The sequence below is a fragment of the Phenylobacterium sp. genome, from assembly GCF_030651185.1.
Lineage (GTDB): Bacteria > Pseudomonadota > Alphaproteobacteria > Caulobacterales > Caulobacteraceae > Phenylobacterium.
In genome coordinates, this window is the sequence record NZ_JAUSCJ010000036.1 from 1 (window position 1) to 54,693 (window position 54,693).

56 protein-coding genes and 1 tRNA gene (1 of these 57 only partly in view) are annotated in these 54,693 nt (G+C 67.6%); 25 read left to right on the forward strand and 32 right to left on the reverse strand.

What is annotated here, in order from left to right; all coding sequences use genetic code 11:
- The 3 genes from Q7J39_RS17310 to epmA all read right to left on the reverse strand — a co-directional run.
- A partial coding sequence (locus tag Q7J39_RS17310) for a TolC family protein (protein ID WP_304828087.1) occupies positions 1–1,075 on the reverse strand: 1,075 nt, incomplete at its 3' end.
- A gap of 52 nt (positions 1,076–1,127) precedes the next feature.
- Positions 1,128–1,517, reverse strand: a complete 390-nt coding sequence (locus tag Q7J39_RS17315) for a hypothetical protein (RefSeq protein ID WP_304828089.1) — start codon at positions 1,515–1,517, stop codon at positions 1,128–1,130.
- Between the two features lie 31 nt (positions 1,518–1,548).
- On the reverse strand, positions 1,549–2,595 hold the full coding sequence (epmA, locus tag Q7J39_RS17320; protein ID WP_304828092.1) for an EF-P lysine aminoacylase EpmA: 1,047 nt from the start codon (positions 2,593–2,595) through the stop codon (positions 1,549–1,551).
- A gap of 107 nt (positions 2,596–2,702) precedes the next feature.
- Between epmA and efp the strand changes: the two genes are divergently transcribed.
- Positions 2,703–3,272 carry an elongation factor P gene (gene efp / locus Q7J39_RS17325; protein WP_304828095.1) on the forward strand — a complete coding sequence of 190 codons (570 nt, stop codon included), beginning with the start codon at positions 2,703–2,705 and terminating at the stop codon, positions 3,270–3,272.
- Between the two features lie 11 nt (positions 3,273–3,283).
- Positions 3,284–3,373, forward strand: a tRNA-Ser gene (locus Q7J39_RS17330).
- A 2-nt stretch (positions 3,374–3,375) separates the two neighbouring features.
- Here Q7J39_RS17330 and Q7J39_RS17335 read toward each other — a convergent pair.
- Complete coding sequence (locus tag Q7J39_RS17335; RefSeq protein WP_304828098.1) at positions 3,376–3,750, reverse strand: response regulator; 375 nt, start codon at positions 3,748–3,750, stop codon at positions 3,376–3,378.
- Positions 3,747–5,237 (reverse strand): sensor histidine kinase, encoded by a 1,491-nt coding sequence (locus Q7J39_RS17340; protein ID WP_304828101.1) that lies wholly within the window; start codon positions 5,235–5,237, stop codon positions 3,747–3,749. The genes Q7J39_RS17335 and Q7J39_RS17340 overlap by 4 nt, the downstream gene beginning before the upstream one ends.
- Positions 5,238–5,552: 315 nt before the next feature.
- Here Q7J39_RS17340 and Q7J39_RS17345 point away from each other — a divergent pair, with 315 nt between their 5' ends.
- Genes Q7J39_RS17345 through Q7J39_RS17370 form a run of 6 tightly spaced genes read left to right on the forward strand, consistent with a single transcriptional unit; the run spans position 5,553 to position 10,425 of the window.
- Complete coding sequence (locus tag Q7J39_RS17345) at positions 5,553–6,545, forward strand: septal ring lytic transglycosylase RlpA family protein (RefSeq protein ID WP_304828104.1); 993 nt, start codon at positions 5,553–5,555, stop codon at positions 6,543–6,545.
- 37 nt (positions 6,546–6,582) lie between these two features.
- Positions 6,583–7,230: a dTMP kinase gene (gene tmk / locus Q7J39_RS17350; RefSeq protein ID WP_304828107.1), complete on the forward strand. Its 648-nt coding sequence runs from the start codon at positions 6,583–6,585 to the stop codon at positions 7,228–7,230.
- Positions 7,223–8,221 carry a DNA polymerase III subunit delta' gene (locus Q7J39_RS17355; RefSeq protein WP_304828110.1) on the forward strand — a complete coding sequence of 333 codons (999 nt, stop codon included), beginning with the start codon at positions 7,223–7,225 and terminating at the stop codon, positions 8,219–8,221. Before tmk ends, Q7J39_RS17355 begins: the two co-directional genes overlap by 8 nt.
- A 7-nt stretch (positions 8,222–8,228) precedes the next feature.
- Positions 8,229–9,005, forward strand: coding sequence for a TatD family hydrolase (locus Q7J39_RS17360; protein ID WP_304828113.1), 777 nt, complete (start codon positions 8,229–8,231; stop codon positions 9,003–9,005).
- Entirely contained in the window at positions 9,002–9,826 is an 825-nt protein-coding gene (locus Q7J39_RS17365) for an MBL fold metallo-hydrolase (protein ID WP_304828116.1), read from the forward strand. The genes Q7J39_RS17360 and Q7J39_RS17365 overlap by 4 nt, the downstream gene beginning before the upstream one ends.
- Positions 9,826–10,425 (forward strand): phosphoribosylglycinamide formyltransferase, encoded by a 600-nt coding sequence (locus tag Q7J39_RS17370; protein WP_304828120.1) that lies wholly within the window; start codon positions 9,826–9,828, stop codon positions 10,423–10,425. Before Q7J39_RS17365 ends, Q7J39_RS17370 begins: the two co-directional genes overlap by 1 nt.
- On the opposite strand, the gene Q7J39_RS17375 is transcribed toward Q7J39_RS17370, so the two are convergent.
- The 3 genes from Q7J39_RS17375 to Q7J39_RS17385 all read right to left on the reverse strand — a co-directional run bounded on the left by Q7J39_RS17375 (position 10,422) and on the right by Q7J39_RS17385 (position 13,003).
- Positions 10,422–10,883, reverse strand: coding sequence for a hypothetical protein (locus Q7J39_RS17375; protein ID WP_304828124.1), 462 nt, complete (start codon positions 10,881–10,883; stop codon positions 10,422–10,424). The two genes, Q7J39_RS17370 and Q7J39_RS17375, sit on opposite strands and share 4 nt — an antisense overlap.
- Positions 10,884–10,985: 102 nt before the next feature.
- On the reverse strand, positions 10,986–12,350 hold the full coding sequence (locus Q7J39_RS17380) for an NAD(P)/FAD-dependent oxidoreductase (protein ID WP_304828129.1): 1,365 nt from the start codon (positions 12,348–12,350) through the stop codon (positions 10,986–10,988).
- Between the two features lie 161 nt (positions 12,351–12,511).
- Complete coding sequence (locus Q7J39_RS17385) at positions 12,512–13,003, reverse strand: helix-turn-helix domain-containing protein (protein WP_304828135.1); 492 nt, start codon at positions 13,001–13,003, stop codon at positions 12,512–12,514.
- 83 nt (positions 13,004–13,086) lie between these two features.
- Between Q7J39_RS17385 and Q7J39_RS17390 the strand changes: the two genes are divergently transcribed.
- The 9 genes from Q7J39_RS17390 to Q7J39_RS17430 all read left to right on the forward strand — a co-directional run bounded on the left by Q7J39_RS17390 (position 13,087) and on the right by Q7J39_RS17430 (position 21,523).
- The gene (locus Q7J39_RS17390) at positions 13,087–13,740 is read left to right on the forward strand and encodes a glutathione S-transferase family protein (RefSeq protein ID WP_304828142.1); all 654 of its coding nucleotides are present in this window, start codon (positions 13,087–13,089) and stop codon (positions 13,738–13,740) included.
- Between the two features lie 50 nt (positions 13,741–13,790).
- Positions 13,791–14,465 carry an ABC transporter ATP-binding protein gene (locus Q7J39_RS17395; RefSeq protein WP_304828148.1) on the forward strand — a complete coding sequence of 225 codons (675 nt, stop codon included), beginning with the start codon at positions 13,791–13,793 and terminating at the stop codon, positions 14,463–14,465.
- Positions 14,455–17,028 (forward strand): ABC transporter permease, encoded by a 2,574-nt coding sequence (locus Q7J39_RS17400; protein WP_304828152.1) that lies wholly within the window; start codon positions 14,455–14,457, stop codon positions 17,026–17,028. Before Q7J39_RS17395 ends, Q7J39_RS17400 begins: the two co-directional genes overlap by 11 nt.
- Positions 17,028–18,113: a carotenoid 1,2-hydratase gene (locus Q7J39_RS17405; protein WP_304828157.1), complete on the forward strand. Its 1,086-nt coding sequence runs from the start codon at positions 17,028–17,030 to the stop codon at positions 18,111–18,113. Before Q7J39_RS17400 ends, Q7J39_RS17405 begins: the two co-directional genes overlap by 1 nt.
- Positions 18,114–18,350: 237 nt before the next feature.
- Positions 18,351–18,560 carry a cold-shock protein gene (locus tag Q7J39_RS17410; RefSeq protein ID WP_215340550.1) on the forward strand — a complete coding sequence of 70 codons (210 nt, stop codon included), beginning with the start codon at positions 18,351–18,353 and terminating at the stop codon, positions 18,558–18,560.
- A 235-nt stretch (positions 18,561–18,795) separates the two neighbouring features.
- Positions 18,796–19,158 carry a hypothetical protein gene (locus tag Q7J39_RS17415; RefSeq protein WP_304828160.1) on the forward strand — a complete coding sequence of 121 codons (363 nt, stop codon included), beginning with the start codon at positions 18,796–18,798 and terminating at the stop codon, positions 19,156–19,158.
- Between the two features lie 105 nt (positions 19,159–19,263).
- Complete coding sequence (locus Q7J39_RS17420) at positions 19,264–19,761, forward strand: hypothetical protein (RefSeq protein ID WP_304828163.1); 498 nt, start codon at positions 19,264–19,266, stop codon at positions 19,759–19,761.
- Between the two features lie 101 nt (positions 19,762–19,862).
- Complete coding sequence (gene mazG / locus Q7J39_RS17425; RefSeq protein ID WP_304828166.1) at positions 19,863–20,666, forward strand: nucleoside triphosphate pyrophosphohydrolase; 804 nt, start codon at positions 19,863–19,865, stop codon at positions 20,664–20,666.
- Positions 20,663–21,523 (forward strand): hypothetical protein, encoded by an 861-nt coding sequence (locus Q7J39_RS17430; protein ID WP_304828169.1) that lies wholly within the window; start codon positions 20,663–20,665, stop codon positions 21,521–21,523. The genes mazG and Q7J39_RS17430 overlap by 4 nt, the downstream gene beginning before the upstream one ends.
- A 143-nt stretch (positions 21,524–21,666) precedes the next feature.
- On the opposite strand, the gene Q7J39_RS17435 is transcribed toward Q7J39_RS17430, so the two are convergent.
- The 9 genes from Q7J39_RS17435 to dusB all read right to left on the reverse strand — a co-directional run bounded on the left by Q7J39_RS17435 (position 21,667) and on the right by dusB (position 31,774).
- Positions 21,667–21,972, reverse strand: coding sequence for a hypothetical protein (locus Q7J39_RS17435; protein WP_304828172.1), 306 nt, complete (start codon positions 21,970–21,972; stop codon positions 21,667–21,669).
- Positions 21,973–21,986: 14 nt separating this feature from the next.
- Positions 21,987–23,300: a GTPase HflX gene (gene hflX / locus Q7J39_RS17440; RefSeq protein WP_304828175.1), complete on the reverse strand. Its 1,314-nt coding sequence runs from the start codon at positions 23,298–23,300 to the stop codon at positions 21,987–21,989.
- On the reverse strand, positions 23,297–23,545 hold the full coding sequence (gene hfq / locus Q7J39_RS17445) for an RNA chaperone Hfq (protein ID WP_215340521.1): 249 nt from the start codon (positions 23,543–23,545) through the stop codon (positions 23,297–23,299). The genes hflX and hfq overlap by 4 nt, the downstream gene beginning before the upstream one ends.
- A 103-nt stretch (positions 23,546–23,648) precedes the next feature.
- The gene (locus Q7J39_RS17450; RefSeq protein ID WP_304828178.1) at positions 23,649–24,512 is read right to left on the reverse strand and encodes a D-amino-acid transaminase; all 864 of its coding nucleotides are present in this window, start codon (positions 24,510–24,512) and stop codon (positions 23,649–23,651) included.
- The gene (locus Q7J39_RS17455; RefSeq protein ID WP_304828181.1) at positions 24,512–25,903 is read right to left on the reverse strand and encodes a sigma-54 dependent transcriptional regulator; all 1,392 of its coding nucleotides are present in this window, start codon (positions 25,901–25,903) and stop codon (positions 24,512–24,514) included. The genes Q7J39_RS17450 and Q7J39_RS17455 overlap by 1 nt, the downstream gene beginning before the upstream one ends.
- Positions 25,893–28,136 (reverse strand): PAS domain-containing sensor histidine kinase, encoded by a 2,244-nt coding sequence (locus Q7J39_RS17460; protein ID WP_304828184.1) that lies wholly within the window; start codon positions 28,134–28,136, stop codon positions 25,893–25,895. Before Q7J39_RS17460 ends, Q7J39_RS17455 begins: the two co-directional genes overlap by 11 nt.
- A gap of 79 nt (positions 28,137–28,215) precedes the next feature.
- Entirely contained in the window at positions 28,216–29,649 is a 1,434-nt protein-coding gene (locus tag Q7J39_RS17465) for a sigma 54-interacting transcriptional regulator (RefSeq protein WP_304828187.1), read from the reverse strand.
- Positions 29,646–30,767, reverse strand: coding sequence for a nitrogen regulation protein NR(II) (locus tag Q7J39_RS17470; RefSeq protein WP_304828189.1), 1,122 nt, complete (start codon positions 30,765–30,767; stop codon positions 29,646–29,648). Before Q7J39_RS17470 ends, Q7J39_RS17465 begins: the two co-directional genes overlap by 4 nt.
- On the reverse strand, positions 30,764–31,774 hold the full coding sequence (gene dusB / locus Q7J39_RS17475) for a tRNA dihydrouridine synthase DusB (protein ID WP_304828192.1): 1,011 nt from the start codon (positions 31,772–31,774) through the stop codon (positions 30,764–30,766). The genes Q7J39_RS17470 and dusB overlap by 4 nt, the downstream gene beginning before the upstream one ends.
- A 92-nt stretch (positions 31,775–31,866) precedes the next feature.
- Here dusB and Q7J39_RS17480 point away from each other — a divergent pair, with 92 nt between their 5' ends.
- Entirely contained in the window at positions 31,867–33,012 is a 1,146-nt protein-coding gene (locus tag Q7J39_RS17480; protein ID WP_304828195.1) for a bifunctional 2-C-methyl-D-erythritol 4-phosphate cytidylyltransferase/2-C-methyl-D-erythritol 2,4-cyclodiphosphate synthase, read from the forward strand.
- 77 nt (positions 33,013–33,089) lie between these two features.
- On the opposite strand, the gene Q7J39_RS17485 is transcribed toward Q7J39_RS17480, so the two are convergent.
- The gene (locus tag Q7J39_RS17485) at positions 33,090–35,384 is read right to left on the reverse strand and encodes a spermidine synthase (protein ID WP_304828198.1); all 2,295 of its coding nucleotides are present in this window, start codon (positions 35,382–35,384) and stop codon (positions 33,090–33,092) included.
- Positions 35,385–35,468: 84 nt separating this feature from the next.
- On the opposite strand from Q7J39_RS17485, the gene Q7J39_RS17490 reads away from it, so the two are divergent.
- Positions 35,469–35,960, forward strand: a complete 492-nt coding sequence (locus Q7J39_RS17490) for a CinA family protein (RefSeq protein ID WP_304828201.1) — start codon at positions 35,469–35,471, stop codon at positions 35,958–35,960.
- 96 nt (positions 35,961–36,056) lie between these two features.
- Here the strand turns inward: Q7J39_RS17490 and Q7J39_RS17495 are convergent, their stop codons facing one another.
- Together Q7J39_RS17495 and lipA are read right to left on the reverse strand one after the other, a co-directional pair.
- The gene (locus Q7J39_RS17495) at positions 36,057–36,500 is read right to left on the reverse strand and encodes a type II toxin-antitoxin system RatA family toxin (RefSeq protein ID WP_304828204.1); all 444 of its coding nucleotides are present in this window, start codon (positions 36,498–36,500) and stop codon (positions 36,057–36,059) included.
- 4 nt (positions 36,501–36,504) lie between these two features.
- A complete protein-coding gene (gene lipA, locus Q7J39_RS17500) occupies positions 36,505–37,464 on the reverse strand; it encodes a lipoyl synthase (protein WP_304828207.1) in 960 nt (319 codons plus the stop codon).
- A gap of 153 nt (positions 37,465–37,617) precedes the next feature.
- On the opposite strand from lipA, the gene Q7J39_RS17505 reads away from it, so the two are divergent.
- From Q7J39_RS17505 to Q7J39_RS17520, 4 genes are all read left to right on the forward strand, one after another.
- On the forward strand, positions 37,618–38,637 hold the full coding sequence (locus tag Q7J39_RS17505; RefSeq protein WP_304828210.1) for an alpha/beta fold hydrolase: 1,020 nt from the start codon (positions 37,618–37,620) through the stop codon (positions 38,635–38,637).
- Positions 38,638–38,735: 98 nt separating this feature from the next.
- The gene (locus Q7J39_RS17510; protein ID WP_304828214.1) at positions 38,736–40,292 is read left to right on the forward strand and encodes an AMP-binding protein; all 1,557 of its coding nucleotides are present in this window, start codon (positions 38,736–38,738) and stop codon (positions 40,290–40,292) included.
- Positions 40,293–40,337: 45 nt separating this feature from the next.
- A complete protein-coding gene (locus Q7J39_RS17515; protein WP_304828217.1) occupies positions 40,338–40,733 on the forward strand; it encodes a DoxX family protein in 396 nt (131 codons plus the stop codon).
- Between the two features lie 78 nt (positions 40,734–40,811).
- Positions 40,812–42,047, forward strand: a complete 1,236-nt coding sequence (locus Q7J39_RS17520) for an acetyl-CoA C-acetyltransferase (RefSeq protein ID WP_304828220.1) — start codon at positions 40,812–40,814, stop codon at positions 42,045–42,047.
- Here the strand turns inward: Q7J39_RS17520 and lpdA are convergent.
- From lpdA to eno, 10 genes are all read right to left on the reverse strand, one after another.
- Complete coding sequence (gene lpdA, locus Q7J39_RS17525; protein WP_304828223.1) at positions 42,044–43,453, reverse strand: dihydrolipoyl dehydrogenase; 1,410 nt, start codon at positions 43,451–43,453, stop codon at positions 42,044–42,046. The two genes, Q7J39_RS17520 and lpdA, sit on opposite strands and share 4 nt — an antisense overlap.
- Positions 43,453–43,929 (reverse strand): glutathione peroxidase, encoded by a 477-nt coding sequence (locus Q7J39_RS17530; RefSeq protein WP_304828226.1) that lies wholly within the window; start codon positions 43,927–43,929, stop codon positions 43,453–43,455. The genes lpdA and Q7J39_RS17530 overlap by 1 nt, the downstream gene beginning before the upstream one ends.
- A gap of 9 nt (positions 43,930–43,938) precedes the next feature.
- Complete coding sequence (locus Q7J39_RS17535) at positions 43,939–45,276, reverse strand: pyruvate dehydrogenase complex dihydrolipoamide acetyltransferase (RefSeq protein WP_304828229.1); 1,338 nt, start codon at positions 45,274–45,276, stop codon at positions 43,939–43,941.
- A 47-nt stretch (positions 45,277–45,323) separates the two neighbouring features.
- Positions 45,324–45,725 carry a GFA family protein gene (locus Q7J39_RS17540; protein ID WP_304828232.1) on the reverse strand — a complete coding sequence of 134 codons (402 nt, stop codon included), beginning with the start codon at positions 45,723–45,725 and terminating at the stop codon, positions 45,324–45,326.
- Entirely contained in the window at positions 45,722–47,131 is a 1,410-nt protein-coding gene (locus tag Q7J39_RS17545) for a pyruvate dehydrogenase complex E1 component subunit beta (RefSeq protein ID WP_304828235.1), read from the reverse strand. Before Q7J39_RS17545 ends, Q7J39_RS17540 begins: the two co-directional genes overlap by 4 nt.
- On the reverse strand, positions 47,128–48,174 hold the full coding sequence (gene pdhA / locus Q7J39_RS17550) for a pyruvate dehydrogenase (acetyl-transferring) E1 component subunit alpha (protein ID WP_304828238.1): 1,047 nt from the start codon (positions 48,172–48,174) through the stop codon (positions 47,128–47,130). The genes Q7J39_RS17545 and pdhA overlap by 4 nt, the downstream gene beginning before the upstream one ends.
- Before the next feature lie 171 nt (positions 48,175–48,345).
- A complete protein-coding gene (locus Q7J39_RS17555; RefSeq protein WP_304828241.1) occupies positions 48,346–48,642 on the reverse strand; it encodes a septum formation initiator family protein in 297 nt (98 codons plus the stop codon).
- A gap of 130 nt (positions 48,643–48,772) precedes the next feature.
- Positions 48,773–49,468, reverse strand: a complete 696-nt coding sequence (locus Q7J39_RS17560; RefSeq protein WP_304828244.1) for a VIT family protein — start codon at positions 49,466–49,468, stop codon at positions 48,773–48,775.
- A gap of 27 nt (positions 49,469–49,495) precedes the next feature.
- Complete coding sequence (locus Q7J39_RS17565) at positions 49,496–50,056, reverse strand: cytochrome b (RefSeq protein WP_304828247.1); 561 nt, start codon at positions 50,054–50,056, stop codon at positions 49,496–49,498.
- Positions 50,057–50,137: 81 nt separating this feature from the next.
- Complete coding sequence (gene eno / locus Q7J39_RS17570) at positions 50,138–51,418, reverse strand: phosphopyruvate hydratase (protein WP_304828250.1); 1,281 nt, start codon at positions 51,416–51,418, stop codon at positions 50,138–50,140.
- 131 nt (positions 51,419–51,549) lie between these two features.
- Between eno and Q7J39_RS17575 the strand changes: the two genes are divergently transcribed.
- The gene (locus tag Q7J39_RS17575) at positions 51,550–52,431 is read left to right on the forward strand and encodes a serine hydrolase (RefSeq protein ID WP_304828253.1); all 882 of its coding nucleotides are present in this window, start codon (positions 51,550–51,552) and stop codon (positions 52,429–52,431) included.
- Between the two features lie 70 nt (positions 52,432–52,501).
- Positions 52,502–52,750 carry a hypothetical protein gene (locus tag Q7J39_RS17580; RefSeq protein ID WP_304828256.1) on the forward strand — a complete coding sequence of 83 codons (249 nt, stop codon included), beginning with the start codon at positions 52,502–52,504 and terminating at the stop codon, positions 52,748–52,750.
- 111 nt (positions 52,751–52,861) lie between these two features.
- Here the strand turns inward: Q7J39_RS17580 and rpmF are convergent, their stop codons facing one another.
- Positions 52,862–53,044, reverse strand: a complete 183-nt coding sequence (gene rpmF, locus Q7J39_RS17585) for a 50S ribosomal protein L32 (RefSeq protein ID WP_215340463.1) — start codon at positions 53,042–53,044, stop codon at positions 52,862–52,864.
- Between the two features lie 135 nt (positions 53,045–53,179).
- Positions 53,180–54,693 carry the 3' portion of a CTP synthase gene (locus Q7J39_RS17590; RefSeq protein WP_304828259.1) on the reverse strand. It continues 127 nt past the right edge of the window, so 1,514 of the gene's 1,641 nt are visible here — the last part of the coding sequence; its start codon lies off the right edge, out of view — the gene reads right to left on this strand; it ends in the stop codon at positions 53,180–53,182.

Here is a 54,693-nt window from a genome sequence, read left to right on the forward strand (position 1 = left end):
CCGCGCTGGGGGCGACTTCGGCGTCCGTCCGGGCCACCGCGGTCAGGGTCGCCGCGCGCCGTGCGGTCAGGCGCGCGATCTCCCGCTCGTGGTCGAGCCGGGCGGCGGCCATGTCGACCACGGCCGCCGTGCGCTCGGCCGGGGCGCGCGCGATTCCCCCCAGATTGGTGTCGTAGCGGCCCAGCGGGATCGATCCCCCGATGATGACCGCCACATCGTTGGTTTCCCCGAAGTGGCGAAGGCCGGCCCGCCACCTCGGATCCTGCACGGCGCGGGCGCGCTCGACCCCGATCCGGGCCTGGCTCAAATCGCGCTCCGTCGCCAGCAACCGAAGATCGGGCGTGTCGGTGATCGCGCCCGTGAGGCCGACAGACGCGGGCTCCAGCGCCGACGCGGCAAGCTCGAAGACGGGGCCGCCACCCCAATAGGAGGCCAGGAGCGTCCGCGCCTGCTCAGCGGCGACCAGGGCCTGATCCCGGTCGATGCGGGCCTGGGCGGTGGCGGTGCGAGCGCGCTCGCCGGAGAACAGCGGATCGCGCGCCGCGCGCACCCGGCGCTCCACCTCGCCCTCCAGGCGCCGGGCCAGGGCCAGCCGGTCCTCCGCCACTGCGATCGCGGCCTCGGCGGCCAGGGCCTCGACCCAGGCCGTCTGCACCTCGGCCAGCCGGTCCAGGGCGCGAACCGAGGCGCGGCTCCGCGCCACCGCCAGTTCCGCGCGGGCCACATCGACGCGGGCCTCCCGCTTGCCGCCCCGTTCCCAGGTCTGCTCGTAGTAGAGGGTCGCCTCGGATCGGTCAGCCAAGCCGTATTCGCCGGTTCCGGCGACGTTTTCCAGCTCGGCGCCCAGGCTCGGATTGGGCCGAACCCCAGCTTGGCGGACGCCAGCCTCGGCGGCCCGCGTGCGGGCGGCTGCGGCGGGAAGGGAAGGGTCGTAAGCCGCCGCCCGGGTCAGGGCCTCTGCCAGGGTCAGGCTCTCGGCGGCGGCGTCGAAACCGGCCGTCGCGAACAGGAAGGCGCAGGCCGTCAGCAGGCGGCGGGACGGCGCCCAGGGGCGCACGTCGAAGGGTTTTGGCATGAAGGTCTCACGAAGCAGACGTGGATCGGCCCACGTCGGGCGACGTGGGGGCTCAGACGCTGGAGGTGAGGTGTTTGGGAGGGCGTTCGGGCCCAGGCAAGCCGCGACTGGCGATCAGATGATCGGACAGGAAGGCCAGGCGTTCGGTTGAACTCGCGCCGACACTGCGCCCCGGGTTCTCGCCGAGGATGCCCTGCGGGCCGTCGGCGTGGTGATGATGCCCGTCGCCCAGATCATGAATCCTCTCGGCGTCGCCGTCCTGGTGGTGGTCGTCAAAGGACAGGTCGCTGAAGGCGCCGTGCTCATGGTGCTGGGCCGGCTGGCTTTGATGCTGCAAACGGTCCAGCACGCTGGCGGCCGACGCGCTCGCATAGACCAGCGACAGCGCGATGCAGCACATCGCGATCACGGTCTTGAACGGCAAGGGCAGCGGGCGGATCACACCACAGCCGTACCGCGCCTGAAGCTGAGTCTCAAGGCTGGGTGGGGACCGGCGTCCAGATCACCTGGTCGATCCGCGCCGCGCCGGTGGCCAGCATCACCAGCCGATCGAACCCCAGGGCCGCGCCGCTGGCCTCCGGCATGACCGCGAGCGCGGCCAGGAAGTCCTCGTCGATGGGGTATCGCTCTCCATAGACCCGCTGCTTCTCGTCCATCTCGGAACTCAGACGGTCACGTTGCTGGGCAATGTCGGTCAGTTCGCCGAACGCATTGGCCAGCTCCACGCCGCAGGCATAGAGCTCGAAACGCTCGGCCACCCTTGGGTTTCCGGGCTTAGGCCGCGCCAGCGCCGCCTCCGCGATCGGGTACTCGGTGAGCAGTGTCGGCCGGCCCATGCCGAGGTGCGGCTCGATCTTCTCCACCAGAATCCGGGACACGATATCGGACCAGGTGTCGTCGTCGGCCACCCTGACCGGCGCCTGGGCCGCCAGCGCCGAACGGTCGACTGTTCCATCCGTGGCCACCGACATGAGCAGGTCGACCCCCGCCCACCGCTCGAAGGCCTGCGCCACCGTAACCCGCTCGGGCTCGGCGAAGGGGTCGCAGGCATGGCCCCGGAACCGCAAGCTCTCGGCGCCCACCGTCTCCGCCGCCAGGGCCAGCAGGCTCTGGCAGTCCGCCATCAGCGCTTCATAGGGTTCCTCGGCCCGATACCATTCCAGCATCGTGAACTCCGGATGGTGCAGGGGGCCACGCTCGCGGTTGCGCCAAACCTTTGCAAAATCAAAGATCTTCGTCTCGCCCGCCGCCAGCAGCTTCTTACAGGCGAACTCCGGCGAGGTGTGCAGATAGAGCTGGGAGCGCCGCCCGTCCGTGGTGATCGCCTCGGTGGCGAAGGCGTGCAGGTGGGCCTCATTGCCCGGCGAAATCGCCAGGGCCGCGGCCTCGACCTCGGTGAACCCCAGGCCGTCGAACCAGCCCCGGATGGCCTTCTGGATGGCGTTGCGCCCCAGCAGGAAGGGCCGGCGGTCCTGGTGGTTTTCGGGCCGCCACCAGGGCGAGGGCAGGGGAGAGGACAAGCGCAAGGCTCCAAGACACTGGCGATCCTGGCCCGGATCGCTATAGGAGCGCAGGAACCTAGCACAACGCGCCGGCCCTTGGCCCGCGCGACCAAAGGACGAATGACTTGCCAAAGGTATCCGCCAGCTCGCTCCGCAAGGGCGCCGTCGTCGATATGGACGGAAAGCTCTACGTGGTGCTCAGCGCCGAGAACATCCACCCCGGTAAGGGCACACCGGTGACCCAGCTCAACATGCGGCGCATCTCCGACGGGGTGAAGGTGTCGGAACGCTACCGCACCACGGAGTCGGTGGAGAAGGCCTTCGTCGACGAGCGCGACCACACCTTCCTTTACCAGGACGCCGACGGGTTCCACTTCATGAACCCCGAGAACTACGACCAGCTCACCGCCCCTGAGGACGTGATCGGCGACGCCGCCGCCTACCTGCAGGAGAACATGACGGTCCAGCTCTCGACCCACAACGACGTGCCGATCGCCATCTCCCTGCCGCGCCTGGCCACCTTCGAGATCGTCGACACCGAACCGTCGGTGAAGGGGCAGACTGCTTCGTCGTCCTACAAGCCCGCGGTGCTCTCCAACGGCCTGCGGACCATGGTGCCGCCCTATATCGCGCCGGGCACCCGCGTGGTGATCCTCACCGAGGACGGCTCCTACGTGGAACGCGCCAAGGACTAGGGGGCTGACCAGGACGGGTGGCCGAGTGGTTTAAGGCAGCGGTCTTGAAAACCGCCGTGGGTGAAAGCCCACCGTGGGTTCGAATCCCACCCCGTCCGCCAGGTCAGAGCGCCAAGACCTCTTCAATCGTGTTGCGCAGCTGGCGGTCCGAGAGCGGCTTGAACAGCACGGCCGCCGGGTGGTCGGTGTGGATGCGGGCCATGGTCGCCGGCTCCCGCGATCCGGTGACGAAGATCACCTTCGAACCCACGGTCTCGTAGATCGCCAGGGCGGCGTCAACGCCATCCTTCTCGCCGCGCAGGCGCATGTCCATCAGCACGATCCGGGGCCGGTGAGCCTGCGCCGCGGCGATGGCCTCCTCGGCCGTCGCCGCGATCGCGCAGACCGTCTGGCTCATTTCCTCGACTTGAAAGCGCAGGCCCTCGGCGATCAGGAACTCGTCCTCAACGATCAGGATGCAATCGTGAAGATCGTTCAAGACGCCACCGGCGACGCCAGGCGAATCTCGCAGCGCGTCCCATTGTTCGCGGTCACCGACATCACGCCTCCCATCTGCGAAACCAAGCCCTTGATAATGCTGGCCCCTAGGCCCGCCGCGACGCCGTCGCCGAGCGCGTCATCCGCAGCATAGCCGACGCCGTTGTCGGCGACGATAAGCGCGATGCGCCCGTCCGCGCCACGCTCGAGAAGGACATCGATGGTCCCCGGTCCGGCCGGGAAGGCGTGCTTCAACGCATTGGTCACCAGCTCTGTCACCAGCAGGCCAAGGGGGATGGCGAAGTCCAGGCCGACCTCCAGCGGTATCGCCTCGACGTTCAGTGCAATGTCCTGGTCGGCGCCGCCCTCCACGACATTGGTGGAAAGCTCCTGCAGGAAGGGCGCGACGTCGAAGGTGCTGAGGTTCGCCGATCCCATCAGCTGATGATGCACCAGGCCCAGGGCGTAGACCCGGCTGCGCAGACCCAGCAGGGCCGCCTTCGCCGTGGCGTCGGCAAGCTGCCTCGCCTGCATGACCAGCAGGCTGTCGACGACCTGCAGATTATTCTTCACGCGGTGATAGACCTCCCGCAGCAACAGGTCGCGCTGGGCCAGGGCCGTGGTCCGCGCCTCGACCATCGCTTCCAGATCCCGGCGCGTCTCCTCCAGGGCCGCTTGCGCTTTCCGGCGCTCGTCGATGTCTTCCACCACGCCGACTGAGAGCAGGGGCTCATTTGTGTCGGGGTCCCGTACGATGGAGCCCGAGAGGCGTCCCCAGACGGGTTGTCCGTCTCGGCGCAGATAGCGCTTCTCGCGGTGATAGGTGCTGACCTCGCCCGACAGCAGGCGTGCGAAGCCTTCCCTGCCATCGTCCCGGTCGTCGGGCCAGGTGAAGCTCCAGCCGTCCTTGCCGATCAACTCTTCCGGCTCGTAGCCCAGCATCTGGGCGAAAGCGCGGTTGACGCGGATGTACCGGCCGGTGAGCGGGTCTGTCTGAATCTTCCCCACCGCCGCCGCCTCGAAACTGGCGCGATACTCCGCCTCGTTCCGCGCCAAGGCCTGCTGCGCCTGGGAGCGTTCGGCCAGAGCCTTTGTCAATTGGGCGTTGGCGCGCTCGAGTTGCTCCGTGCGCTCGGCCACCCGGCGCTCAAGCTCGAGGTTCGATAGCCGCGCCTCCGCCTCACTGTCACGCAGGCGAAGGTTCAAATGCTCGAGTTGCGCCGCCGAGGGAAGGGCGGCGACGCGTGGGAGGAGCGGCCATAGGATTGCGGCGGTGGCGACGGAAAGGACAGCGGTGACCAGCTTGATCAACCCCTCCACGCCGTAGGCCGGCACCCAGAGCGTCAGGATCGCCAGCAGATGGGTGGTCCCGCAGGCCAGGATGAAGGCCACGAACAGGTAGGCCACCCAGCCGTACTGCAGGTCCGGCCGACGCCTGACCAATGCGGCGATGGCCAGGGGAATCGAGAAATAGGAGAGGCCGATCACCACATCGGAGCCGGCGTGAAGGGACGCCAGACCCGGCGCCCAGCTCAGGCAAAATCCATGCGGCGTCAGGCCCGAGGGGTTGAGAAGCCAGTCCCAGATCGACATGCCAGACCTCGCCTAAGATAGCAGGGCCCCCGACTGGCATACCGCCATGCGCGAACTTCGCCCCCCACTCGCGATGGTATATGCGCGCGGCGGATTCGGCGCAGGATTAACGGATTAACCATCCTCCTTAACTGTCGCTCAAAGCCTTACAGGCACTGTCGATGCCAGAACCACGTGCTGGGGGGTGCGTGGGAAGAAGGATCTGCGGCCATGAACGCCCATCGTCACCGCGCAATGGCGCGCAATCTCGTTCTCGTCCTGACGGCCGGCGCCGCGCTGGCGGCCTGCGCCACGTCGCAGCCGCGATTGGCCAGCCGGTTGGACACCACGGCGGGCCAGGTCCCGTCGGGGTCCGGGGGGCGATACAAGGTCGGCGCGCCTTACCAAGTGTCGGGCATCTGGTACGTGCCGCACGAGGATCCGCACTACAACGCCACCGGCACCGCGTCCTGGTACGGCAACGACTTCCATATGAAGCCCACCGCCAACGGCGAGACCTTCGATATGAACCTGGTGTCTGCGGCGCATCCGACCCTGCCGCTGCCCTCCATCGTTGAGGTGACCAATCTCGACAACGGCAAGACGCTGCAGGTCCGGGTCAACGACCGCGGCCCCTTCGTCGGCGGGCGGGTGATTGATCTCAGCCACGAGGCGGCGCGCCAGCTCGGCTATGACCGCAAGGGGTTGGCCAATGTGAGGGTCAAGTACGTCGGCCCCGCTCAGCTGGGAGGCCCCAATACCGGCCTGCGCTACGCCAGCACAACCGCGCCGGCGCCCGCCTATTCGTCGCCCAACTATGTTCCGCCAGCCTATGCCGCGCCGTTGCCGGCCTATGCGCCGCCGGGGCCCGTCGCCGTGGCCAGCGCCGGCCTGCCGCCGATCACCGGGGCGGCCATCTCTTCAACTCAGATTGCGCCGGTGTCCTCGGCCACGCCGGTTTACAGCAGCGCGCCCAGGGCGATCCCGGCCAGCGCCTACCGGATCCAGGCCGGTGCGTTCAGCGATCGAAGCAACGCTCAGCGCGTCGCTGACCAGCTTGCCAGCGCGGGCCAGGCCACCATCGAGCCTATGCAACGGGCCGACGGCGTCACCCTCTACAGGGTCGTGCTGCAGAGCGGCGCCGACGAAGGTGAGGCCTGGGGGCTGCGCGACAAGGTGGCGTCCTACGGTTTTGCCGAGGCTCGCGTGCTGCGGCCCTTCTAGGCCTCGACAAACCGCACGAACCGGCCATGTTGCGCCGGTGTCGCGCGGCAAGTTCATCACCTTCGAAGGCGGAGAGGGCGCTGGGAAATCCACCCAGGTCCGGCGCCTTGTCGCCCGCCTGCAAGCCGCCGGCGTCGAGGTGGTCGCCACGCGCGAACCTGGCGGCTCGCCCGGCGCCGAGGCCATTCGCGCCCTGGTCCTGACCGGTTCCGCCGACCGCTGGAGCCCGGTCACCGAGACCCTGCTGATGTACGGCGCCCGCCGTGATCACATCGAGCGCACGATCATCCCGGCGCTCGAGCGCGGCGCGTGGGTGGTCTGTGACCGTTTTTCCGATTCCACCCGGGCCTATCAGGGCGGAGCCGGCGGGGTAGGGCCAGAACTCATCGCGGCCTTGGAAGACCATGTCCTGGCTGAGGTTCGTCCGGATCTTACCCTGGTCTTCGATCTGCCCGTAGAGGTGGGCCTGGCCCGGGCCGAGAGCCACGCGGCGGCCTCGGGGCACGCCGAGACCCGCTTTGAGTCCAAGGGCGTCGCCTTCCACGAACGCCTGCGCGCCGCCTTCCGCGAGATTGCCGCCATTGAGCCCGACCGCTGCGTCCTGGTGGAGGCCGCCGCCGGGATCGAGGACGTCGAGGCCGCTGTTTGGGCGGCCGTTTCAAGCCGGCTGCAGGGCCATGGTTGAGGCCATTCCCCATCCGCGCGACGTCTTTCGCCTGCAGGGCCATGAGGCCGCCGAGGAATCGTTCGAGGCTAGCCGCGCGCGTGGCCGCCTGCACCATGCCTGGCTGCTGACTGGGCCGGAGGGGGTCGGCAAGGCCACCTTCGCCTATCGCGCCGCCCGACGGCTGCTGGGGGCCCCTTCGGCTCCCGAATACGGCCCCCTGGGCGCCGATCCCGGCCATCCGGTCAGCCGCCAGATGATGGCCCGCTCACATCCCGACATCCTGGTGCTGGAGCGGGTCGGCGAGGACGGCAAGCCCCGCAAGGTCATCCCGGTGGACGAGGCCCGCAAGCTTTCGGAGTTCTTTTCCAAGTCGCCCGCCAGTGCGCCGCATCGGGTGGCGATCATCGACGCCGCCGACGACCTCAACGCCAACAGCGCCAACGCCGTGCTGAAGACCCTTGAGGAGCCGCCGCCCAGCGGCGTGTTGCTGCTGGTCTCACATTCGCCGGGCCGCCTGCTGCCCACCATTCGCTCCCGCTGCCGTCGCCTGACCTTCCACGGTCTGCCGGAAGCCGAGACCGCCACCTTCGTCCAGACCCACGCCGGCGCCAACGCCGAGGACGCCATCCGACTGGCCCGCATGTCTGGGGGGGCGCCGGGCCGGGCCTGGGCTCTTGGCAACGCCGGCGCGGTGGCCATCGACGATGCGGCCAAGGAGTTGCTGCGCGACCTGCCGCAGCTTGATGAGGCCGCGGCCCTGTCCTTGGCCGACAAGTTCCGGGGCGGTGAGGGCGCGGTCCATTTCAACCTGCTGTTCGAGCGGCTGGCCGAGCGCGTCCATGCCCGCGTCCTGGCCCAGGCGAATGACGGCTTTACCGGTCTTGATCGCTGGGCCTCCGCGTGGGAGACGCTGCAGCGCCTGCCGCGCGAGGTTGAAGCCGTGAACCTCGACCGCGCCGACGCCCTGTTCACGGCGCTTTCCGAACTGCGTGACGCCGCGCGCGCTTGAGCCCGTCATGCTGATCGACAGTCACGTCAACCTGCACGCCCCACAATTCGACGAAGATCGCGACGCGGTGATTGCGCGCGCGCGCGCCGCGGGTGTCGGGCTGATGGTCAATATCTGCGACAAGATTCCCAATTTTCCCGCGGTCCGGGCGCTGGCGGATCATCCCGATATCTGGTGCACGGTGGGCGCCCACCCGCACGAGGCCAAGGATCACGCCGACCTCACCGCCAACGCGCTGATCGACTTCGCCGCCGACCCGCGCGTGGTGGGTATTGGCGAGTGCGGGCTGGATTTCCACTACGACCTCAGTCCGCGCGACATCCAGGCTGCGGTGTTCCGGCAGCACATCGTCGCGGCCCGCGAGACAGGCCTGCCCTTGGTGGTCCACACCCGCGAGGCTGACCCGGTGATGGGCGACATCCTGGAGGAAGAGCATGCCAGGGGCGCCTTCCCGCTGCTGATGCACTGCTACACCTCAGGCCCCGAGCTGGCGGCGCGATGCGCGGCGCTCGGCGCATGGTTCTCGGTCTCCGGCATCGCCACCTTCAAGGCCGCCGAGGATGTTCGCGCTGTGGTCCGCGAGATGCCGGCCGACCGGATCATCGTGGAGACCGACTGCCCCTACCTGGCGCCGGTTCCACACCGGGGCCGCCGCAACGAGCCCGCCTACCTTCCCGACGTGCTGGTCAAGCTGGCGGAGATTCGGGGCTGGTCCCGCGAGGAGGCCGAGCGACGGACCGAGGATGCCTTCTTCGCCCTGTTCAAACGGATTCCCCGGCCATGAGTGGGACGCTGGAGTTCACGATCCTGGGCTGCGGGTCCTCCGGCGGCGTGCCTCGGGCCGATGGCGACTGGGGCGCCTGCGACCCCTCCAATCCTAGGAACCGTCGCCGTCGCTGCTCGCTGCTGGTGCGGAGGACCGGGCCGACGCCGGAAACCTCCACCACCCTGATCGTCGACACCTCGCCCGACCTAGTCAGCCAGACCTCGGACGCCGGCGCCAAACGCTTGGACGCCGTGTTGCTGACCCACGACCATGCCGACCAGATCCACGGCATCGACGACATCCGCGCCTTCTTCATCCGCCAGCGCGCGCGCATTCCCTGCCATACCGATGAAGCGACGGCGGTCTCGGCCAGGCGGCGCTTCGGCTACATCTTCGAGGGGGAGGGCGGCTATCCCGGAATCGCGGACCTGAAACCCATTCCGCCGCACGGCGAGGCCTGGGACGTGGCGGGACCGTCGGGCACGATCCCGGTCGTGACGTTCGACCAGGACCATGGTGGCGTCCGCTCGGTGGGCTATCGGTTCGGCGATGTCGCCTATTCCAGCGACGTCGTGACCCTGGATGAGGCGGCCTTCGCGGCTCTCGCGGGCCTCGATGTCTGGATCGTCGACGCCCTGCGCTGGACGCCGCACCCTACCCACGCCCACGTGGAACGGACGCTGGAGTGGGCCGCGCGCCTGAAGCCGCGGCGTACGATCCTGACCAACATGCATATCGACCTGGACTATGAAGAGCTGAAGCTGAAGCTGCCGGAAAACGTTGAGCCCGCCTTTGACGGGTTGCGGTTTGAACATCAACTGAACGGCAATTTTTCCTGATGAAGCGGGTGCTTAAGCTGGGTTTTCTCGCGTCACGGAATGGCTCGTCGTTCCGCGCCATCTTTGACGCCATCGAGGCTGGGCGACTGGCCGCCGAGGCGTGCCTCCTCGTCAGCAACAACCGCAAGAGCGGCGCCCTGGCGTTCGCGGAGGACCGGGGCGTTGCCCACCTGTGCCTGCCCACCGAGCGCGACCCGGTCACCGCCGACCTGGCCCTGCGGGACGCTATGGTGGCGGCCGGGGTCGAGCTGATCGTGCTGTCCGGCTATCTGCGCAAGCTGGGGCCGGCGACCCTGACGCGCTATCAGAACCGCGTTCTCAACATCCATCCGGGCCTGTTGCCGGAGTTCGGCGGCGAGGGGATGTATGGGCGCCGCGTGCACGAGGCGGTGATCGCGGCATGCGCGGCCGTCAGCGGCGCTACCATCCACCTGGTGGACGAGGAGTATGACCGCGGCGCGGTCCTCGCGCAGCGGACCCTGGCGCTCGAGCCGGGTGAAACCGTCGATAGCCTGGAGGCGCGCGTCACCGCCCTGGAGCCGCTGTTCTTCGTCGAGACCCTGCAGGCGATCGCCGGGGGCGAGCTGGCGCTGCCCTAGATTTCCATCCCCGCGTGGTGGCGCAGTTCACGGCCGAACCGTCGGATCGAGATGGTGTTGCGGGTAATGTGATCGGTGAAGTCGGGGGCGGGGGACTCGAAGTTGGGCTTCAGAGACCCGTCGCGGCTGCTTTCCCGAACCAGGCCCCTGGCGATCAGGTCTTCGACCTTGCGGCGCACCGTCTCCTTGGGAATGCCGGTCGTCCGCGAGACGCCCGCGCGGGAAATGCCCTGCGCGTTCACCAGGCCCATCAGATCGGGATCGATGGCCGGATCGAAGTTATCGGCCCGAAACACCCGGCCGACGCTGGTGGCCAGGATCGTCAGGTAGACGATGAAGCCATTGTAGTCGGCGCCGAACTCCTTGTTCATGCTGCAGGCGATGCGCAGCAGCAGTTCAGCGGTGATGATCGCGGCGATCTTCTCGTTGGGCTTCAAGGCCTGTTCGCCGACGCTCATCCGGTGTCCCCCTGAGACAGTGAAGCTTGGCGTCTAATGGCATGCCCGGTGTCACTGTCAACGCTGTACCCAAAACGGGTATATGGTTCCGGCCATCCCGGCTCAGACACCCTCTGCCGGGGACCGCCCCGGAACGGGCAGGGGATTGCCCGCCGACTTGGCGCGCTTCTCGCCCCGCGCGATCTCCCGCCGCAGGTCGTCCACATAGATGCCGAAGTCCACCTGAATGGTGTGACGCTTGGCCTGGTAGTATTGGCCAAGGTGGGTTTCCTCATCCTTGACGATCAACCGCTCCATTTCGGCGAGGGGCGGTGGCAGGTATCGGCCGCCGAGATAGGCGGCGGCCAGCTTGCTCTGCTGCTCAGCGAAGTTCACCAAGGTCGGCAGGGGCTGGGCCAGGGCCATGTAGAACAGGTTCGGCACGCCGGGTTTCATCATCCGCTTGAACAGCGGCAGGCGGTGATTGGCGTCGGGGACCAGCTCGGGGTCGTCGAAGAATGGGAAGCGCATGTCGTAGCCGGTGGCAAAGACGATGGCGTCCACGTCCTCCACGGTGTCGTCGGCGAAGCGCACGCGCTTTCCCTCCAGCACCTTGATCGCCGGCTTGAACTTGATGTCACCGCAGCCGGCCCGGGTGAGGAACTCGCCGCTCACCGACGGGTGGGCCTCCAAGGGCTCGTGATCAGGCTTGGGGAGGCCATAATCCTCCATGTTTCCAAGGTTTTTCTTGATCATCTTGCGGGCCATCGAGAGACCCAGCTTGCGCGGCATCCAGCTGGGCATGGCCGACTTGTCCGCCGGCTTGCCGTTCATGTATTTCGGCAGCACCCAGACGCCGCGCCGGGCCGAGACCCAGAGGTTCTTGGCGATAGGCCGCTGGGCGAGCTCCGAGGCGATATCCATCGCTGAATTGCCCATGCCCACGACGACGACGTTCTTGCCCCGCATGTCGATGGGATCGAAGGGATCGGAATAGGCGTGGCTGTGGAAGGCCGGTCCCTCGAACGTGCCCGGATATTCCGGAATCCGCGGGCTCCAGTGGTGACCGTTGCAGACGAACAGCACGTCGTAGGCGCGGGTTTCGCCGGTGGAGAGCGTCACATCCCAGAGGCCGCCGGGCGTGCGCCGGGCCTTCTCGACGCCGGTGTTGAAGGTAATGGTGTCGCGTAGGCCGAAGTGGTCGACGTAGTCCTTGAAGTACCGCAGCAGCTGGGCGTGGTGTGGGAAATCGGGCCAGTCGGCCGGCGCGGGAAAATCCTCAAAGGCCAGGCGCCATTTGGAGGTGTCGATGTGCAGGCTCTCGTAACAGGCCGACATGCCGTTGGGGTTCTTGAAGTACCAGTTGCCGCCGATGTCGTCGGACATCTCGAAGCAGTCATAGTCGATCCCGAAATCCTTCAGCCGCTTCGCGGTCGTGAAGCCGGAACAGCCGGCGCCGATGATGCAGGCCTTGGGCAGCTGGCTCATGGCGTAACTCCTGGAGGATCGACTTTATACGAGCCTAGCCAGAGCCCGGAGTGAGCGTCAAAGGTCACGCCACGGCATTCCCCCGCGCTACCTTTCAATTTCCGATAATATTACTTAGGCGAGAGATGGAGTGAGCTCGCTGGTCATGCATTTCTCGCCTCCTAGACGCCCGCTGCGCAGATCGCCTCATAGGCGGCCTGCAGGCGCGCCAGGACCGAGGACTCACGCGCCGCAACGTTCAGGTGGCGCGCGCGCAGCTCGGCCATCAGGTCTTCCCACATGGGCGTTCCGCCTTCCTCGAGCAGTTGCGCCCGGATCGAGAGTTCCGTCGACGCCGGCGCGTGCCGTCGCCCCCAGGCGCCCATCTGGGCCAGCAGTGGCACCAGCTGAATGGCCGGTTCGGTCAGGCTGTAGATCACGCTCTGGCGATGCCCCGGGTCATCGGCCCGGGTCAGCAGTCCCGCCGCCACCAGCCGCTTGAGCCGATCGGCCAGCACGTTGGAGGCGATGCCCTCCTCCGACCGGGTCAGCAGCTCTCGATAACGGCGTCGGTCGCCGAAGATGACATCGCGGATCACGATCAGGCTCCAGCGGTCGCCCAACACCTCGAGGGTCAGATTGATCGGGCAACCCGAGCGATGTGCGTCCGGCAATGGGGCCTCCTACTGCTTGCAAAATAGGATCAGTCCATCTAGTCCGCAATGGCTTGTGATCTGCGGTCGGCCGGAGGCGCCCCATGTCGTTAACGCTCTATTCCCACCCCTTCTCATCCTACTGTCAGAAGGTTCTGACGGCGCTGTGGGAAAACCAAACCCCCTTCAGTTACCGGCATTTGGAAGAGCCTGGTGCGGGCGACGAACTCGCGGCGCAGTGGCCGGTGGGCCGCTTTCCCGTGCTGGTGGACGAGGGCCTGACCGTCGCGGAGTCCAGCATCATCATCGAGCATCTGGCGCTGCATCACCCTGGGCCGGTGCGGTTGCTGCCTGACGATCGCGCCGCCGCGCTGGAGGTCCGGTTCATGGACCGCTTCTTCGACCAGTACATCATGAGCGCGATGCAGAAGCCGGTGCTGGAGGCGCTGCGGACCGAGGGCGGCCGCCAGGAAGAGGTCATGGCCGAAGCCGTCCAGGCGCTGGGCATAGCCTATGCCTGGCTGGAACAGCGTCTGCAGGGGCGCGCCTGGGCGGCGGGTGACAGCTTCAGCATGGCCGATTGTGCGGCGGCCCCGTCGTTGTTCTACGCAGACTGGGTTCATCAGATCGGCCCCGATTTTCCGCGGCTGCGGGACTACCGCGCACAGCTGCTGGCGCGGCCATCTTTTGCGCGCGCGGTGGAGGAAGGCCGACCCTATCGGTCCTATTTCCCTCTGGGCGCGCCCGATCGCGACTGACGCCCGCTTGCGACCGGACGATGGCGGCGGCTTGCGCTAGGCTGGCGGCCATGAGTCCCGCCGTCCTGTCACTTACCGCCCTGCGCAAGTCTGTTCCCGGCGGCCGGGTGCTGTTCGCGGGGCTGAACCTGGAGGTCGCGCCAGGCGAAATCGTCGCCATCATGGGCGAATCAGGGGTCGGCAAGTCCACCTTGCTCAACCTCATCGCGGGCCTGGACCAGGCCGACAGCGGTGGGGTGGCCATCGATGGCGTGGCCCTGGAGAGCCTGGACGACGACGGCCGCACGCGGATGCGCCGCGACCGGATCGGCTTTGTGTTTCAGGCCTTCCACATCCTGCCACACCTGACGCTGGCCCAGAACGTCGCCCTCCCCCTGGTGTTGCAGAACCTCAACGCCGCCGAGGCCACGAGCCGGGCGATGACGATCCTGGACTCCATCGGCTTGCCCGGCCGCGCTGGCGACCGACCCTCACAACTGTCCGGCGGCGAATTGCAGCGGGTCGCCCTGGCCCGCGCCCTGGTCCACCGCCCTGCCCTGGTCCTGGCCGACGAACCCACGGGCAACCTCGATCCTGAGACCGCCGCGCGTATCCTGGCTCTGTTCGTCGCCGAGGTGCGCGGCTCCGGCGCTGCGGCGATCTTGGTGACCCACTCTGAGCGCGCCGCCGCCGTGGCCGACCGCAGCCTGAACCTCACCCGCGACGGTCTGGTCCATGCCGGCTGAGCGCCGGCCCCTTAGCCGCACCGCGCTGGCCTGGATGATGGTCGGCGAATGGCGCGCCCATCCGGGGCGGGTGGTGACGGCGGCTCTGGCCATCGCCATCGGGGTGGCCCTGGGCTTTGCGGTCCACCTGATCAACGGCTCGGCCCAGAACGAACTGGCCCAGGCGGTGCGCACGGTGAACGCTGACGCCGATCTGCAGGTCCACGCCACCACGCCGCTCGGCTTTGACGAGAGGCTCTATCCCGCCCTGGCGCGGTCGCCCGGGATCGCGGCCGCCAGCCCCGTGGTAGAGCTGTCGGCGCGGTTCGGGACCGGCCCTTCCCGGTCGCTGGAGGGAGGCGGCCTGACGGTCTTGGGCGTTGATCCGCTGCGGGCGGCGACGGTGACCCCCTCGCTGCTCGGCCGGGGCGCGGCTCCGGCGGCTGGCGCGAAAGGCTTCGTGCCGGAGAGCCTGTTCGATCCGCGCGCCATCGTGCTGTCGCCCGCCGCCCTCTCGGCCAGCGGCGGCAAGGTAGGCGAGGTTGTCACCATCACGGCGGCGGGCCGTACCGTCGACTTCGTGGTGGCGGGGGTGCTTTCGGGCGCGGCCTCGGACCCGCAGGTGGCGGTGCTGGACATCGCCACCGCCCAGTGGCTGTTCGGCAGTCTCGGACGGCTGCAGCGGGTCGATCTGAAGTTCGCGAGCGGCGCCAACCCCGCCGCGGTCGAGGCTGCGCTGCGCGCGCGCCTGCCGGCCGACGCCCAGATCGTCACCGCGCAGTCGGAGGCCCGGCGTGGCGACAATCTGACCAAGGCCTATCGGGTCAATCTGGAGATGCTGGCCATGATGGCCCTGCTGACCGGCGGGTTCCTGGTTTATTCGGCGCAGTCCCTCTCGGTGGCCCGCCGTCGGCCGCAGTTCGCCCTGTTGCGCGTGCTGGGCCTGGAGCGAAGAGGCCTGCTGGCTCAGGTCTTTGTCGAGGGCGCGCTGGTCGGGGGCGTCGGCGCGGTGCTGGGCCTGGGGCTGGGTCTCGGCGTCGCGGTGGGAACCCTGAAATTCCTCGGCGGGGATCTCGGTGGCGGCTATTTCCGGGGCGTCAGCCCGGATCTGGTGGTCACCCCCCTCCCCATCCTGGTGTTCTTCATCCTGGGTCTGGCCGCGGCTCTGCTGGGAAGTCTGCTGCCGGCTCTCGAGGCCGCGCGCGCCCAGCCCGGCATCGCCTTGAAGGATCTCGGCGACAAGAACGACCCAAATGCCAAGCCTGCCGCCTGGTGGGGGTTTGGCCTGCTGGCGGCCGGGGGCGCGGCGGCCTTCCTGCCGGCGGTCGGCGGCCTGCCGCTGTTCGGCTATCTCTCCATCGGCCTGATGCTGGCCGGCGGGGTGGCGGCCATGCCCTGGCTGTCGCGGGTGCTGCTGTCGCCCCTTCAGGGCGCGGGCCGCCGGAATGTCTCGATCGACCTGGCGCTCAAGCGACTATGGGGCGCGCCGTCACAGGCGGCGGTGGCGCTGTGCGGCATCGTGGCCAGCACCAGTCTGATGGTGGCCATGGCGGTGATGGTGGCCAGCCTGCGGGGGTCGGTGGACGACTGGCTGACCGAGATCCTCCCGTCGGACCTGCTGTTCCGGGTGGAGAGCGGCGGCTTCGACGCCGACACCAGGGCGAGAATCGCGAAAGCGCCGGGCGTGCGCGATATCCTGTTCCAGAAGACCCTGCCGCTGCGGCTGTCGTCGGACATGCCGCCACTCGTCCTGCTGGTGCGGCCGGTGGACAAGGCCAGGCCGGACGCCAGCCTGCCGATGATCGGGCGCATCCTCGACGCGCCGGACGGCGTGACGCCGGTCTGGCTGTCGGAGCCCGCGGCGCGCCTCTACGGCCGAGAGGTGGGAGAGCGGATGGTTCTGCCGCTTGGCGGCGCCAACCCCCAGGTCTTCGTCGCCGGCGTCTGGCGTGACTATGCCCGGCAGGCCGGCGCCATCGCCATCGACCAGTCCGACTACACCCGCCTGACCGGCGATGACCTGCGCACCGAGGCCTCGCTGGAGCTGAAGCCGGGCGCCACCCCCGCCGGCGCGGCCCGGGCCATCCGCGCCGCCCTCCCCCCGGACCAGGCCGCCCAGGTGCAGTTCTTCGAGACCCGGCAGATGCGGGCGATTGCCCTGCGTCTGTTCGACTCCAGCTTCGCCCTCACCTATGCCCTGGAGGCCATCGCCATCGTGGTGGGGCTGGCAGGCGTGGCGGCGACCTTCTCGGCCCAGACCCTGGCGCGCACCAAGGAGTTCGGGATGCTGCGACACGTCGGCGTCCTGCGGCGCCAGATCATCCTGATGCTGGCCGTCGAGGGCGGGCTGCTCGGCGCCGTCGGGGTGATCGCGGGGCTCGGTCTTGGCCTGGCGATGAGCCAGGTGCTGATCCATGTGGTGAACCCGCAGTCCTTCCACTGGACCATGGAGACCCGGCTCCCGCTGCCTCTGTTCGCAAGCCTGACCGTGGCGCTCATCGCCGCCGGCGCGGGAACGGCGGTGCTGGCGGGGCGTCGGGCGCTATCGGCCGATGCGGTGCGCGCTGTTCGGGAGGACTGGTGATGGCGCCCGCCTTCAAGCTCGCCAGCCTGGCGCTGCTGACCTGGCTGCTCACCGCCGCCGCGCCGGGAAAACCGGTGCTGCCGGTGTTTCCCGAGGTCCGCGCGGGGCAGCCCCTGACCTTCCCCGCCGACCACGGCTCTCATCCCGACTACCGGACGGAGTGGTGGTACGTCACCGGCTGGCTCAAGACCGAGGATGGCCGAGACCTGGGATTCCAGGTCACCTTCTTCCGCAGCCGCCTGTCGGTGGATCAACGCAATCCGAGCGCGTTCGCCCCCAAGCAGATCCTGTTCGCCCACGCCGGCCTGTCAGACCCCAAGGTCGGCAAGCTGCTCCATGACGGGCGGATGGCCCGCCAGGGTTTGGGCCTTGCGGAGGCCGCCACCACCGACGCCGACATCGTCATCGACGACTGGCGCCTGAAGGGTGGCGCCGATGGTCGGTTCGTCGCCAAGGCCGCCGGCGCCGACTTCACCCTCGATCTCGCCTTCACCCCGAGCCAACCGGTCCTGCTGCAGGGCGACCGGGGGTTCAGCCGGAAGGGCCCCCTGCCCGCGCAGGCCAGTCACTACTACAGCCTGCCGCACCTGAGGGTGTCGGGCTCGGTCCTCCAGGGCCGCAGGAGGGTGAAGGTGACCGGAGAGGCCTGGCTGGACCACGAGTGGTCCTCGACCTTGCTCGATCCCAAGGCCGTGGGCTGGGACTGGGTGGGCCTGAACCTGGACGATGGCGGCGCGCTCACCGCCTTCCGGGTGCGGGACGCAGATGGAAACGCTCTCTGGGCAGGGGGCTCACTGCGCGCGCAGGACGGCGCGACCGTGCCCCTGGGACCCAAGGACGTGACCTTCACGACGGAGCGCATCTGGCGTTCGCCGCGCACCGGCGGCCGCTATCCGGTGCAGCGTGAGCTGATCGTCCGCACCCCGGGTGGCGAACGTCGCTGGCGGTTGACCCCCTTGTTCGACGACCAGGAGCTCGACAGCCGCCGCACCGGCGGCCCGGTCTATTGGGAGGGGGCGGTTCGGGCGCCCGGCGCACGGGGCTATCTTGAACTCACCGGGTACGTCTCGCCGCTGAAGATGTGAGAAGAACGCTGTTCAGCCTCAGGCTTTCGCCGCCTGAGATTTAACCACGATCCAACAATATCTTGCCTTTGAGAGTTATTCGTGGGATACGTGCCTCATCGAATTTCGACTTGGCGCGGCTCGCGATTTCGGCTCACCCCTGGTGAGGCCCCGAAGTTACCCTCCCTACCATCATGAACTTTGATTCCGCGGCGGCGCTTTGTCAGCCGAATACACTATTGCTAGGACTAAACGACTATGGCTACCGGTACTGTTAAGTGGTTCAACGCGACCAAGGGCTTCGGTTTCATCGAGCCTGAAAATGGCGGCGGCGACGTGTTCGTCCACATTTCGGCTGTTGAACGTTCGACCCTGGGTTCGATCCACGAAGGTCAAAAGCTCAACTACGAACTCGAACGCGATCAGCGCAGCGGCAAGATGTCCGCTGGGCAACTGACTGCGGCTTAAGACGAACCGGACGTCCGCAAGCGCGGAGTCCTGAACGTCCAGACGGGCCGGCCATGCGCCGGCCCGTTTTCGTTTTGTCTGTCTGTTTTGCGACAGGTCCATGAAAGACCCCCGGCGGGCCGGGTTTGTGCTATGGTTCAGGCCGCTCCTTAGAGCCCTGCCGGCGCGCCGCCCACCCCGCCGACCTGCCCGACGCGTCTCACTGTGGGTGAGGTCCCTCGGGGAAGAAAGGCGAATGATGATCAAGTCCTACAAGGTTGCAGCCACCAGCACTCGCGGCCCCACCATTGAAGACCTGCGTGCGGCGGTGACCAAGGCCGAGGCCGATGGCGTGTCGCGCGACACCATGCTGCTTCGCCTCACCTTCCGTGACGAATCGCTGATCAAGCGCAGCCCGGAGGTCGGCCTAGACGAGGTCAGCTTCATCGACGGCGAGATGCGTTTCGTCGGCGTCCGAGTGAAGGTCGGCAACATTCCCCTCAGCCTCCTGGATGTCGATCCGCAGCCCGATCCCGAGCCGGTCGCGCCGCCCGCCAAGGTCAAGAAGACCCGCGCCAAGGCCAAGCCCAAGGTCGCAGCCGAAGCTACCGCCGCCTAAGGCAAGCTTCGCCACAGTAAGGCCACGCTTGGGCGTCTCCATGGCGTCCGGGCGGCCGACTTCCCATATCCGCCTGACATCGCTTCATCCCCCCGGAGCCTTCTCATGCGCCTGTTGATTCTCACCTCCCTCGCCAGCCTGGCCGCGGGCGCCGCCATGGCCGCGCCGCTGTCCACCGTTGGCAGTGTCGAGGTCACGATCTCTCCCGAGCTCCAGAAGAAAGCCGCCGACGACCTTGGGGCCAAGGACATCGACCGCCTGGCCGCGGAACTGCGCAAGGACGTGACCCGCGAACTGGAGCGGACGGGCGTTCTGGCGGGCGGTCGCATGGAACTGGTGCTAACCGATGTACGCCCAAACCGGCCCACCTTCTGTCAGCTCAGCAATCAGCCCAGCCTGTCCTACGAGAGCTTCGGAATCGGTGGCGCCACCATCGACGGCCAAGCGATCTCGGTGACCGGTGAGGTCACTCCCATCCACTTCCAGTGGTACGAGAGCGACATCCGCGAGGCCTGGACCAAGTCCACCTGGTCGGACGCCAACTACGCCTTCGACCGTTTCGCCTACCGCTACGGCCGCGGCGAATCCTACGCCGCGCGCTGAAACGACACGAGGTCGCGCTTGCCTGAGGCGCCGTCGCGCTGTCAGATCGCCGCCCGTTCCGAGCGAGCCCTTTCGCTTTGAGGCCGAGGAGGTTTCGACAGATGGATCCGGCGGAACGCCCGATCGACCGGCTGCTGGCCATCATGGCCCGATTGCGCGATCCGCAGGGCGGCTGCGAATGGGACCTGGAGCAGACCTTCGCCACCATCGCCCCCTATACGGTGGAAGAGGCCTATGAGGTCGCCGATGCCATCGAGCGAAACGACCTGACCGACCTGCGAGAGGAGTTGGGAGATCTGCTGTTCCAGGTGGTGTTCCACTCACGAATGGCCCAGGAGCAAGGTTCCTTCGCCTTCGACGACGTGGCCAACGCCATCTCCGAGAAGATGATCCGCCGCCATCCCCACGTGTTCGGAGACGAGGCCCAGCGCACCAGCGCCGAGCAGACCCAGGCCTGGGAGGTCATCAAGGCCCAGGAGCGCGCCGGCAAGGGTCGCGGTGGGAGCATCCTCGACGACGTCCCCTCCGGCCTGCCCGCCCTCACCCGCGCTGTGAAGCTGTCGCGCCGCGCCGCCACGGTCGGCTTTGTCTGGCCTACAATCGGCGATGTGATCGCCAAACTCGACGAAGAGGTCGACGAACTGAAGGTCGAGATCGCCGCCGAAGATCTGGAGAAGGCCCGGGCCGAACTGGGAGACGTGCTGTTCGTGGTGGCCAATATCGCCCGCACCCTGGACATCGACGCCGAGGACGCTCTGCGCGCCACCAACGCCAAGTTCGCCCGCCGTTTTCACCACATCGAAACGGCGCTGAGGGCGCTGGGCAAGACACCCGAGCAATCGGACCTGGCGGAAATGGACGCTCTCTGGGATGCGGCCAAGGCCGCTGAGAAAGCCGTCGGGTGAGCCCCAAGGTCTGGGAAGGCCTGGCCCAGGCGCGCGCCAACCCGCAGTTCCAGCCCGCCATCGAGCTTGAGGCGAGGCTGGCGCGGGACGCCTACCACGCCTTGCCTGAGGGACACCGCTGGCTGCTGGGGGATCGCGGCCGATTCAATATGGGACTGATCGCCCTGCTCCTGGCCGGCAGCGACGCGCTTACGGCGCAGAATCTCAGCCAGATCTCCAAGACTCGCGACATCGGAAGCTCGGGCCGGGCCCGCAAGTATGTCGAACATCTCCTGCGCCATGGCCTGGTCAGCGCAGAATCGGGCGACGGGCGTTGGACAACCCATCGCCTGACCCTGGGGCCGATTCTCCTCGGACACTATCGAGCCCGACTGCGCGCGACCCTCGAAGGGATGCGGCTCTTCGACCCCAGCGTGACGCCGGCGCTGGCCCTGACTGAGACCGACGAGTTCCTGCCGCTGTGCCTCACCCTGGCGGCGGCGAACGGCGACAATTCCGAATTGGCACACCAGATCTATGCCGACGGCCTGGGCATTTTCCTGGAGCGGGACTGCGGGATGTTGATCCTGATGGACCTGATGCTGGCTCAGCCTGCGGACCGGTCTCGGCTGCTGGAGCGGGCGCCTCTGTCGCGGTACGGCCTGGCTCGGGACTACGGCGTCTCGCGCGCGCACATCAACAAGATGTTGTCCGACGCCGCCGCAGCTGGACTGCTTTCCCTGGAGGACGATGGGGGCACGGTGCTGTTCTCTCACCGGCTATCGGAGCTGTTGGAACTGCACAGCGCCGCGATCTTCCTCGGTTTGCGGACCGGCATCGGCCAATACATGGCGAGCCGGCCCGCAGCGCGAGACTAACCCCCCCGGGCCAGTTTCGCGGATCACTCTGGAGCGAGTGATACCGTGGATCACGGTCGTCCGAAGCCTAAGCCTCGGAACGGCCGGACTATTTCTTCCGCGTGGGGCCCGGTCAATTCTGTAGAAAAATGATCGCGAGGGGCTTAGAGCGCGCCCGCGATCATCAGCAGGGCCCAGAGCGAAGGGGCCCACAGCAGAGGCCAGATTGCTCCGTCGCCGCGGCGCAAGAACGCCACCCAGGCCAGCAACGGACAGATCATCAGGGCCAGCGGCAAGGTGTTGCCGGCCATGGTGGTGATCGCCTCGCGATGGTCCATGATCGTTGCGGGCGCCACCCGCGTCAAAGCCACCCAGGCGGCGGCGAGGGCCAGAAACCCCTCCAGAATGCACATCAGAATCAGGGGGGCCGGCACACGGCGAGGACCCGGCTGGATCGGGATGTAGTCCACGGAGCGCTCCGGCGTCAGGCCCGCAGGCTGGCCTGCGGGAAGAGTTGTTCAAACTGGCCCAGGGCCTGGGCGCTCAGCTTCACCGCAAGGCGCGTGCCACCGTCGTCCTGAGTCTCACGCTCCAGCACCCGGCCGTGGCGATAGAGCCAGGCCACGGCCGCGCCCTGAGCTGGGGTGGCGATGATCTCGACGGCCGGCGCCTCGTCGACCATTTCGGCCACGATCGCCAGCAGGTCGTCGCAGCCCTCCCCGGTCACCGCCGAGACAACAATCGCCGGCGGGTTGGCGCGGCGGGCGTCGCCGATTAGCCGATCCCGCGTCTCGGAGTCGACCAGGTCAAATTTGTTCCAGACCTCGATCAGCCGCCGCTCTTCCAGTTCCACGCCAAGCCGCGACAGCACTGTGCGCACGTCCTGCGCCTGGGCGTCGGTTTCGTCGCTGGAAATGTCGCGCACGTGCAGGATGACGTCAGCCTCCTTCACCTCCTCCAGGGTGGCGCGGAAGGCCTCAACCAGTTCGTGCGGCAACTCGGAGATGAAGCCCACGGTGTCCGACAGGATCGCAGGCCGCCCGTCGGGGAGATCCAGCATCCGAATGGTGGGATCCAGGGTGGCGAACAGCATATCCTCGGCCATGACCTCTGCCTTGGTCAGGCGGTTGAACAGGGTCGACTTGCCGGCGTTGGTGTAGCCCACCAGGGCGACCGAAGGATACGGATGCCGCTGTCGCGCGCCCCGTTGCAGGTCCCGCGTCCGGCGGACCTCGATGAGGTCCTTCTTCAGCTTGACGATCTTGTCGGCGATCAGCCGGCGGTCGGTCTCGATCTGGGTTTCCCCAGGTCCGCCCATCACCCCTGCCCCGCCGCGTTGCCGCTCCAGGTGGGTCCAGGTGCGGACCAGGCGTGACTTCTCATAGGACAGCCGCGCCAGTTCGACCTGCAGGCGTCCTTCCTTCGTTCGGGCCCGGCGGGCAAAGATTTCTAGGATCAGGCCGGTACGGTCGATGACCTTGACCTTCCAGGCCTTCTCGAGGTTTCGCTGCTGCACCGGTGTCAGCTGGTCATCGACGACAGCCACGTCGGCCTCGGCGGCCTCGATGATCTTGCCAATCTCCTCGACCTTGCCCTTGCCGAACAGCGTGGCGGGCACGCGTTTGCGCAACGGCGCGATGAAGGCGTCGTGGATCACGAGATCCAGGGCGAGAGCAAGACCTATGGCCTCCTCCAGCCGCCCTTCGGCGGTCCGGGCTTGGCCCCGTTCGTCACGGACGGGATGGACGACGATAGCCCCCTGTGGGGGGACTTCGCGATCTATGGATTTAGAGCTCAATCGGCCTCGTCTTCCGCCGGCTCGTACAGTTGCACGGGCTGGGCCGGCATGATGGTCGAGATGGCGTGCTTGTAGACCAGTTGCGACTGGCCATCACGGCGGAGAAGCACGCAGAAATTATCGAACCAGCTGACCACGCCCTGCAGCTTCACGCCGTTCACCAGGAAGATCGTCAGCGGCGTCTTCGACTTGCGTACGCTGTTCAGGAACGTGTCCTGCAGGTTTTGTTTCTTTTCGTTCGACATGGCTTTTCGCCCTTTTTTCTAAATCGGCGTCCGCAAACCGGTCGCCACACACAAGTTGGACGCTAGACCGCTCTTGATGACCGGCGCAATCGCGCCGTTCGTCTCAGATCGCAGTTGCTCGCGCACGCTCGATATAGAGGCTCCGCAGCTTCATCGCCACCGGTCCGACCTTTCCGTCCCCAACCGGGGCGCCATCGACGGCCACCACGGGCAGGACCAGGGCTCCGGCGCCGGTAATGAACGCCTCCCTGGCGGCGCGGGCTTCATCGGGGGTGAAGGGCCGTTCGTCCACGGTCATCCCCTCCTCCTTGAGGATGTCCAGCAGACTGTAGCGGGTCACCCCGCGCAGGATGTTGGCGTTGGTGCCGCGGGTTCGCACGGCGCCGTCCGCGTCGATGATCCAGGCGTTGGAGGACGCCCCCTCCGTCACCAGGCCCATCTCGTCGACGAACCAGGCCTCGGCCGCGCCGCGTTCCTTGGCCGCCTGCTTGGCCATGGCGTTGGGCAGCAGGCCGACGGTCTTGATGTCGCAGCGGCCCCAGCGGTTCTCCGGCGTGGTGATGACCGAGACGCCCTTGGCGGCCTTGGCCTCGGTGGCGGCGCGGTCGATGGCCTTCACCGTGATGACAATGCTGGGCGGGGTGTCTGGGTGCGGGAAGGCGTGGTCGCGGGGCGCGACGCCGCGGCCGACCTGCAGATAGACCAGGCCCTCCCGGATGCGATTGCGCCGCACGGTCTCTCTTAGCACCATGGTGAGCGCCGCCCGGCTCATGGGCATGGCGATCTTCAGTTCGGTGAGGCTGCGTTCCAGGCGGGCGAAGTGCCCCTCCGGGTCGGCCAGTTTGCCGTCGAACAGCGACCAGACCTCATAGACGGCGTCGGCCAGCTGATAGCCGCGGTCCTCAATATGGACCACAGCCTCGGCATGGCGCGAGAAGCGCCCGTTCACATAGGCGATGCGGCCCATCAGGCGTCTTCTTCTTCCACGGGACGGGCGCCGGAGAGGCCCAATGACTTCAGCTTCCGGTGCAGGGCCGAACGCTCCATGCCGATGAAGGCCGCGGTGCGCGAGATATTGCCCGAGAAGCGCAACATCTGGGCGTTCAGGTACTCCCGCTCGAACACCTCGCGGGCCTCGCGCAGAGGCAGGGCGATGATCCGGTCGGCGCCCAGGGACGATCCCTGGTCCGACGGCGAGGAATCACCCGGGAGCATCTCGGCGCTGATCGGCTCTCCCGGGTCACCCGAGGCCAGGATCAGCATGCGCTCCACATTGTTTCGCAGTTGGCGCAGATTTCCGGGCCAGGCCTTGACCTGCAGGGTGGCGAGGGCGTCGTCGGCCAGGCGGCGGCGCGGCATGCCGGTGGCGTCGCAGATGCGCTGGATGAAATACTCCACCAGCTCGGGGATATCTTCCCGGTGCTCGGCCAGGCCCGGCACCATCACCGGCACCACGTTCAGCCGATGAAACAGATCCTCGCGGAAGCGCCCTCCGGCGATCTCGTCGCGCAGGTCCCGCGAGGTCGAGGACACCACGCGCACGTCCACCTGCACGTCGCTGTCACCGCCCACGCGCCTGAAACGCTGTTCCACCAGCACCCGCAGGATGCGGCTCTGGGTCTCGAAGGGCATGTCGGCCACTTCGTCGAGATAGAGAGTGCCACCGTGGGCGCGCTCGAAGACGCCGATCTTGGCCGGACGGCCCGTCTCGGCCTCCTCACCAAACAGTTCGAGGTCCATCCGCTCGGGGGTCATGCCCGCGGCGCTGATCACCACGAACTCGGCCTTGGCCCGGGCGCTGGCGCTGTGGATCATCCGCGCCACGGTCTCCTTGCCCGCGCCGGGCGGACCGGCGATCAGAACGCGGCTGTTGGCGCCGGCCAGCTTCGGAATCAGGCTGCGGAGCTGCTGGGTGGCCATGGACTTGCCCACCAATCCGTCGGGCATCAGGGCCTGGGCCCGCAGCCGGCGGTTCTCGCGTTTCAGGCTGGTGGCCTCCAGGGCCCGCTCCACGATCAGCAGAAGCTTGTCGGACTTGAACGGCTTTTCGAGGAACTCGTAGGCGCCGCGCTTGATGGCGCTGACCGCGGTCTCGATGTTGCCGTGGCCAGAGATCATGATCACCGGGAAGTCGGCGTCGAGGGTGCGGAGCATGTCCAGCAACTCCAGACCGTCCATGCCGCCGCCCTGCATCCAGATGTCGAGCACCAGCAGGGACGGCTTGCGCGCCCGGATGGCGGCCAGCGCCGACTCCGAATCGTTGGCCGTCCGCACCGCATAGCCCTCATCCGACAGGATGCCGGCCACGAGTTCGCGGATATCGGCCTCGTCGTCCACAACCAGAACATCAGCCGCCATGGGTCACCTCAAGTCCGTAATCGTCGGTGACGCCGGGGGTTTTCACCCGCGCCGTCGTCGGTAGTTTCAGCAGGACGCGGGCGCCCTTGCCTCGTGTCGCATCGGTCAGAATCAGCTCGCCTCCGTGGTCTTCGAGGATCCGTTTGACGATGGCCAGACCAAGGCCTGTGCCCTTCTCGCGGGTCGTCACATAGGGCTCGGTCAGCCGGTCACGGTCCTTGTCCGGGAGGCCGACCCCATTGTCTTCGATGCTTATGCAAACCCCGGACCGGTCGGAGGTCAGCTCGGCGACAATCTTGCCCTTCGGCTTGGGCTTTTCGGCCACGCGGGCGCTGACGGCCTCGGCGGCGTTCTTGAGAATATTGGTCAGGCCCTGGGCCAGCATGCGGCCGTCCGCCATCAACACCGTGGGAGGCAGAGGCTCGATGAGCTCGATGTCGATGTCCGGGCTCGCCACCCGCTGGGCGAAGACCCCGGCGCGCAGCAGCTCCACCAGGTCCTGCTCGGCGAATTTCGGCGCCGGCATGCGGGCGAACGCGGAGAATTCATCCACCATCCGGCCAATGTCCCCCACCTGACGCACGATGGTGTCTGTGCAACGGTCGAAGATCTCCAGATCTTCGACCGGCACACCCTTGCGGAACTTGCGTTGCAGGCGCTCGGCCGAAAGCTGGATGGGGGTGAGCGGGTTCTTGATCTCGTGGGCGATGCGCCGGGCCACGTCGCGCCAGGCGGCGTTCCGCTGGGCGGAGACCAGGCGGGTGATGTCGTCGAAGGTGAGCACCAGGCCGCTCTCGCTGCGACTGGCGCGGACCCGAAGGCGCCGGGTCTCGCGGTCGCGGTCGATGTCCACCTCTTCCTCCGCCTCGCCGGCGAGGCGGGCGTTCTCGGCGATCAGCACGAACTCCGGGGCGACATCGGCGAGCTGGCGTCCGCGCACCGGCGAGGCGTCGAGCCCCAGCAACTCAATGGCCTGACGGTTGGCCGCCGAGATGCCGCCATCGGAGTCCAGGCCAATGACCCCGGCCGACACCTCGGCCAGCACGGTTTCGATGAACTGCCGATCCTGATCAGCCTCATCCCGGGCGCGTTGCAGGGCCGCCTGTTGAGCCTGAAGATCGTGCGTCATGCTATTGAATGCACGGGACAAGACGGCGATCTCATCAGGATCGTTCTCAGCATCGACACGGGCTGTCAGATCGCCGCTGGCGACCCGACCGGCGGCCTGGACCAGCCGCCCCACAGGACCCGAGATCGCATTGGCGGCGGCCATGCCCAGCCAGACGGCCCCCACCAGCACCAGCAGCGCCGTCTCCATGTAGGAGAGCACGAACACGACCTGGATCCGCTGCCGGCTCTGCGCGGCCTCGCGGTAGGACACCAGGGAGGCGTCCGCGTCCGTCAGGTGGTTGATGATTCCCTTCTCAACGGGCCGAGCCACATAGAGATAGGCGTCCGGATAGGCTGACAGCTTGAACACCGCGCGCATCAGGTCGGCGGAATCGAAGGCCGGCACCGAGATGTCGCCCTCGTCGGCCGCCAGGAAGCTGCTCTCCGGCGGGGTGACATAGCCCGGCGCGTCTCCAGCCTCCGCACGGGCCAGCACCCGGCCCTCGCGGTCGATGAGATAGGCCGCCGGGAAGGCGTGGTAAGAGGCTTGGTAGGCCAGGAAGTGGCTGAACGTGATGGGACTGGACTGCAGGGCTGGCGCGGCGCGGTTCAGGTCCACGGCCATCAGGGTCACGTGGTCGCCGATATAGCGTTTCTGATCCTCGACATAGGACCGGGCGACGGTCGCCGAGTTCTCCACCACGGTCTGCACCCGCTCCGAGAACCAGTTCTCCACCCCGCGGTTGACCAGCACGCCATAGAACAGCGCCACCACCACGGCGGGCGCCACAGCGGCCAGGGCGAAGAGGGCCACGAATCGCAGGTGCAGGCGGGCGCCGGCGTCCATGGACCTTGCGTCGAGCAGGGCCACCAACCGCGCGCCCATGATCCCCGCCAAGCCCAGGATCAGCACCAAGTTGAAGCCCAGCAGCACCAGGATGTTCTTGCTGGCCGGCGCGAGGGGACCGGTTTCCGGCGGCGAGGCCGCGAGCAGTATGGCGACGCCGGTCAGCAGCAGGGCCAGGGCATAGCCACCGCCGAGCACATAGCGTGACTGTATGGCCCGCCACAGCCGCGCGGCCGGCGCTTGAGGATTCTCGCCGTCGTGGGTCAGGGACGCCATAACGCGGCGACCCTAGGCGGAACTGTGCCTGAGACTCAACAGGTTGTTGCGAGAATGCTTCACATCCGCGTCAGACCGCTCAGCGGCGGCCTCGCGCCATCTCCACGCCCAGGTCCTGGATCTTCTTGCGCAGGGTGTTGCGGTTCAGCCCCAGGATCTCGGCGGCCCGCACCTGATTGCCCCGCGTGGCGGTCAAGGTGAGCTGGATCAACGGACGCTCAATCTCCTCCAGAACGCGGTCGTAGAGACCCGCCGGCGGCAGGCCGTCCGGCTGCTCGGCGAAGTAGCCCCCCAGATGGCGCTCCACCAAGGCGGCCAGGGTCACCGGGCCCTCCTGCCCCTGGATCTGCGGCTGCTGGTCGGCCAGTTCACGCTCGACGATGCGGGCGCTGATCAGCTCCTCGGCATAGAGGGCGCAGATGCGGCGGATCAGATTCTCCAGCTCACGGACATTCCCCGGCCAGAAGTGCAGCTTCAGGCGCTCGAGCGCCGCGGCGTCGATGGTCTTGGACGGAAGGCCCTCGCGGTTGGCGCGCAGCAGGAAGGCGCGCGCCAGATCCGGGATGTCCTCCACCCGGTCGCGCAGCGGCGGCAGGCGGAGCGGCGCGACATTGAGACGGAAGAACAGGTCCTCACGGAACAGGCCCTGCTGGATCAGGCCCCGCAGGTCGCGGTTGGTGGCGGCGATGATCCGAACATTGGGCCGGCGGCCGGTCTTGGGGTTCAGGGCCGGCTCGGAGCCATCGATGACGCGCAGCAGGCGGGTCTGGGCGTCCAGCGGCATGTCGCCGATTTCGTCCAGGAACAGGGTGCCGCCATCGGCCTCCACCAGCTTGCCGTGGTCGCCGTCCTCGCGGCCGAACAGCTCGGTCTCGACCCGCTCGCGCGGCACGGCGGCCAGGTTGATCACCACGAACTTGCCGTCCTTGCGGCGGCCCATCTCGTGCAGGGCGCGGGCCACCAGTTCCTTGCCGGTACCCGATTCCCCGAGGATCAGGACCGTCAGGTCGGCGCCCACCAGGCGGGCGATGGTCCGGTAGACGTCCTGCATCGGCCCCGAGCGGCCGATCAGCGGCAGGCGCTCGTCACGCACCGCGCGAGCCTGGGCCTTGGAGGCTTCGGAGTCCGCCGGCTTGGCCAGAGCCCGGCGGGCGGCCGAGGTCATGTCATCCAGGTCGAAGGGTTTGGAGATGTAGTCGAAGGCGCCCACCTCGGCGGCGTTGACCGCCGTCAGCAAGGTGTTCTGGGCGCTCATCACGATGACGGGCAGCTTGGGGCGGTCCTTGCGGATGCGCGGCAGCACGTCGAAGACGTTCTCGTCGGGCATCATCACGTCGGTGACGACCAGGTCCCCCTCCCCGTCCGAGACCCACTTCAGCAGCGTCGTGGCGTTGCCGGTGGCGCGGACCTGATAGCCGAGACGAGTGAAGGCCTGGCTCAGCACCAGACGGATCGAGGAGTCGTCGTCGGCGATCAGGATTTTCTTATTGGCGTTGGCGGCGATCGCGTTCATGCCGAGATGTCCTCTTCAGATGCGATGGGCAGCAGCACGCGGAATGTCGTGCGGCCAGGCTCGGATTCGAAATCGATCAAGCCGCCGTGGCCGGACACGAGCTTGGAAACCAGCGCCAAGCCGAGACCGGCGCCGTTGACCTTGGTGGTGACGAAGGGCTGGAACAGGCTTTCCCGAAGATGGGCCGGGATGCCGGGACCGTTGTCCTGGATACGGATCTCAAGGGGCGCGCCGCGCAGGGCCTGGCCCTTGGCGGCCCGGACCCGCACGCCATGGCGGTAGGCCGTGTGGATCGTGACCTCGCCGCGGTTGTCGCCCCGGCTGTGGGCGGCCTCCGAGGCGTTCTTCACCAGGTTCAGGAAGATCTGGATCAGTTGGTCTTCGTCGCCATAGGTCAGGGGCAGCGAGGGATCGTAGAGGTCCTTCAGCACCAGGCCGTCGGCGAAGCCGTTGACGGCGAGCGCCCGGACCCGGTCCAGCACCTGGTGGATATTGATCGGGGTGCATACCGGCAGGGCGTCGTCGGAGAAGGCCTCCATGCGGTCCACAAGCCGCCGCACGCGATCGGTCTCGTCGACGATAAGCTGGGCGAGCGGGGTATCCTCGGCCTTGGCGCCGGCCTTCAGCAGCTGGGCCGCGCCACGGATACCCATCAGGGGATTCTTGATCTCGTGGGCCAGCATGCGGCCAAGGCCCACGATGGTGCGCAGGCCCGCGGCCTCGGCGCCGGTGCGCTCGCCGCCCAGGGCGCCGCCCTTGACGTGCAGGGTCAGCAGCACCGAGCCATCGCCCAGGGGCGCCGCCGCACCGTCGGCCTCGAAGGACGGATGGCCGAACAGGCTGATCTCCACCCCGCGCTCCCGGACCGGAGCGTCTTCCTCCAGGGCCCGGTTGAGCAGGGAGACAAGGGCCGAACCTTCCGGCAAGGCCGCGCCGAATCGGCCCCGGGTCAGCAGGCTGAGCCCCTGGCCGAACAGGGCCTCGGCGGCTTCGTTCACCGCCACCAGGGCGCCGTCGCCGTTCACCACCAGGGCGGGTTCAGGGGAGAGGTCGAAGGCCGCGGCCTTCAGGACATCCAGGTTTACGCCGCTGTTCGCGGCCCGTGTTCGACTGTTCATGCCGCCAATCTCGTTTGGGGATCGCGCCAGAGCGCGATCAGGCCTTCCTCGACCAGGGCGGGATCCTCCAGGCGGCACAGCGCGGAACGTGCGCGGTGCCTGGCCTCGACCTGCATGGGCCAAGGCGCGTTATCGACATAGGACGCCAGGTGCTTGCGGAAGATCCGCAGGCCCAGGCGGTCGCCGTAGAAATTCAGGCTGTCCCGGAAATGCTCCAGGGCGATGCCCAGGCGGGTCTCGACGTCGGGCTCGACGAAGGTTCCGCCATTCAATTCGGTCTCGATCTGGGTGGCGACCCAGGGTCGACCGTAGACCCCGCGCCCGACCATCACGCCGTCGGCGCCGGATTGGGCCAGGGCCTCGCGGGCGGTGGCGCCATCGACGATGTCGCCATTGACGATCACCGGGATGGAGACGGCGTTCTTCACCGCGCGGACGGCGGCCCAGTCGGCGACGCCCTTGTAGAACTGGCTGCGGGTGCGGCCGTGGATGGTGACCGCCTTGGCGCCGCGCCGTTCCGCCATGGCGGCGATCTCGGGCGCGTTCCGGGAGGTGTCGTCCCAGCCCAGGCGCATCTTGACGGTGACTGGCACATCGACGGCGTCCACCGTGGCGGCGATCAGGGCCTCGGCCAGGTCGGGTTCACGCATCAGCGCCGAGCCCGACTGGGCGCCGCCTGTGACCTCCTTGGCCGGGCAGCCGAAGTTGAGGTCGATGATCTGGGCGCCGGCCTGGGCGGCCAACACGGCGCCTCGGGCCATGTGGGCGGGATCGCGTCCGACCAGCTGAACCACCATCAGCGGCAGGCCCTCGCCCACCGCAGCGCGGCGCACGACATCGGGCCGGCCCCTGGAGAACTCTGCGCAGGCGACCATCTCGGTCGCCACATAGGCGGCCCCGAGCTTGCTGGCGGCTTTGCGGAAAGGCAGATCGGAAACGCCGGTCATGGGCGCGATCCACGCCCGACCCAACACTTCGATATCCCCGACTGCGAGCGTGTTGCTCATTTTGTAATCAACCCCATCGCCGCCTTTTTAGGCAATTTGTGCGGCGCCGTAAAGCCTAGACAGGACACGATCGCCCTCTAAACAACGTCGCCATGAACTTTTCTGCCGTCGTTGTCGCCGCAGGCTCTAGCACCCGGGCCGGACCAGGGGCGCCCAAACCCTGGCGCAGCCTGGGGGGGCGGCCGATTCTGCGTTGGTCGGTTGAAGCCCTGAACCTGGCCGGAGCCCGAGAAATCATCGTGGTTACCGCTGCCGATCGCCTCGACGAAGCCGATGAAGCCTTGGCCGATTTGGCGGGTTGGCGCGCCGTCGCCGGCGGCGCCTCGCGGGCTGAATCGGTGCAGAATGGCCTGGCCGCCCTCTCCGCCCCCGGCGATGAAGCCGTCCTGATCCACGACGCGGCGCGCCCCTTCGTGACGTCGGCGCATGTGGCCACCCTCTTGCGGGCGCTCGCCTTAGCCGACGGCGCGGTCCCCGCCCTCCCCGTCGCCGACACCCTGAAGCGCGGCCACGGCACGATCTCCGAGACCGTCTCCCGCGACGGACTCTGGCGCGCCCAGACCCCCCAGGCCTTCCGCCTGAGCACCCTGCTGGACGCCTACGCCGCCTGGCCCGCCGAGGCCGAGCCCACCGATGACGCCGCCGTGGTCGAACGCGCCGGCGGCAAGGTGGCCCTGGTCCCTGGCGATCCCCTGCTGATGAAGCTGACCTATCCGGAGGATTTCGCCATGGCCGAGCAACTCGCAAGCGGCCGGCGGATCGTCCGCACCGGGTTCGGCGTCGACGCGCACCGCTGGGGTCCCGGCGAGGCGGTCTGGCTCTGTGGTGTGAAGATCGACCACGACCAGACCCTGATCGGTCACTCCGACGCCGACGCCGGACTGCACGCCCTGACCGACGCCATCCTGGGAGCCATCGGCCAAGGCGATATCGGTGAACACTTCCCGCCAACCGATCCGCAATGGAAGGGCGCATCGTCGGACCGGTTCCTGGTCCATGCGGCGAGCCTGGTGGCGGCCAAGGGCGGGGCAATCCTCAATGTCGACGTGACCCTGATCTGCGAGCGCCCGAAGATCCGTCCACACCGAGACGCCATGCGCGCCCGGCTGGCCGACCTGCTGGGCCTGCCGTTGGATCGCGTCAGCGTGAAGGCCACCACGACCGAGGGCATGGGCTTCACCGGCCGGGGCGAGGGCCTCATGGCCCAGGCTGTGGCGACCGTCGAGACCCCCGCCTAGAGCGGGACGAGGAAAAGTGGGAACCGGTTTTCCGCCCGCGGCCCGCTCCTCCCAAGAAACGAGATCACGTCAGTGATCTACGGCAGCCAACTCCAGCGCTCTTTCATCCGCCCATACAGCGCCCCGACGAGATTAGTGTAGTCGTCGGTCCAGGGACGGACGAGCACCGGCTCGGTCGGCTTCCAGCGGGGATCGCCGGCGAAGGCGGCCAGGGCTCTTTCATTGCGCGCCACGATCAAGGCGTCCTCCGAGGACTCCCACAGCATGGGCGAACTCTTGGCGGCGTCGTGCCGCTGCAGCAGGGCCTCGCCGCCGGCGGCGAAGGCCACCGCCATCGCCGGGCTGCGCAGATCCAGGTTCCGGTTGGAAAGGTGCAGCACCAGCACGCCCTCGGGCTTGATGTGGGTGAGGTAGCCCTTCATCGCCTCCACTGTCAGCAGGTGGGCCGGCACGCTGTCGGAGGAGAAGGCGTCGATCAGCAGGATGTCGAACTGATCCTGGGGCTGTTTGGCCAGGGTCAGGCGCGCATCGCCCAGCACATAGTCCACCTTCCCCCTGGCGCACTCGCTTGTGTAGGTGAAGTGGTCGGGATCTGTGGCGATGCGGATCACCAGGGGATCGATCTCGAAGAAGGTCAGGTGGTCGCCCGGCCGCGTATAGGTCGCCACAGCGCCGGTCCCCAGACCCACAGCGCCAATCCGCAGAGCGGACATCGAGCCCTGGCGCTGGGTGAAGACCTGGCCGATCGGCGTCTCCGGCGCATAGTAGACCAGGGGCCGGCACCGCCACCGCGGATCCTGCGCCTGGGCGCCGTGCAGGGTGGTGCCGTGCGAGAGCATCCGCACGGTCCCGCCCATTTGCGGCAATTGCAGTTCCGATTGACGAACGACCCCGAAGAAGCTGCGCCAACTCTTCAGCACATCGACCTTGTCTCCCGCCCCTTCGGCGCCCAGCGAGATGATGGTGATGATCCCGAAGAAGACGATGCCGCGCCGTCGGACGAGGAAGGCGCAGACCACAGCCGCCGCAAGCGCGACCTTCACCACCATGAGCATTAGGTCATGACCGCTCATGCCCAGGATGTCGGCACGGCCGATCTCACCGCTATAGGCCGCAAAGGTGGCCACGGGCGCGGCGACGGCGGCGAGGCAGCCGAGGGCGAAGGTCACCCAGCGCCAACGCTCCACCGGCCCCTCGCCCCAGGGCCGAACCAGACAAGCGAGCGCCAGGATGAGCGGATACTCCCAGACATTGTTGAAGATCACGGGCGCCAGGAAGGCGTTGAAACCGCCCCCCACCACGCCGCCGAAGGACATCCACAGATAGAACTGTGTCAGTTGGCTTGGCGTCGGCCGGCGCGCCACCAGCGCCTGGTGACACATCAGCGCCGTCAGGAAGAAGGCGGAAAGGTGGATGAACAACTGCAGGAAGAGGTTGCTGGCCTTGAACGGCAGGATGGAGGCGCAGGCGGCCACCGCCGCAGCCTGCAGAATCAGCGTCGTCGCCTCAGACATCGCCGGCTTGGTCGAGAAGGCGATGATGAAGGTGATCAGATAGAGCGCCAGCGGCACCACCCAGATGAAGGGCGCCGACGCCACATCGGTCGTCAGGTGGGTGGTGACCCCCATCATCAGGCTCGACGGGATCGCCGCCAGGACGACCCAGGTCAGGCGGTTGCGCCAGGTGGGCGCTGGGTCATCCGTCGCAGCCTCGGTCGTGTCGGGCGCCGCCTGACCGGCCGACCGGGTGACGAAGTACATCAAGGCGCCCATCAGCAGGATGAAGGCCCCGTAGCCCAGGCTCCAGCTCAGCGCCTGGCCCTTCAGGCTGAACAATGGCTCCACCAGGATCGGATAGGCCAACAGGGCGATCAGGCTACCCAGGTTGCTGGCGGCATAGAGGGCGTAGGGTTCCGAGCCGGTGTCGGCGTGCAGGGTGCGCGCGTGCCAGGCCTGAACCAGCGGCGCGGTGGCCGACAGCACCGCGAAGGGGGCGCCGAGGGAGACGGTCATGACGCCCAACAGCCAGAGGGCTGGATGCTCGGAGCTCGGAGCGCCGAAGACACCGGTGACGTGCAGGGGCAGGACAAGGGCCGCCAGCAGCAGGGCGGCCAGATGGAGGCCCGCCTGCATCCGGATCGACCCCACCCGCTGCAACAGGTGCGCATAGCCGTAACCTGCCAGCAGGGCGGTCTGGAAGAAGGCCAGGCTGGTGTTCCAGACCGAGGGGCCGCCCCCCAGCAGGGGCAGGACCAGCTTGGCGATCATCGGCTCGACCAGGAAGACCAGGCTGGCGCTGGCGAAGATGGTCAGCGCGAACAGCACCGGCGAGCGGGCCGCGGCGGAGGCGGCGGCGGCGTCTTGGGTGCTCATGTTTCGAATCGTCTTGTGTCTGGGGTCTCGGCGATGTTGTGGTCTCGCCTCATCCTTGCCTAGCTGTGTCGGAGTCGCGCGCCCATGTTTTCCCTCGAGATCGAGACCCTCGCGCGCCTGCTGATCGACGAGGCCCGTGAGCGGAACCTGCGCATCGTCACCGCCGAGAGCTGCACCGGCGGCCTGGTGGCCGGCGCCATCTGCTCGATCTCCGGCGCGTCGGATGTGTTCGAGCGGGGCTTCGTCACCTATACCAACCGCGCCAAGCAGGAGCTGCTGGGCATTCCCGGCGACCTGCTGGCCGATCTTGGCGCGGTGTCAGAGCCTGTGGCCCGAATGATGGCCGAGGGCGCCCTGGAGGCGTCCAACGCCCACATCTCCGTGGCGATCACCGGAGTCGCAGGCCCGCATGGCGGCACGTCCTTCAAGCCGGTGGGCACCGTCCACATCGCCACCGCGCGCACCAACCACGGCCTGATGCACCGCCAGGAATTCTTCCAGTACGAGACGCGGTCGGAGATCCAGCTCGCCGCGGTGCAGGTCGCCCTGCAGGCCCTTCGCGACCGGATGACCTAGAGCGTTTCCCGTCTGACTTGGATCAAGTCAGACGATCAGGAAGAGCGACCAAGTTAGGACTCTAGAGCCCCGTTGCGATTCATTCGAAACGAGGCTCTAGGAATACAGCACCTTAGCCCGCGCCTCGAAGCACGCCATCAACTTGTCGACGGCGTGGTTGAAGTTGGAGGTCAGCAGGGCCCCCAGAATCTTCGACTTGAACTCGAAGTCGATATCGAACTCGACGCGAGTCCCCTCGCCCTCGGGCTCGAACTTCCACTGGTTGCGCAAGAACTTGAAGGGGCCTGAGATCAGACCGACGTCGATCTGACGGTGGCCCGGGTCGCGACGGACCCGGGTGGAGAATGTCTCCTTCAGGAACGAGAAGCCGACCTTGGCCTCGGCGTCGGTCCAGATCATGCCCTGGCTGTCGGTGCGGCCGTTCCAGGTGCGCATGCCCACGATCCACGGCACGAACTGCGGATAGGCGTCCACGTCGCCCACCAGCGCAAACAGCTGGTCGGGACTGTAGGGCAGCGTTCGGGTGACGTGGTGGCGCAAGACCTTAAGCGGCGTCCTTGGCCCGGCGGGCGGCCTGCAGCTTGGCGAAGTCCTCGCCGGCGTGGTGCGACGAGCGGGTCAGCGGGCTGGCCGAGACCATCAGGAAGCCCTTGGCCCGCGCGATTTCTTCATAGGCGTGGAATTCGTCGGGGGTCACATAGCGGTCGATGGCGGCGTGCTTGCGGGTCGGCTGCAGGTACTGGCCGATGGTCAGGAACTCGATGCCGGCCGAGCGCATGTCGTCCATCACCTGCATGACCTCTTCCTTGGTCTCGCCGAGGCCGACCATGAGGCCGGACTTGGTGAACTGCTCGGGGTCGCGCTCCTTCACCCGCTCCAGCAAGCGCAGGGAGTGGAAATAGCGGGCCCCGGGTCGGATCGAGAGATAGAGGCGCGGCACGGTCTCCAGGTTGTGGTTGAAGACGTCGGGCTTGGCGTCGATCACCAACTCGGCGGCGGCGGCTGGCTTGCGCAGGAAGTCGGGCGTCAGGATTTCGATCGTTGTTCCGGCGGCCGCCGCGCGGATCGCCCGGACAACCTCGGCGAAGTGGGCCGCGCCGCCGTCGGCCAGATCGTCACGGTCCACCGAGGTGATGACCACGTGCTTCAAACCCATCTTCACCACGGCGTCGGCGACACGGCCAGGTTCAGTGGGATCCAAGGGCTGGGGCTTGCCGGTGATCACGTTGCAGAAGGCGCAGGCTCGGGTACAGGTGTCGCCCATGATCATCATGGTGGCGTGATTGATGGACCAGCACTCGCCGATGTTGGGACAGGCGGCCTCCTCGCAGACCGTGGTCAGCCCGTGTTCCTTCACCGTGGCCCGGGTGGCGGCATAGCCGGGGGATCCCGGCGCGCGGACGCGCAGCCAGTCGGGCTTGCGCAGCATCGGCGTATCGGGCCGTGACTGTTTCTCGGGGTGTCGCGGCCTTGCGCCGGTGACGGTGTCGATGACGGTCGCCATGCCCCCTAGATCGGCGTTCACAGCCGTCGGATCAAGCCACGATTGAGCGGCCTTGCGCCACAGCGGCGATCTGGGTTCAAAGACGGCATGGTCCGCGCACTGGCAGTCGCCGCTTTGCTCCTGTTGCTCGCGGCGTGCGGCCGTGGCGACCTGATGGGCCCGTTCGCGGAAACCCAGACGCCGCCGGCCCTCAGCCCCCGCTTTTATCCGCCGGAAGGCTGGGCCTGGGGCTTCATCGAGACCGGCGGCAAACCCGCGCAGCGTTACGGTGTCGCTGCAGGCTGGCGGGCGCCGAAGGCCACGGTGGTGATCCTGCCCGGCTACGGGGAGTCGGCGGAGGCCTGGTTCGAAACCGCCAGCGGCTTGATCCGACGTGGCTACACGGTCTGGATCCTGGAACGCGCGGGCCAAGGGGGATCAGGCCGCTACACCCTGCCCCGCGACCTGGGCTTTGTTCCCAGCTTCGATCCGGACGTCGCCAATGTCCGCGCCCTGGTCCGTGTGGTGATCCGGCCGCCGGAGGCCAGCCCCTTGATCCTCCTGGCTCACGCTGACGGCGCGGTCGTGGCGCTGCGGGCCTTGGAGACCGGGCTGAAGGTCGACGGCGTCATCATCTCTTCACCCGATGTGGCCTCCCGGGCGGTGAGCACCGACTCCGCTCAGGCGCTCGCCGGCCGCGTGGGCCTTGGCCGCCTGCCCTCGGCCGACTGGCGTCCCTGGAGCAGGTCGGCGCCGGACGCTCGGGGCTCGGGCCTGACCCACGACCCCTGGCGCGGCCGTGTGCAGCAGGCGTGGCAGACTGCGAACCCGGACCTGCGGATGTCCTCGGCCAGCCTCGGTTGGCGAGGCGCTCACCAGGCGGCCAGCCGCGCGGCGGAGGCCGACGCCGCCGCGGTCAAGGCTGATGTCCTGATGCTGTTACCCGACAAGACCACGAAGGAGGCCTTGGCGCTCTGCAAGGCCTTGCCCGACTGCCGGTCGGTCGCCGTGCCCGGCGCCCTGCCAGCTCTGCACCTCGAGCAGGATCGCTTCCGCCAGCCCTGGATGGATCAGGTCACCACCTACATCGCCGCCAAGGTGGCCGCCGCGCGAGAGGCCGACGTCGCGCCGCCGATGGCGCCAACGCCTGTTCCCGCCCCAGTTCCCGAGGAAAACTCTCCGCCCACCCCGTGAAACCACCTCACGGTTTGTAACGTATCCTTGCAATGGCGACCTTGAACGATAGGCTTGAGCTCCAAGAAACGGCGATCCGATCGGGGAGGTCTTCGCCTTTGTCGCGTACATTTGATCCGCTTGAGAGCCAGAAAACCCTGTTTGGGGCTCTGCTCGACGCCCGCGCTCAGTTCGGCGCCAAGAAACCGATCCTGGAGGACCAGGAGCGCAATCCTCTGTCCTATACGGACCTGATCCGCGCGGCCTTCGCTCTGGGCCGCAAGATCGCGGCCATGACGGAGAAGGGCGAACGGGTCGGTGTCATGCTGCCCGCCAGCTCGGGCGCCGTGGTGACCTTCTTCGCTCTACATGCCTTCGGGCGCATTCCCACCATGCTCAACTTCACCTCCGGAATCCGGAACCTGAAGGGCGCGTGCAAGCTGGCCGGGGTGAAACGGGTGCTGACCTCGCATCGCTTCATCGAGCAGGGCCAGCTTCATGACCTGGTCGACGCCTTGGACGACGTGTCCGTGGTCACCTATCTGGAGGATGTGCGCGAGAAGATCGGCCTGGCCGACAAGCTGTTCGCCGCCACCGCCGGGGCGTTTCCCAAGGCCTTCGTGGCTGAAACCAAGGCCGACGATCCGGGTGTGATCCTGTTCACCTCGGGCAGCTTTGGCGTGCCCAAGGGCGTGGTGCTGAGCCAGGCGAACCTGGTGGCCAACGTCTACCAGATCGCCGCCCATATCCCGCTGGATCCGGACTGGGTGATGTTCAATCCCCTGCCCACCTTCCACTGCTTTGGCCTGACGGGCGGCGCCCTGCTGCCGATCCTGACCGGCATGAAGGCGTTCCAGTACCCCTCGCCCCTGCACACCAAGGTGATCCCGCCCCTGCTGAAGGACACCAAGGCCTCCATCCTGTTGGCCACCGACACCTTCCTGAACCAGTACGCCCGGGTCGCGGAATACGACGAGCTGGCCGGCCTGAAGTTCATCGTCTGCGGCGCTGAGAAGGTTCGCGAAGAGACGCACAACCTGATCCGCGACAGGTTCGGCGACGTGCCGGTGCTGGAAGGCTATGGCGCCACCGAGGCGGCGCCCGTGATCGCGGTGAACAAGCCCATCGACAACCGCCGCGGCACGGTCGGCGGCGTACTGCCGGGCATGCAGACCCGGCTTGAGCCGGTTCCCGGCATTCCGGGCGGCGGCCGGTTCTATGTGCGCGGCCCCAATGTGATGAGCGGCTACCTTCGCCCCGACGGGACTATCGAGCCCCTGGCCGACGGCTGGCATGACACCGGGGACGTCGTGGACATAACCGACGACGACTGGGTGACGATTCGGGGCCGGGTGAAGCGTTTCGCCAAGATCGGCGGCGAGATGGTGTCTTTGACCGCCGCCGAGGACCTGGCCATCGCCGTATGGCCCGACAACCGCCATGCTGTCATTTCCATGCCCGACGCCCGCAAGGGGGAGCGGCTAATCCTGGTCACCGACCGCATGGACGCCGACTCCACCGCGCTCGTCGCCCACGCCAAGGCCATCGGCGCTTCGGAGCTGAACGTGCCCAAGAAGATCATCAAGGTCCCCGAAGTGCCTGTCCTGGGCACCGGCAAGACCGACTACGTGGTCATCCAGCGGATGGTCGAGGCGGAGGGCCGCCGCGCGGCGTGACGACGAGCTAAGGATAAGCGCCGCCAAGGCGCACGGGAGGACACCATGCCGAACCTCGATGCCTGGGCGCCGCGCGTCCTGAGCCTGCTGCGCATCATCACCGCGCTGCTGTTCCTGCAGCACGGCCTGATGAAGCTCTTCGGATTTCCGGGACCGCAGGAAGGGGCGCCCGATCCCCTGCCCCCGCTGCTGATCGCGGCGGCCTGGCTGGAGATCGTCGGCGGCGGGCTGGTGGCGATCGGGCTCTTCACCCGCCCCGTGGCCTTCGTTCTGTCGGGCATGATGGCGGTGGCCTATTTCGTGGCCCACGCCCCCGCCAACTTCTACCCAGCCCTGAACCACGGCGAGCCGGCGATCCTCTACTGCTTCGTCTTCCTGTATCTGGTGGTCGCCGGCGGCGGGATCTGGAGCGTGGACGCCCTGGTGCGCAAGCGGCCCTAATCAGGGCTTGGCTGCCGTGGGGGAGCCGGGTCCATCCTGACCCTCAGAAACGCAAACCGACCCTGAGAGGAATACGCCATGGCCGAAGCCTGGATCATCGACGTCGCCCGTACCCCCCGTGGCGTCGGCAAGCCCGAGAAGGGCGCCCTGTCGGGCGTCCACCCGCAGCGAATCCTGTCCACGGTCCTGAAGGCCCTGGCCGAGCGCAACAACCTCAACACCGCCGATATCGACGACGTGATCGCCGGCTGCGGCACCCAGTTCGGCAAGCAGGGCTCCTGCATCGCCCGCATGGCGGCGCTCGACGCCGGCTACGCCAATGAGGCGGCCGGCATGTCGCTCGACCGCTTCTGCGGCTCGGGCCTGACGGCGGTGAACCTGGCGGCCATGGGCGTGATGTCCGGCGCCCAGGACCTGGTGGTGGCCGGCGGCGTGGAGTCCATGTCCTACGGCTCGACCCTGAAGCGTCAGGTCGGCCCGACCCTAGACTCCGGCAACGAACACCTGCGGTCGATCCACCCCCAGCCGCACCAAGGCGTCTGCGGCGACGTGGTGGCGACCCTGGAGGGCTTTACCCGCGAGGACGTCGATGCGCTTGCGCTCGAAAGCCAGCGCCGGGCGGCCCACGCCATCGCCAACGGCTACTTCGACCGCAGCCTGATCACCGTCTACAACGACGACGGCAGCGTCGCCCTGGACCGCGAGGAGTATCCCCGCGCCGGCACGACCGCCGAAGGTCTGGCCGCCCTCAAGGCCGCTTTCGCCAGCCTCTATGACGTGCCGCTGGACGAACAGGGCCTGTCCTTCCGCAAGCTGGTGGAAGCCACCTACCCGGACCTGAAGATCAACCACGTGCACCATGCCGGCAACTCGTCGGGCGTGGTGGACGGCGCCGGCGCCGTGATCATCGCCTCGCCGGAGTATGCCCGCGCCCACGGCCTGACGCCGCGGGCCCGCATCCGCTCGGTCTCCACGGCCGGCGACTCGCCCGAGCTGATGCTGAACGCCCCCGGCCCGGCGGCCCGCAAGGCGCTGAAGAAGGCCGGCATGACCATGAAGGACATCCAGCTGGTCGAGATCAACGAGGCCTTCGCCGTGGTGCCGTTGAAGTTCATGCGCGACCTGGACGTCGATCCGGCCATCGTCAATGTCAACGGCGGCGCCATCGCCCTGGGTCACCCCATCGGGGCGACGGGGGCCATGATTCTCGGCACCCTGCTGGACGAGATGGAACGGCGTGACCTGTCGGTCGGCATGGCCACCCTCTGCGCCGCCGGCGGCATGGCCCCGGCGGCGATCATCGAGCGGATCTAGATATGTAGAACCCGACCATAGGCGTCGAGCGAGGCCTCATGCATGGCCTCGCTCATCGTCGGGTGGGGGAAGACGGTGGCGATCAGCTCGGCCTCGGTGGCTTCGAGCGTCATGGCAAGGGCGAAGCCCTGGATCATCTCGGTGACCTCGCCGCCGATCAGGTGAGCGCCGATCAGGGCGCCGGTCTTCTCGTCGAAGATGGTCTTCACAAAGCCCTCGGTATCGCCTGAGGCGATGGCCTTGCCGTTCACCCGGAACGGGAAGCGGCCGACCTTGACGGCGATCCCCTTCTCCTTGGCGCCGGCCTCCGTGATCCCCACCGAGGCGATCTGCGGCGTCGAATAGGTGCAGCCGGGGATGGGGGCGTTGAGGTTCGAGGGCGCCAGGCCGGCGATATGCTCGATGCAGTGGACGCCTTCGTGGCTGGCCTTGTGGGCGAGCCAGGGCGGGCCTGCGACATCGCCGATGGCGAACAGGCCCGGCACGCCAGTGGCGCCGTGGCTGTCGGTGACCACGTGGGTGCGGTCGATCTTCACGCCCAGGGCTTCGAGGCCCATGTCCTCGACATTGCCGACGATGCCGACGGCGACGATGGCCACCTCGGCCTCCAGGGTTTCTGAACTTTGGGCGCCGCTTGCAGTGATACGGACCCCCCCCGATTTCGGCTTCTCGACCTTTTCGACCTGGGCGCCGACGCGGAACTCTATGCCGCGTTTTTCGAAGGCTTTCCGGGCGGTTGTGGAGACTTCCTCATCTTCCACGGGAAGGATGCGCGGCAGGGTCTCAATGACCGTCACCTCGGCCCCTAGAGCCCTGTAAAAGCTCGCGAATTCAATGCCGATGGCGCCCGATCCGATGACGATCAGGGATTTGGGCGCCGATTTGGGCGCCATGGCCTCGCGGTAGGTCCAGATGCGGTCGCCGTCCGGCTCCAGGCCGACGGCTGGGATGGTGCGGGCGCGGGCCCCGGTGGCCAGGATGACGTGCTTGGCGGTGAGGGTGCGGGCGCCGCCGGCCTTCAGGGCCACGACGACCTTGGGCGCGGGACTGCCCTTCTCCAGCTTGGCGGTCCCCTCCACCACCTCGATCTTGTGCTTCTTCATCAGGAAGGCGACGCCGGAGTTCAGCTGGGCGGCCACCTTGCGGGAGCGCTTGATGATGCCGGTGAAGTCGAAGGAGGCCTTCTCAACCTTGATGCCGTAGTCGGCCAGGTGGGAAAGCTGCTCATAGGCCTCGCCACTCTTCAGCAGGGCCTTGGTGGGGATGCAGCCCCAGTTCAGGCAGACCCCGCCCAGGGCTTCCTTCTCGATGATGGCGGTCCTCAGGCCGAGCTGGCTGGCGCGGATGGCGGTGACATAGCCGCCGGGGCCGGAGCCGATGATGATGACGTCAAAGGAGTCAGCCATCAGAGCAGGGCCTCGATGGCGCTTTCCAGCGACTTGGGTTCGACGGTGGGGGCGAAGCGGTCAACCACCTGGCCCTTACGGTCGACGAGGAATTTGGTGAAGTTCCACTTCACATTGGCGGTCCCCAGCAGGCCCTTCTTCTCCTTCTTGAGATAGGCGAAGAGCGGATGGGGCTTGGGTCCGTTGACGTCGATCTTGCTCATCATCGGGAAGTCGACCTCGTAGGTCAGCGAACAGAAGCTGGCGATCTCAGCCGCGTCGCCCGGCTCCTGAGCCCCGAACTGGTTGCAGGGGAAGCCCAGCACCACGAGGCCGCGGTCCTTGTACTTGGCGTAGAGCGCCTCCAGCCCCGCGTACTGGGGGGTGAACCCGCACTTGCTGGCCGTGTTGACGATCAGCACCACCTTGTCGCGGTAGGTGGAAAGGGGCGCCGCCTTGCCGTCCAGCGTTTCCGCACTGAAGTCGTAGATGCTCATGGCGGTCCCCTAGACGATCATCGTGATGGGATCTTCGATCAGGATCTTGAAGGCTTGCAGCCAGCGGGCGCCGATGGCGCCGTCCACCACCCGGTGATCGCAGGTCAGCGTCACGGTCATCACCGTGGCGATGGCCAGCTGGCCGTTCTTGACGACCGGCCGCGGCTCGCCCGCGCCCACCGACAGGATGGCGCCCTGGGGCTCGTTGAGGATCGAAGAGAAGGCCTTGATGCCGAACATGCCCAGGTTGGAGACCGAGAAGGTGCCGCCCTGGAACTCCTCGGGCTTGAGCTTGCGGGTGCGGGCGCGGGCCGCCAGGTCCTTGGCCTCGGTGGCGATTGCGCTGAGGCCCTTGGTCTCGGCTGACCGGATGATCGGGGTTATGAGCCCGCCGTCGATGGCGACGGCCATGGCGATATCGGCATGGTGGTGCAGGGCGATGCCCTCGGGCGAGTAGGAGGCGTTGGCCTCCGGCACCTGCTTCAGGGCGATGGCGGCCGCCTTGATCACCAGGTCGTTGACGCTGACCTTCACGCCCTGGCTCTCCAGCATGGCGTTGATCTTCACCCGGCCGGCCAGCAGGGCGTCGATCTCCAGGTCGATGGTCAGCGGGAAGTGCGGCACATCGCGGAAGCTCTCGGTGAGCCGGCGGGCCACGGTCTTGCGCATGCCATCCAGGGGCACGAGGTCGTAGGAACCGTCGGGGATGCCCATCTGGGCCAGGCTCTGGACCTGACGCGGGGCCGAGGCCGCCGCGCCGGCGCTGGCCGAAGCCTTGGCGGCGCCGGGGGCCGCGCCCTCGACGTCACGCTTGATGATGCGGCCGTGGGGGCCTGAGCCCGTCATCGTGGAGAGGTCGAGGTTCTTCTGGGCGGCGATGCGGCGGGCCAGGGGCGAGGCGAAGACGCGCGCTCCCTGCCCTTCTCCCCCTGCGGGAGAAGGTGGCCGGTGGGAGACCGGTCGGATGAGGGGTTGCGCTCCGGTCTCCGCGCTTTCGGCGACAGGCTCTCCGGAGATATGGGCGTGACCCCTCATCCGACCCTGCTCCGCAGGGCCACCTTCTCCCGCAGGGGGAGAAGGAGAAGGAGAAGGCGACGCCGCCTCCCCCTCGCCCGACAGCTTCGCGATCGGGGAATTGACCTTCACGTTCTCCGTGCCCTCGGGGACCAGGATATCCTCGATGATCCCCTCGTCGACGGCCTCGACCTCCATGGTCGCCTTGTCGGTCTCGATCTCGGCGATGACATCGCCGGACTTCACGGCGTCGCCCTTCTTCACATACCACTTGGCGAGGGTGCCCTCCTCCATGGTGGGCGACAGCGCTGGCATCAGGATCTCGATCGACATGGGTCAGGCGCTCGGGCGGTTGTGGGGGGCGCAGGCGCGCAAGAAGGTCATGACGGCTCCAGCGACAGATGGGCCAGCTGGTCGGCGTTGGCCTCCCAGTTCTGGCCGTCGAAGGCGGTGAGGTCGAGGGTGGCCGTCTCGTCCAGGCAGCGGGCGTTGACCGACCAGCCGTCCGGATTGGAACGCGGGCGGTAGAAGCTCTTGATGCCGCATTCCGAGCAGAACAGGTGCTTGGCCACCCGGCTGTTGAAGCTGTACTCGGCCAGCCGCTCCATGCCCTGGGTCACGCGGAAGCGGCTCTCGGGCACGATGATGTGGATGAATCCGGTCTTGGCGCACATGGAGCAGTTGCAGGTCTGGGCCTCGACGAGCTGCGGCAAGGCCACCTCGAACCGCACGCCGCCGCAATGGCAGCCCCCCGCCCGCCAGGTGAACGGGTCGGGGCTCATTTGTAGGTGACCGCCCTCACCGCCTTCACGATCTTGTCGACCGAGGGCAGCGACAGCGCCTCCAGATTGGCCGCGTAGGGCATGGGGACGTCTTCCTGATGCACGCGGGCCGGCGGCGCGTCGAGGTAGTCGAAGGCGTGCTCCAGGACGCGGGCGATCACCTCGGCGCCGACGCCCATGGGGCCCCAGCCTTCCTCGACGGTGACCAGGCGGTTGGTCTTCTTGACGCTCGACACGATGGTTTCGTGGTCGAGGGGCCGCAGGGTGCGCAGGTCGATGACCTCGGCCTCGATGCCCAGGCCCGCCAGCTTCTCGGCGGCTTCCAGGGCCAGGCCCACGGCGCGGGAGTGGGCGGTGATGGTGACGTCAGTCCCCTCGCGGCGGACCTTGGCCTTGCCGATCGGGACGACCCAGTCGACATCGGCCGGCACGTCGAACTCGACGCCGTAGAGCATCTCGTGTTCCAGGAAGACCACGGGGTTGGGGTCGCGGATGGCGGCTTTGAGCAGGCCCTTGGCGTCGGCGGCGTCATAGGGCGCCACCACCTTCAGGCCGGGCACCTGGGCGTACCAGGCCGAGTAGTCCTGGCTGTGCTGGGCGCCCACGCGGGCCGCCGCGCCGTTGGGCCCGCGGAACACGACCGAGCATTTGATCTGACCGCCGGACATGTAGAGCGTCTTGGCGGCGGAGTTGATGATGTGGTCGATCGCCTGCATGGCGAAGTTGAAGGTCATGAACTCGATGATGGGCTTCAGGCCCGCCATGGCCGCGCCGACGCCGAGGCCCGCGAAGCCGTACTCGGTGATCGGGGTGTCGATCACCCGGCGGTCGCCGAACTCCTCCAGCAGGCCGCGGGAGACCTTGTAGGCGCCCTGGTACTGGGCGACTTCCTCCCCCATCAGGAAGACGTTCTCGTCCCGGCGCATCTCCTCGGCCATGGCGTCGCGCAGGGCGTCGCGGATCGTGGTCTTCACCAGCTTCACGCCCTCCGGAAGCTCGGGGTCACGCAGGGCCGGTCGGGGCGCCACCGGTGTCGCGGCCTCGCCTTCGGGCTGGGGCTCGGCGGCCTCGGGCGGCTGCTTTTCCGGATCGCCGCTGGCGGCGGGTTCCGGCCTGGTCTCAGCCTTCGGGGCCGGCGCCTCAGCCTTGGGCGACGGTGCGGCGGCGCCCTCACTGGCCAGACGGGCGATGGGGGTGTTGACCTTCACCTCCTCGGTCCCTTCCGGCACCAGGATCGCCTCGACCACGCCTTCGTCGACGGCCTCGACCTCCATGGTCGCCTTGTCGGTCTCGATCTCGGCGATGACGTCACCGGACTTCACGGTGTCGCCCACCTTCACGTGCCACTTGGCCAGCGTGCCCTCTTCCATGGTCGGCGAGAGGGCCGGCATCAGTACGTCGGTCACTGAGCGGCCTCCAGGTAGACGTCGGTATAGAGCTCGGACGGCTCAGGCTCGGGCGAGGTGCGGGCGAATTCGGCGGCGTCGGCGACGATCTTCTTCACCTCGGCGTCGATGGCCTTCAGCGCGGCGTCGTCGGCCCAGCCCTTCGTCTCCAGCAGTTCCTGCAGGTGATCGATGGGGTCGCGAGTCTTGCGGACCTCGTCGACCTCCTCGCGGGTGCGGTACTTGGCGGGGTCGCTCATCGAGTGGCCGCGATAGCGGTAGGTCTTCATTTCCAGGATGTAGGGGCCTTCGCCCGAGCGCGCGTGGGCGGCGGCCTTCCGGGCGGCTTCCTGCACGGCGATGACGTCCATGCCGTCGACCTCCTCGCCCGGAATCCGGAACGAGGCGCCGCGCTTGTAGAGGTGGGTTTCCGAGGACGACCGCTCGATGGAGGTGCCCATGGCGTACTGGTTGTTCTCGATCACATAGACGACCGGGAGCTTCCAGATCGTGGCCATGTTGAAGCTCTCGTAGACCTGGCCCTGGTTGGCCGCGCCGTCGCCGAAATAGGTGAAGGCGACCTTCTTGTTGTCCTTGTAGCGGTTGGCGAGCGCCAGACCGGTGCCCAGCGAAACCTGGCCACCGACGATGCCGTGGCCGCCGTAGAAGTCGGCCTCGGTGGAGAACATGTGCATCGACCCGCCCTTGCCCTTGGACGAGCCGGTGAAGCGGCCGGTGAGTTCGGCCATGACTTCCCTGGGATCCATGCCGCAGGCCAGCATGTGGCCGTGGTCGCGGTAGCCGGTGATCACCTGGTCGCCGGCCTCCTTGATGGACTGCACGCCGACGGCGATGGCTTCCTGGCCGATATAGAGGTGGCAGAAGCCGCCGATCAGACCCATGCCGTAGAGCTGGCCGGCCCGCTCCTCGAAGCGTCGGATCAGCAGCATGTCGCGGTAGAACTTGAGCAGGGCGTCCTTGGTCATGGGATCCGCACCATTGCCAATGACACCGGTGTCATTCTTCTTCCGCTTGGAAGTCGAGCTTGCCTGCCCGCGCGCCATTCGTTTCTCCGTGGAGTTCGCCACTTGGGCCTCGTTCCCGAGTCAGTCGTCTGATGAGCGTCTTCGCTTCAGGTCCAGGCGACAACGCCTGAGACCCTAGGTTAGAGCCCGACGATGGCCAAAACCGGTCTCTGGTTTCGGGCGCCGGCCTCTGGAACGAACGAATCCGCCCTACGGCTTCACCCGGATCACATAGTCTCTCGGGTCGGCGAAACCTAGCAGGGAACGGGCGCGCTCTTCCAGCAGATCAGCCGAAAGACTGGTGTCGCGCAAAAGCCGGGCGCGGGCCTCAAGGTCCTGCCTCTCGATGCGCACCTTGTGCAGTTCCGAGATCTTGGCGGCCAGGGCGGCGTCGCGGGCGTCCGAGGAGAGCAGGCCCCGATCGCCCGTGAAGGCGTGGAACCCGAAATAAAAGATCAGGAAGGCCAGGGCGGCGGTCGGCAGATAGGGGCGAATACTTGAGAGCACGGGCCTGGAATCAAAAGCGTTTCTGACCCAGCCAATCTCGGCCTTCATGTTTAATATTGCGTTGCGGTCAAGCTTGAGGCCGCGGCGCCAAGCGTCGCATTGGATTGAGGTTATCCCGACCGCCTCAGGATCAGGCCGCGACGCCGAAGATCGCGCCCACGCCCGCCGTCAGGGCCATGGCCATGGCGCCCCAGAAGGTCACGCGGGCCACGGCTTTCCAGATCGGCGCGCCGCCCGCCCGTGCGCCCACTCCGCCCAGCAGGGCGAGGAAGGCTACAGACGCCCCGGCCACCGCAGGCACAAGCGCCGGCAGCGGGGTGACGACGGCCAAGGCCAGCGGCAGGGCCGCGCCGGCGGCGAAGGTGAGCGCCGAGGTGAAGGCCGCCTGCACCGGCCGGGCCGTGGTCATCTCGGAAATGCCCAGCTCATCGCGGGCATGGGCGCCGAGAGCGTCCCTGGCCATCAGCTGGCGGGCGACCTCTTCGGCGAGCTTGGGTTCGACGCCGCGGGCGGCATAGATGCCCGCGAGTTCGGCCAGCTCGAGGTCCGGCTGGGTGTCGAGTTCGCCCTTTTCGCGCGCCAGGTCGGCCCGCTCGGTGTCGGACTGAGAGCTGACCGAGACGTACTCGCCGGCGGCCATCGACATGGCCCCGGCCACCAGGCCCGCGACCCCCGCCACCAGGATCTCCCCCCGCCCCTGGCTCGCCGCGGCGACGCCGACGATCAGGCTGGCGGTGGAGACGATGCCGTCATTGGCGCCCAGGACGGCGGCGCGAAGCCAGCCGACCCGTTCAATCAGATGCATCTCGCGGTGGGATCTAGACATGGGACCTCCCTATGCGCGGCCTGGAGCCTAGGTCGAAGGTGAGCGTTTGACCCACAACATACGCTGCAGGGTCCCGTCACGGTCGATCACCAGGTGCTTCAGGGCGCCGGCGATGTGCAGAATAACCAACGGCCAGAACAGCTTGGTCGCCGCGCCGTGCACCTCCTCGGCCGCCTCGTGCAGCCAATCCAGCCGCACCGGGAATGGGCTGGGGATCGCGAAGAGATCGAAGACCTGGATGGGGCGGGCGGCCGACCAGATCGCCAGGGGGCCGGTGACCAGCAGCACCGCGATCATCAGCAGGAACAGGCCCTGGACCGCCATGGCCGCCCGGTGGAGCCAGATGTTGGGCTCCAGGGTGCGAGGATGGGGCTGGGACAGGCTCCAGAGCAGGCGGGCCGCCAGGAAGGTGAAGAGCAGGACCGCCACGGACACGTGCAGGTTCTGGGCGGCGAGCTTGGCGGCGCGGTCGGGCGCCTCCTCCATCTGCTCGCCCAGCAGGTAGAGCGCCGTGACGCCCACCGCGCTGATCCAATGGAGGCCGATGGCCGCCCAACCGTAGGCGACTCGGGTGTTGCGAAGGGACATGGCAAGGCTCCGGAGGAGCCCCGCTATGCTTCGGCAGGGTTCGCGCCGCCTTGATCGGGATCAAGGGCGGAGCTGTACGCCCTACCGTCCCTTCAGCGCCGCGCGGCCGAGATAGACCGCCTGGTCGCCCAGTTCTTCCTCGATGCGCAGGAGCTGATTGTACTTGGCCGTGCGGTCGGAGCGAGCCAGGGAGCCGGTCTTGATCTGCCCGCAGTTGGCGGCCACCGACAGGTCGGCGATCGTCGAGTCCTCGGTCTCGCCCGAGCGGTGGCTCATCACCGAGGTGTAGCCGGCGCGGTGGGCCATCTCCACGGCGTCAAGAGTTTCCGACAAGGTCCCGATCTGGTTGACCTTTACCAGGATGGAATTGGCGAGCCCCTTGTCGATGCCCATGGACAGGCGCTTGGGGTTGGTGACGAAGAGGTCGTCGCCGACGATCTGGACCTTGGCGCCCAGCCGGTCGGTGAGCAGCTTCCAGCCGTCGAGGTCGTCCTCGCTGCAGCCGTCCTCGATGGTGACGATGGGGAACTGAGCGACCAGGCCCGCCAGATAGTCGACCATGCCGGCCGGATCGAGGGTCTTGCCCTCCCCGGTCATCTCGTACTTGCCGTTCTTGAAGAACTCGGTGGCGGCCACGTCCAGGCCCAGCACGAAGTCGCGGCCGGCCTTGTAGCCGGCGGCCTCGCCGGACTTGACGATGAAGGCCAGGGCCTCCTCGGCGGTGGCGATATTGGGGGCGAAGCCGCCCTCGTCGCCGACATTGGTGTTGTGACCGGCGGCCTTGAGCGCGCTCTTCAGGCCGTGGAAGATCTCCGCGCCCATGCGCAGGCCCTCGGCGAAGGTGGCCGCGCCGGTGGGCAGGATCATGAATTCCTGGATGTCGATCGGGTTATCGGCGTGGGCGCCGCCGTTGATGATGTTCATCATCGGCACCGGCAGGACGCGGGCCGAGACCCCGCCGACGTACTTGTAGAGCGGCAGGTCGGCGGCGGTGGCTGCGGCCTTGGCGACGGCCAGGCTGACGCCGAGGATGGCGTTGGCGCCCAGGCGCGACTTGTTGGGGGTGCCGTCCAGCTCGATCAGCAGGGTGTCGAGGCGGCGCTGATCCTCGGCCTCGAAACCGGAGAGCGCGTCATAGATCTCGCCGTTGACGGCGTCGACGGCGGCAAGGACGCCCTTGCCGCCGTAGCGGCTCTTGTCGCCGTCGCGCTTCTCCACCGCCTCGTGGGCGCCCGTGGAGGCTCCGGAGGGGACGGCGGCGCGGCCGATGGAGCCGTCTTCCAGCACCACATCAACTTCGACCGTCGGGTTGCCACGGCTGTCGAGGATTTCGCGGGCGGTGATGTCGACGATCTCGGTCATGGGAGTCCCCGGGTGGGCATTGAGAAAAGGCGCGCGACCCTTAGCCAGCTTCGGGCTTCGGGGCAATCTCGCGAGCCTTGACGACGGCCACGACGCGACGACTGATGGCCGGAATCTCCGAAGAGGATTGCATGGCCTTGGTGCAAGCGGCCTGCCTGTACGAGGGCGGACACACCGAAATCCACCACGACGGCGGCGTGGGACTCGTTGTTCCCTGGTGGAGCTTCACAAAGACGATCCTGGCGGCCGCCGCCCTGGGCCTGGTGGAGCGGGGCCGCCTGTCGCTCGACGAGGCGTTCCCCGGCAAGCCCTACACCCTGCGCCAGCTTCTGGGCCACAGGGCGGGTCTGCCCGACTATGGCGGCATACCGGACTATCATCAGGCTGTGAAACGGGGCGACGCGCCGTGGAACCGCGCTGAATTCATGTCCCGCACGGAGGCCGAACGGCTGCGCTATCCGCCGGGCGACGGCTGGGCCTATTCGAATATCGGCTATCTTCTGGTGGCCGAGGCGGTGGAACGCGGTGCGGACGAGGCGCTGCCGGAAGCCCTGGAGCACTTGGTGTTCGGCCCTCTAGGCGCCACGGCCAAGGTCGCCATGACACCGGAAGACCTGGCGGGCGTCGAGATGGGGGCCGATATGGGCTATCACCCTGGCTGGGTGGCGCATCATCTGGTGGTCGGTACGCCAGGAAGCGCGGCCCGGGTGCTGCATGGCCTGATGACCGATGGATTGCTGCTGCCCGAAAGCCTGGCGGCGATGACCCAGGCCCATCCCCTGCCCGGCTCCGAGTACCCGCCCTTCGCTATGGCGGCCTACGGCCTGGGCCTGATGGCGCCCCTCACCGACCGGGGGTGGCCGGCCTTCGGGCATACCGGCAATGGCCCGGACAGCGAGATCGCGGTGTATCATGCGGTCTTGGAGGGCCGCGCGCGGACGGCGGCGGTGTTCCACGCCCAAGGCGATTCCGATGCGGAAACCCTGGCCGTCGATCTTCTGGCGATGGCCTAAAATTCGCCAGTGCCCAGTTTGGGGAGACCGGCGCACCGTGGCCTTGGGGATCACGTCAGGGAGAACCCGGATGACACCGAAGACGAAGGTTGGGCTGAACGCCGCGGCGCTGGCGGCGGCCATGGCGCTTGGCGTGCTGATCGGCCAATCGACGGCCGCTCAGCCGCAGATGGCGGCGGCGCTGGACGCCCTGCAGGGCGCGCGCTCGCACCTCGTGGCGGCCAACAACGACAAGGGCGGCCATCGCGGCAAGGCGATCCGCGCCGTCGATGACGCCATCGCCGAGACCCGGGCCGGCATCCGCTACGCCGGCTACTGAGGAGGCTAAACGCCCAAGTCAAAGCCACCCGCCGCGGATCCCGCAGCGGGTGGCTTTTTGATCTTCAAGCTGCAGACGCCGCGGGCCCCGAGAGGCCGGCAGAGAAGACGGCTAGTCTTCCTTCGGCGTGATGACCTGGCGGCCCTTGTACATGCCGGTCTTCAGGTCGACGTGGTGCGGGCGCTTCAGTTCGCCGGTTTCCTTGTCTTCGACATAGGAATTGGCGCCCAGGGCGTCATGGCTGCGGCGCATGTTGCGACGCGAGGGCGAGACTTTGCGTTTAGGAACGGCCATGGGAGAATCTCTCAGGCGTGGAAATGGAAGCGGCGGCCTCGTGGCCGCCGACGTGAGCGCGGGTGTATGACGCAAACACCGCTTCGTTTCAAGCGCCGAAGCCCTGGAAACAACGATCGCGTCGCCACCCTCGATTTACACCAGTCTTGAGCGGTCTTTCGCCGCGCCGATGAAGCTGGCGAACAGCGGATGCGGCTCGAAGGGGCGGCTCTTCAGTTCCGGGTGGAACTGGACGCCGATGAACCACGGATGGTCGCTGCGCTCGCAGATCTCCGGCAGGACGCCGTCGGGCGAGAGGCCCGAGAAGGCCAGGCCCGTCTGCTCGATGCGGTCGCGGTAGTCGATATTGACCTCGTAGCGGTGCCTGTGGCGCTCGCTGATGGTCACGTCGCCATAGATCTCGCTGACCTTGGAGCCGGGCGTCAGGATGGCCTCGTAGGCCCCCAGGCGCATGGTGCCGCCGAGGTTGTCGCCCGCCTTGCGGACTTCGCGCTCATTGCCCTTGGTCCACTCGGTCATCAGGCCGACGATGGGCTCGGCGGTGGGGCCGAATTCGGTGGAGGAGGCGCCCTCGATGCCGGCCAGGTTCCGGGCGGCCTCGATCATCGCCATCTGCATGCCGAAACAGACGCCGAAATAGGGCACCATGTGCTCGCGGGCGAACTGGACGGCGCGGATCATGCCCTCCGAGCCCCGCTCGCCGAAGGCGCCGGGCACCAGGACGCCGTGCACCTCGGTGAGGCGCTCGGCGATCAGGCCCTCTTCACGCTCGAAGGCCTCGCCCTCGATCCAGTCGAACTTCACCCGGACGTTCTGGGCGACGCCGCCATGGATCAGGGCCTCCACCAGGGATTTGTAGGCGTCGGTGAGGCCGGTGTACTTGCCGACGATGGCGATGTTCACCTCGCCGTCGGGGTTGGTGAGAGTGTCGGAGATCGACTGCCAGCGCGACAGGTCCGGCGCGGGCGCGGTCTCGGCCATGCCGAAGACGTCCAGCACTTCGCGGTCCAGGCCCTGGGCGTGATAGTCCAGGGGCACGTGGTAGATGTTGGCGGAGTCCATGGCCTGGATCACGGCGCTTTCACGGACATTGCAGAACTGACCGATCTTGCGGCGTTCGCCGGGCGGGATCGGCATTTCGCAGCGGCACAGCAGGATGTCGGGCTGGATGCCGATCGACCGCAGCTCCTTGACGGAGTGCTGGGTCGGCTTGGTCTTCATCTCCCCGGCGGTCTTGATGTAGGGCAGCAGGGTCAGGTGGATATAGCAGGCGTGGCCGCGGGGCAGCTCCTGGCCCAGCTGGCGGATGGCCTCGAAGAACGGCAGGCCCTCGATGTCGCCCACCGTGCCGCCGATCTCCACCAGGACGAAGTCGACGCCCTCCCCCGGGTCCGACAGCACGAACTCGCGGATCTGGTCGGTGACGTGCGGGATCACCTGGACGGTGGCGCCGTTGTAGTCGCCGCGCCGCTCCTTCTCGATGATGGTCTTGTAGATCTGGCCGGTGGTGATGTTGTCGGCCTTGGTGGCGTTCACCCCGGTGAAGCGCTCGTAGTGGCCCAGGTCCAGGTCGGTCTCAGCGCCGTCGTCGGTCACGAAGACCTCGCCGTGCTGATAGGGGCTCATCGTCCCCGGATCGACGTTCAGAT

What these genes read in the sequence shown, in the direction of transcription:
- Q7J39_RS17565 (WP_304828247.1), bottom strand. Translation starts at nt 50,056, where the DNA reads ATGTCCCTTCGCAACACCCGAGTCGCCTACGGTTGGGCGGCCATCGGC.
- Q7J39_RS17380 (WP_304828129.1), bottom strand. Translation starts at nt 12,350, where the DNA reads ATGAGCCAGCTGCCCAAGGCCTGCATCATCGGCGCCGGCTGTTCCGGC.
- Q7J39_RS17460 (WP_304828184.1), bottom strand. Translation starts at nt 28,136, where the DNA reads ATGGCGTCCCTGACCCACGACGGCGAGAATCCTCAAGCGCCGGCCGCG.
- Q7J39_RS17530 (WP_304828226.1), bottom strand. Translation starts at nt 43,929, where the DNA reads ATGAGCATCTACGACTTCAGTGCGGAAACGCTGGACGGCAAGGCGGCG.
- Q7J39_RS17505 (WP_304828210.1), top strand. Translation starts at nt 37,618, where the DNA reads ATGGGCCCGTTCGCGGAAACCCAGACGCCGCCGGCCCTCAGCCCCCGC.
- lpdA (WP_304828223.1), bottom strand. Translation starts at nt 43,453, where the DNA reads ATGGCTGACTCCTTTGACGTCATCATCATCGGCTCCGGCCCCGGCGGC.
- eno (WP_304828250.1), bottom strand. Translation starts at nt 51,418, where the DNA reads ATGACCGAGATCGTCGACATCACCGCCCGCGAAATCCTCGACAGCCGT.
- Q7J39_RS17410 (WP_215340550.1), top strand. Translation starts at nt 18,351, where the DNA reads ATGGCTACCGGTACTGTTAAGTGGTTCAACGCGACCAAGGGCTTCGGT.
- Q7J39_RS17370 (WP_304828120.1), top strand. Translation starts at nt 9,826, where the DNA reads ATGAAGCGGGTGCTTAAGCTGGGTTTTCTCGCGTCACGGAATGGCTCG.
- Q7J39_RS17470 (WP_304828189.1), bottom strand. Translation starts at nt 30,767, where the DNA reads ATGAACAGTCGAACACGGGCCGCGAACAGCGGCGTAAACCTGGATGTC.
- rpmF (WP_215340463.1), bottom strand. Translation starts at nt 53,044, where the DNA reads ATGGCCGTTCCTAAACGCAAAGTCTCGCCCTCGCGTCGCAACATGCGC.
- Q7J39_RS17480 (WP_304828195.1), top strand. Translation starts at nt 31,867, where the DNA reads ATGAACTTTTCTGCCGTCGTTGTCGCCGCAGGCTCTAGCACCCGGGCC.
- Q7J39_RS17375 (WP_304828124.1), bottom strand. Translation starts at nt 10,883, where the DNA reads ATGAGCGTCGGCGAACAGGCCTTGAAGCCCAACGAGAAGATCGCCGCG.
- Q7J39_RS17540 (WP_304828232.1), bottom strand. Translation starts at nt 45,725, where the DNA reads ATGAGCCCCGACCCGTTCACCTGGCGGGCGGGGGGCTGCCATTGCGGC.
- Q7J39_RS17450 (WP_304828178.1), bottom strand. Translation starts at nt 24,512, where the DNA reads ATGGGCCGCATCGCCTATGTGAACGGGCGCTTCTCGCGCCATGCCGAG.
- mazG (WP_304828166.1), top strand. Translation starts at nt 19,863, where the DNA reads ATGGATCCGGCGGAACGCCCGATCGACCGGCTGCTGGCCATCATGGCC.
- Q7J39_RS17535 (WP_304828229.1), bottom strand. Translation starts at nt 45,276, where the DNA reads ATGTCGATCGAGATCCTGATGCCAGCGCTGTCGCCCACCATGGAGGAG.
- Q7J39_RS17345 (WP_304828104.1), top strand. Translation starts at nt 5,553, where the DNA reads ATGAACGCCCATCGTCACCGCGCAATGGCGCGCAATCTCGTTCTCGTC.
- Q7J39_RS17395 (WP_304828148.1), top strand. Translation starts at nt 13,791, where the DNA reads ATGAGTCCCGCCGTCCTGTCACTTACCGCCCTGCGCAAGTCTGTTCCC.
- Q7J39_RS17400 (WP_304828152.1), top strand. Translation starts at nt 14,455, where the DNA reads ATGCCGGCTGAGCGCCGGCCCCTTAGCCGCACCGCGCTGGCCTGGATG.
- lipA (WP_304828207.1), bottom strand. Translation starts at nt 37,464, where the DNA reads ATGGCGACCGTCATCGACACCGTCACCGGCGCAAGGCCGCGACACCCC.
- Q7J39_RS17365 (WP_304828116.1), top strand. Translation starts at nt 9,002, where the DNA reads ATGAGTGGGACGCTGGAGTTCACGATCCTGGGCTGCGGGTCCTCCGGC.
- Q7J39_RS17575 (WP_304828253.1), top strand. Translation starts at nt 51,550, where the DNA reads ATGGCCTTGGTGCAAGCGGCCTGCCTGTACGAGGGCGGACACACCGAA.
- Q7J39_RS17580 (WP_304828256.1), top strand. Translation starts at nt 52,502, where the DNA reads ATGACACCGAAGACGAAGGTTGGGCTGAACGCCGCGGCGCTGGCGGCG.
- Q7J39_RS17355 (WP_304828110.1), top strand. Translation starts at nt 7,223, where the DNA reads ATGGTTGAGGCCATTCCCCATCCGCGCGACGTCTTTCGCCTGCAGGGC.
- Q7J39_RS17560 (WP_304828244.1), bottom strand. Translation starts at nt 49,468, where the DNA reads ATGTCTAGATCCCACCGCGAGATGCATCTGATTGAACGGGTCGGCTGG.
- Q7J39_RS17485 (WP_304828198.1), bottom strand. Translation starts at nt 35,384, where the DNA reads ATGAGCACCCAAGACGCCGCCGCCGCCTCCGCCGCGGCCCGCTCGCCG.
- Q7J39_RS17520 (WP_304828220.1), top strand. Translation starts at nt 40,812, where the DNA reads ATGGCCGAAGCCTGGATCATCGACGTCGCCCGTACCCCCCGTGGCGTC.
- Q7J39_RS17465 (WP_304828187.1), bottom strand. Translation starts at nt 29,649, where the DNA reads ATGAACGCGATCGCCGCCAACGCCAATAAGAAAATCCTGATCGCCGAC.
- pdhA (WP_304828238.1), bottom strand. Translation starts at nt 48,174, where the DNA reads ATGGCGCGCGGGCAGGCAAGCTCGACTTCCAAGCGGAAGAAGAATGAC.
- Q7J39_RS17455 (WP_304828181.1), bottom strand. Translation starts at nt 25,903, where the DNA reads ATGGCGGCTGATGTTCTGGTTGTGGACGACGAGGCCGATATCCGCGAA.
- Q7J39_RS17405 (WP_304828157.1), top strand. Translation starts at nt 17,028, where the DNA reads ATGGCGCCCGCCTTCAAGCTCGCCAGCCTGGCGCTGCTGACCTGGCTG.
- Q7J39_RS17360 (WP_304828113.1), top strand. Translation starts at nt 8,229, where the DNA reads ATGCTGATCGACAGTCACGTCAACCTGCACGCCCCACAATTCGACGAA.
- Q7J39_RS17390 (WP_304828142.1), top strand. Translation starts at nt 13,087, where the DNA reads ATGTCGTTAACGCTCTATTCCCACCCCTTCTCATCCTACTGTCAGAAG.
- hfq (WP_215340521.1), bottom strand. Translation starts at nt 23,545, where the DNA reads ATGTCGAACGAAAAGAAACAAAACCTGCAGGACACGTTCCTGAACAGC.
- Q7J39_RS17515 (WP_304828217.1), top strand. Translation starts at nt 40,338, where the DNA reads ATGCCGAACCTCGATGCCTGGGCGCCGCGCGTCCTGAGCCTGCTGCGC.
- Q7J39_RS17415 (WP_304828160.1), top strand. Translation starts at nt 18,796, where the DNA reads ATGATGATCAAGTCCTACAAGGTTGCAGCCACCAGCACTCGCGGCCCC.
- Q7J39_RS17420 (WP_304828163.1), top strand. Translation starts at nt 19,264, where the DNA reads ATGCGCCTGTTGATTCTCACCTCCCTCGCCAGCCTGGCCGCGGGCGCC.
- dusB (WP_304828192.1), bottom strand. Translation starts at nt 31,774, where the DNA reads ATGAGCAACACGCTCGCAGTCGGGGATATCGAAGTGTTGGGTCGGGCG.
- Q7J39_RS17490 (WP_304828201.1), top strand. Translation starts at nt 35,469, where the DNA reads ATGTTTTCCCTCGAGATCGAGACCCTCGCGCGCCTGCTGATCGACGAG.